Raw genomic sequence first — 56115 nt, forward strand, 5'->3', positions numbered from 1 at the left:
CAGTGAATAGGCCCAAGCGACTGTTTAGCAAAAACACAGCTCTCTGCGAAGCCGTAAGGCGAAGTATAGGGGGTGACACCTGCCCGGTGCTGGAAGGTTAAGGAGAGGGGTTAGCGTAAGCGAAGCTCTGAACTGAAGCCCCAGTAAACGGCGGCCGTAACTATAACGGTCCTAAGGTAGCGAAATTCCTTGTCGGGTAAGTTCCGACCCGCACGAAAGGTGTAACGATTTGGGCACTGTCTCAACCAGAGACTCGGTGAAATTATAGTACCTGTGAAGATGCAGGTTACCCGCGACAGGACGGAAAGACCCCGTGGAGCTTTACTGTAGCCTGATATTGAATTTTGGTACAGTTTGTACAGGATAGGCGGGAGCCATTGAAACCGGAGCGCTAGCTTCGGTGGAGGCGCTGGTGGGATACCGCCCTGACTGTATTGAAATTCTAACCTACGGGTCTTATCGACCCGGGAGACAGTGTCAGGTGGGCAGTTTGACTGGGGCGGTCGCCTCCTAAAGTGTAACGGAGGCGCCCAAAGGTTCCCTCAGAATGGTTGGAAATCATTCGTAGAGTGCAAAGGCATAAGGGAGCTTGACTGCGAGACCTACAAGTCGAGCAGGGACGAAAGTCGGGCTTAGTGATCCGGTGGTTCCGCATGGAAGGGCCATCGCTCAACGGATAAAAGCTACCCCGGGGATAACAGGCTTATCTCCCCCAAGAGTCCACATCGACGGGGAGGTTTGGCACCTCGATGTCGGCTCATCGCATCCTGGGGCTGTAGTCGGTCCCAAGGGTTGGGCTGTTCGCCCATTAAAGCGGTACGCGAGCTGGGTTCAGAACGTCGTGAGACAGTTCGGTCCCTATCCGTCGTGGGCGTAGGAAATTTGAGAGGAGCTGTCCTTAGTACGAGAGGACCGGGATGGACGCACCGCTGGTGTACCAGTTGTTCTGCCAAGGGCATAGCTGGGTAGCTATGTGCGGAAGGGATAAGTGCTGAAAGCATCTAAGCATGAAGCCCCCCTCAAGATGAGATTTCCCATAGCGTAAGCTAGTAAGATCCCTGAAAGATGATCAGGTTGATAGGTTCGAGGTGGAAGCATGGTGACATGTGGAGCTGACGAATACTAATAGATCGAGGACTTAACCATATAATATGAAGCAATGTTATCTAGTTTTGAAAGAATATAAAAAACTTGTTGACTTTAAAAGTTAAATGAGTTACAATGATTCTTGTCTTAAATGAATACAGTCTGGTAATGATGGCAGAGAGGCCACACCCGTTCCCATACCGAACACGGAAGTTAAGCTCTCTAGCGCCGATGGTAGTTGGGACCTTGTCCCTGTGAGAGTAGGACGTTGCCAGGCAATCCGGAGGATTAGCTCAGCTGGGAGAGCACCTGCCTTACAAGCAGGGGGTCGGCGGTTCGATCCCGTCATCCTCCACCATTTAGCCGACTTAGCTCAATTGGTAGAGCAACTGACTTGTAATCAGTAGGTTGGGGGTTCAAGTCCTCTAGTCGGCACCAGTTTTTATTGTAAGAGCCATTAGCTCAGTTGGTAGAGCATCTGACTTTTAATCAGAGGGTCGAAGGTTCGAGTCCTTCATGGCTCACCATTTTAATTAATATGCGGGTGTGGCGGAATTGGCAGACGCACTAGACTTAGGATCTAGCGCCTTTGGCGTGGGGGTTCGACTCCCTTCACCCGCACTTTTAATAAAATAACTCATACATGTCTTGCGGAAGTAGTTCAGTGGTAGAATACAACCTTGCCAAGGTTGGGGTCGCGGGTTCGAATCCCGTCTTCCGCTCCAATTTTCAATATGACATGCCGGGGTGGCGGAACAGGCAGACGCACAGGACTTAAAATCCTGCGGTGGGTGACCACCGTGCGGGTTCGACCCCCGCCCTCGGCACCATATGCGCCCGTAGCTCAATTGGATAGAGCGTTTGACTACGGATCAAGAGGTTAGGGGTTCGACTCCTCTCGGGCGCGCTTTTATTAACGGGAAGTGGCTCAGCTTGGTAGAGCACCTGGTTTGGGACCAGGGGGTCGCAGGTTCAAATCCTGTCTTCCCGATATTCCTAAAAAACATGGGGCCTTAGCTCAGCTGGGAGAGCGCCTGCCTTGCACGCAGGAGGTCAGCGGTTCGATCCCGCTAGGCTCCACTTATATTAATATCATTTATGGCGGTGTAGCTCAGCTGGCTAGAGCGTACGGTTCATACCCGTGAGGTCGGGGGTTCGATCCCCTCCGCCGCTACCATAAAGGACCTTTAGCTCAGCTGGTTAGAGCAGACGGCTCATAACCGTCCGGTCGTAGGTTCGAGTCCTACAAGGTCCACCATTAGACGTATATATCTCGGAGGTATACCCAAGTTCGGCTGAAGGGATCGGTCTTGAAAACCGACAGGCGGCGAGAGTCGCGCGGGGGTTCGAATCCCTCTACCTCCTCCATTTTTTCTAAAGTGAATATTTTATCATCGCGGGGTGGAGCAGCACGGTAGCTCGTCGGGCTCATAACCCGAAGGTCGCAGGTTCAAATCCTGTCCCCGCAACCAAATGGTCCCGTGGTGTAGTGGTTAACATGCCTGCCTGTCACGCAGGAGATCGCCGGTTCGACCCCGGTCGGGACCGCCATTTATGTTGGCTCGGTAGCTCAGTCGGTAGAGCAGAGGACTGAAAATCCTCGTGTCGGCGGTTCGATTCCGTCCCGAGCCACCATTTTTTTTATGCCGGCTTAGCTCAATTGGTAGAGCAACTGACTTGTAATCAGTAGGTTGGGGGTTCAAGTCCTCTAGCCGGCATCATTTAGGGGCATAGTTTAAAGGTAGAACTGAGGTCTCCAAAACCTCCAGTGTGGGTTCGATTCCTACTGCCCCTGTAAAGTATATGGGCCTATAGCTCAGCTGGTTAGAGCGCACGCCTGATAAGCGTGAGGTCGATGGTTCGAGTCCATTTAGGCCCACCATATATTATTCCGCAGTAGCTCAGTGGTAGAGCTATCGGCTGTTAACCGATCGGTCGTAGGTTCGAGTCCTACCTGCGGAGCCATGGCCCGTTGGTCAAGTGGTTAAGACACCGCCCTTTCACGGCGGTAACACGGGTTCGAATCCCGTACGGGTCATATAAAAAAGAGTCAGCATTATGCTGGCTCTTTTTTATTTTGTTAATCCTTTTTATTACGTTACTTTCCAGAAATAAATAAAGGAATTTTGGAAAAGCTATGGTATGTATAAAAAGGAGGAAATAAATAATGACACGAGTTAGAGACTTAATGAGTACCCATATTGTACATTGTACACCGCTAGACAATGTATATGAGGCAGCTGTTAAAATGAAGGAAGAATCAGTTGGATTAATTCCTGTTGTTGAAAATGAGCAAGTTGTTGGGCTTGTTACTGATCGTGATTTAGTCGTTCGAGGGATTGCTGAAAAACATCCTGGATCTAATAAAATTACAAATGTAATGACAACAAATATTATCTCAGTTTCTCCAAATGATTCTATTGAAAAAGCTACAGAGCTAATGGCACAGCATCAAATTAGACGATTACCAGTAGTTGATAGTGGTCAACTTATTGGCATGTTAGCACTAGGAGATTTAGCTATAAGGGAATCAGCAGATGATCAAGCTGGATTTGCCTTGAGTGAAATCTCAGAGCGTACAGAGTAAATTGAAACTTTAATTAACCGAGAGTTTAATGGTCACTCATAAAGAGCTAAATTATATATAAATTTCAGATACATTATTCTAGCATATATGGATTAAACTAATATGTTAGCGTGATGTATCTGAGACATTATATAATAAGGATACGGTTAATAATTTCGACATTTTTTTAAAATTTGTTATTCTTAATTTTTAATAAGAGAAAAGATGATATACTGATAGATATAAGTATTATGATAGATTTTGAATATAACAATATTAATTTTTAGTGGTGCGATAATAAATTAATATTTCCTACATAGATGAAAAGGGAAGGGGAATTATATGAAGGCTGTACAGGGCGATCCAAATTGGAATTTGGTTACAGATACATATATAGAACCAAATAATTTCGCTGAATTATTTTCTTTGCTTGTACCTTGTCACCCAAAAGGTGAGGGGAAAGAACGAACTATATTAGTATGGAAAGAAAAAGAATTTTATAAAGAAGAAAATTTAGCGGCATTTATCGTATATGGCATGAATAAAGCAAAGAAATTACCGCAGTTTCATAAAGATGAAATTCCAACTTTAGTGCGTATTCTTCGCTTATGCCAAGAGATTGGTTGGTATGAAGAGGCAAATGATTTTATGATAGCGCAAGGATTAGCTGAGTTTGTTCATACTTCATTGGAATATGAAACATGGGATCTTTTGACGCAATCAGTTGCTTTAAATTATTTAATTATTAAATATCGTATAGGTGAATTGACAGATAGGGATATTGAAATTTGGGATAGAGTTAAATTTAATGAGAAGTGTATAACCGATTGTAAACATTTATTATCTCATAAAGAAGTATTGGAATTTACATTTTTTTATATGTGCAAGAGAGCGAAATCATTATCAAAAGAGCAATTAAATAGTGATATGATGAGTTTAGCAATGTATTGTAATACTTTTGTATATGATTTGTATACACATGATTTATTACGGAAATATCGTAAGTGTACAGATTTCCTATCATATTATGGACCTAGTCAGGCAGTTTTAGCATGTCAAAGAGCTGTATTATCTCAAATTTCCGATCGCTTAGACCCATTAAAGACAACGCATGTAGATGATTATTTATATGTGATGAAAGAAATGATGGAGCATATGACGATAGGAGTAATGGATCGATACGGTCATTTTATTGGAAAGCTACTATCTTATGTGCCATTTTTCGAAATGATACAAGTTCCACAGCATGCATATTATTGTGAAGAATTACTGTATATTTGTAAGGGCATTGAATATAAAGAAGAAACACTACGCAATTATATATTTATACAATTACATGATTGTTTACCATCATTCTTTAGGCTATTTCTTAAAAATAAGCGTTACGCAACGATTCATGATATTCTTTTCTATTGGTGCGATGACGAACAACGAATGAGCTTAGAGAAAAAATATAATCTGAGCTTTATTTATGAAAAATATGCTTGTGGATAAACAATATTTTCGATATGAAAAATTAATATAAATTAAAAAGGATCTCCAGTTTATGTGAGATCCTTTTTTGTTAGTAAAACAAAGAGAAAGTGATTAAGACAAGAAAAAACATTCCATATAGGAGAAGTTGTTCAGTATAACTTCCTTGTATACCAAAAAAAGTATTGGCTTTCTTATACAAATTCAATATGTATTTTATTGGAGTATCTTTGAAAGATTGGAACACAGTGTCTCCTCTTTCTAAGCTTCTTGTTCTTGTTTTTGTTTTTGGTTATAAGGGACATTAATATATCTAGCTACAAATAATAAAACAGCCATAAAGAATACTGGAAATACAGTAGATAAATAAAAGCCATTACTAATTATATTTGTTATGAGAGCACTCAAAAGAAAAATAGCATTATAAATATGGGCAATTTTTTGTTTTAGTTGCACTTGAAATGATTCCATCATAATTTCTAATGCAACAAAAGCAATAATAATAGATAAAAATACAATGTTTGTATTGTAAATGATTAAACAACAGATTAAACCTAAAAAGGCTACGTATTCAATTATAAGAGGTATATTGCGTGGCATACAATTTACCTAACTAAATATGGCAGTGGATTTACTGCATTTGTTTTTTCAAAATTCCATTCTCCATTATGTAATTCAAAATGAAGATGCTGCCCGTATGAATGACCTGTGTTTCCCATATGACCTATTAATTGTCCAGTTTGTACTTGATCACCAGCTTGTACAGTGCGATCCTTCATATGAGCATAAACAGTTGTATATAATTTCCCATTGATTTGATGCGCAATGAAAACAACATTGCCATAGCTAGCTGAATAATAAGATTTCACAACTTTACCTGCAGCAGCAGCTTGGATAGAGACGTTTCCTGGAGCGGCAATATCTATACCATAATGCATTTGTTCCCAGCGTATATCAAAGGTTGAGCTAATTCTTCCTTGAGCAGGGAATTTGAAAGCAGCTGGAATTGATGAAGGTTGATCAGTTTTAGCTTGTGGTTGATTTTGTACTACATAGTGTTTTGCTACATATCCGTATCCTGTGCCAAAACGAATTTTATACCAAGTTCCTACAGTTTCTACTACTTGTACTTGTGTACCGTTTTGTAATGAACCGAGTAGAGCGCTACTTGTACTAGCGTTGCTACGTACATTTAGATTAGGTGTTGCAACAGTATATTTTGTATTATTTTGAACGGTGATTCCTTTTACTAAGGGTTGTGAACCATTAGAGATGAATGCTTTTTGTACGTAACCTGTTTGGCCATTATGCGATATTTTATACCATTCGCCTTGATCTTCTTGAACGGTAATAAACTTGCCATTTGGTAATACATCTAAAATGGAAGATTCTAAATTAGGTTCAGAGCGAACGTTTAATGCATTAGCATTAACGATGTATTGATCATTAGAATGAAGTTTGTTTTTTAGTAAAATAGCATCTTTTTGTACATAACCTACTTTATTATGAACAGATACTTTATACCACTCATTAGTTGTTTCAAGGATGTTCACTTTTGTATTAAAGCGAATTGTATCAATTGATGTGCTTTTTACGTTATCTTCTGTATGTAATGCTACTTGATCGACTTTGACATACCCAGTTTTAATATTAGATAATTGTTCAGCGTTTGCTTTTTGTACATTTGTTTCACCCATAGAAGGAAGTAAAGAAGCAATCGCTACAGTAGTTGCTGTTAAAGCAGTAGCTTTCATATTCATGGAATAGAGACCTCCTCTAGTTGTATAGTTGTAATTTTATTATAGTATAAAGATATAATATAGTGGGTGTATTCACATAAATGTAATATGAAATCAATATAAAAATAAATTTTTTGAGGATAATGATTCCTTCTTATGCAATTAATTGGGGTTTTATTTTCTAAAATAGAATGTATGTATTGTATAACTTTGATATTCTGTTAATAATTAAGAAAATTAAAAAAGTTGATGATGTCTTATTAGGGTGTTATACTGACAGTGATAATTTTATAGTTTGCTAGGAGAGCTGGTGTTGCCAGCTGAGAGTAGGCCGTAAGCCTTTGATCCTTTTTATTACCTGATCTAGATTATGCTAGCGTAGGGAAGCAATTCGGACACTAACAATGAGTCCCCGTTTCTTTGCGTATAGAAACGGGGCTTTTTTATTTAAAAATTTCATATTGAAACCACTAGGGGTGCTTGATTTGCTGAGAGAGGAATAATCCTTAACCCTTACAACACCTGATCTAGGTAATACTAGCGAAGGGAAGTGGAACATCGAATAAATGTATAACTTTATTTGCTGTAACCACTTCTTATATATAGAAGTGGTTTTTTATTTAGATACATATATTGAAAGGGGATAGAGAAATGAAATTTTGCGATAGATTATTAGAAACTGTGCAACCGGTTTGGGAGATGAGTCATAATCATCCGTTTGTAGTGGGTATGGGAGATGGCACGTTAGAAAAAGATAAATTCCAGTATTATATTATTCAAGATTATTTATATCTGCTAGATTATGCAAAGTTATATGCGATTGGTGTTGTAAAAGCAACGAATCCACAAGTAATGGGAAAGTTCGCTGAACAAATTGATGGAATATTAAATGGCGAAATGACAATCCATAAACAATATGCAAAAAGACTTGGAATTTCTATAGAGGAGATAGAGTCTGCGAAACCATCTGCTAAAAATTTAGCTTATACAAATTACATGATGTCTGTATCTCAAAATGGCACACTTGCGGAATTAATAGCAGCGCTTCTTCCATGTATGTGGAGCTATTGGGAAATTGGAAAGCGTTTAAATGATATTCCTGGAGCAAGAGATCATGAGTTTTTTGGTGAGTGGATTCAAGGATATAGTTCGGAAGAATACGGTAATCTGTGTATTTGGTTAATAGATTTATTAAATGAAATGGCAGTGGGAAAGTCTGAGACAGAACTAGAAAGATTAGAGGAGATTTTCTTATATTCCAGTCGATTTGAATATTTATTCTGGGATATGTCCTATCGTAAGGAGATGTGGGGATTTGAGGAGCAAGAACATACTACAGTTTCATAATGTTTCTTTTCATTACGATGAGAAACCAATCATCCATGAATTAAATGCTTCTATACATGAGAAAGAGTTTGTCAGTATTATCGGACCGAGTGGATGTGGGAAAAGTACTTTATTTCGCCTTATTACAGGTCTAGAAAAGGTAAGTACTGGACAGATAGAACTGACAGAAACAAAGCACCATCCTGTAGGATATATGCCGCAAAAAGATATGCTTTTGCCGTGGAGAACAATTATTGAGAATGCTGCCCTGCCGCTAGAGTGCCAAGGTGTACAGAAGAAAGAAGCACAAGTAAAGGCAAAGGAACTGTTACATAAATTTGGTTTGCAAGGGTATGAGAAAAAATATCCGAAAGATTTATCTGGTGGTATGAGACAACGTGTATCTTTTATTCGAACTTTATTAACAGGCGGGGAAATATTGCTGTTAGATGAACCATTTAGTGCGTTGGATGCTTTAACGAAGACCTCTTTGCAAGAATGGTTGTTTGAACAATGGCAAGAGTGGGAAAAAACAATTTTATTCATTACTCATGATGTTGAAGAAGCGTTATTTCTTTCAAACCGAGTTTTAGTAGTGGAACAGCAGCCGATAACGACTTTGACTGAGCGGACTGTACCGCTTGATCATAACAGAACACGAAAAGATTTATATAAACCGGAAGTATTAGCGCTGAAAGATGAGCTTCTTAGTATGTTACAAAGGCAGGTACTTGTGTGATGAACCGATTGAAAGAATTAGTTCCTGCTATTACACTTTCTAGTATTTTACTAGCTGTGTGGGAAATAGGAGCAAGAATTGTAGATGAGATGTACATTTTACCGTCACCTTCTGCGATTGTAATGAAGATATGGAAACTAAAAGACATATTATTTACAGTTCATTTACCTGCAACGTTATACGTCGTTTTAATAGGTGTTGTTATCTCTATCGTATTAGGTGTAGGGCTAGCGATGTTAATGAATGCGAGTACATGGATGGAGAGAGCATTTTATCCATTATTAGTTGCTTCACAAACGATTCCGATTACTGCGCTTGCTCCGCTATTTGTTTTATGGTTTGGATACACAATTTGGAGTAAGGTTGTTGTCACAGTTTTAATTACGTTTTTCCCAATTGCGGTCAATACGTATGATGGACTGCGTAGTACGAAAAAAGAATGGGAGGAGCTCTTAGTTACATATGGAGCAACAAAAAGAGATATTTTTCTTAAATTAAAGTTGCCGTCTGCTCTTCCTTATTTTTTCTCAGCTTTAAAAATTGCAGTTCCGCTTAGTGTTATCGGAGCAGCAATTGGAGAATGGCTCGGTGCACAAGCTGGGCTTGGATATTTCAGTAAGAGAATGATGACGCAGTTAGATGGAGCTGGCGTATTTGCACCTATTGTATTGTTATCATTATTAGCTATTTTCTTCGTCGTAATTATTTCCATATTAGAAAAGAAATTCATTAGTTGGAGGAAGTATTCATGAAATTTTTAAAGCGCATCTTTGTGGTTACATTATTAATTGCAATAATTGCAGGATGTTCGAGTAATTCAGCATCAGACAAAAGTAAAAAAGAGAAAGAAATAACAGTTATGTTAGATTGGTATCCAAATGCGGTACATAGCTTTATCTATGCAGCAATTGAAAAAGGATACTTTAAAGAAGAAGGTGTAAAGGTAAATATTAAATTCCCTTCTAATCCGACTGATCCATTAACGCTGGCAGCAGCAGGGAAGGTAACAGTTGGCTTGTATTATCAGCCAGATGTTGTTATGGCGAGAGCGAATGAGCAAATTCCAGTGAAATCAATTGGAGCTGTCGTACGTTCACCATTAAATCATGTTGTATCACTGAAATCAGCGGGCATTCAATCACCGAAAGATTTAGAAGGAAAAACAGTAGGATACTCTGGAACACCTTTAAGTGAGATGTATTTAAAAACGATGGTAAAAGAAGCTGGTGGTAATCCTGATACAGTGAAAGTAGTTGATGTTGGATTTGATTTAGTACCAGCATTAATTACGAAGAAAGTAGATGCGGTAACAGGGGCATACATTAACCATGAAGTACCTGTTATGCGTCATGAAGGCCATGAACCAGCGTACTTTAATCCAGCTGATTACGGAGTACCAAACTACCATGAGCTTGTGTTTGTAACAGGTGATAAAACGTTGAAAAAAGATAAAGAAGCGTTGCAAGCTTTCTTACGCGGTACGAAAAAAGGCTATGATTTCATGAAGAAAAACCCAGATGAAGCATTGAATATTTTATTAAATCATCAAGAAAAAGAAAACTTCCCACTTGTGCCAGAAGTTGAAAAGGAAAGTATGAAAATTTTATTAGAGAAGATGGAAACGAAAGATGAGCCATTCTTATCAGATTCAAAAGAATCTTGGGAGAAACAAAATAAGTGGCTGAAGGACAAAGGAATGACGAAAGAAACCGTCCCAGCCGATGAACTATTCGAAAATATTTTAAAGTAGGCGAATGAATATGAAAAATGAGCTCCACGTAATCTCAAATGGCCATATGCCATTCGAAGAGTTAGTGAATGTAGCGATGCAAATTGAGAGTGAGATTGATTATTTGCATATTCGTGAGCGTGAGAAGAGTACGAAGGAATTATATGAAGGTGTGGAAAGTCTATTAATGGAGGGCTTTCCGGCTTCTAAAATTGTCATAAACGATCGAATTGATATTGCAATTTTATTAAATATACCTCGTGTTCAACTAGGATATCGAAGTACAGATGTAAAGTCAGTGAAAGAAAAGTTTTCGTATTTGCATGTCGGTTATTCTGTGCATTCGCTAGATGAAGCAATAGTAGCTTTTAAAAATGGCGCGGATTCACTCGTTTATGGCCATGTATTTCCGACAGATTGTAAAAAAGGTGTGCCAGCGAGAGGGCTTGAAGAAATTTCAGACATTGCAAGGTGTTTATCTATACCGATTACAGCAATTGGAGGAATTACCCCAGAAAACACAGTGGATGTTCTTACTAACGGTGTAAGTGGTATAGCAGTTATGTCTGGAATTGTAAGTAGTAGTAACCCGTATAGCAAAGCGAAATCTTATAAGGAATCAATAAGAAAGTGGGCGGAAAAACATGTGTGAGAAGTATGATGTAGCGATTATTGGTGGTGGTGTAATTGGCAGTTCAGTTGCACATTTTCTAGCAGAAAGAGGACATAAAGTAGCGATTGTGGAGAAGCAAAGTATTGCATCGGAAGCTTCCAAAGCAGCTGCTGGTTTACTTGGTGTTCAGGCAGAATGGGATGCGTATGATCCGCTATTTGAACTTGCTAGAGAAAGCCGAGCTATATTTCCACAACTTGCAGCAGTTTTACGTGAAAAGACGGGTGTTGATATTGGATATGAAGAAAAAGGAATTTATCGTATTGCTCAAAATGAAGATGAGAAGGAAAGAATTCTTCACATTATGGATTGGCAGCAGAAAACAGGTGAAGATTCTTATTTTCTAACGGGAGACCATGTGCGGGAAAAAGAGCCATATCTATCTGAATCTATTATAGGAGCAGTATATTATCCGAAAGACGGTCATGTTATTGCACCAGAGCTTACGAAAGCATTCGCACATTCTGCGGCAATTTCCGGTGCTGATATATATGAACAGACAGAAGTATTTGATATCCGTATTGAAAATAATAAAGTGACTGGAGTTATTACAAGTGAAGGTATTGTCACATGTGAGAAAGTCGTTATTGCAGGAGGTTCATGGAGCACGAAGTTACTCAGTTATTTTCACCGCGATTGGGGTACATATCCAGTTAAAGGAGAAGTGGTTGCGGTAAGAAGTAGAAAACAACTTTTAAAAGCACCTATTTTTCAAGAAAGATTTTACATTACTCCAAAGCGCGGTGGACGTTACGTAATTGGGGCAACAATGAAGCCACATACGTTCAATAAAACTGTGCAGCCAGAAAGTATAACTTCTATATTAGAGCGTGCTTATACAATATTGCCAGCTTTAAAAGAAGCAGAATGGGAAAGCACATGGGCAGGATTAAGACCACAATCGAATCATGAAGCTCCTTATATGGGAGAGCATGAAGAAATAAAAGGTTTATATGCTTGCACGGGCCATTATCGAAATGGTATTTTATTAAGTCCTGTTTCTGGCCAATATATGGCTGATTTAATAGAAGGAAAGCAAGAGAATCATTTGCTAGATTCATTGCTTTCTAGAAGAGTTTAGAAAGGGGATGGAAGTTTGAACTTAAAAATTAATGGTAACCAAATTGAAGTGCCATCGAGTGTAAAAACAGTAGCTGAGCTACTTACACATTTAGAGCTAGATAACAGAATTGTTGTAGTAGAGCGTAATAAAGATATTTTACAAAAAGATGATCATACAGATACATCTGTTTTTGATGGAGACCAAATTGAGATTGTAACTTTCGTAGGAGGCGGTTGATTATGTTAAACATTGGACCATTTTCATTTCATTCTAGACTTTTATTAGGAACAGGTAAATTCCCTGATTTTGACGTGCAGCAAAAGGCAATTGACGTTTCTGAAGCTGAAATTTTAACGTTTGCAGTACGTCGTATGGATATCTTTGATGCAAAGCAACCTAATTTATTAGAGAAACTTGATGTGAAAAAATATACGTTATTACCAAATACAGCAGGGGCAAAAAACGCTGAAGAGGCTGTTCGTATTGCAAAATTAGCAAAAGCCTCTGGGCTTTGTGACATGATAAAGGTAGAAGTTATTGGTGATGATAGAACGTTATTACCTGATCCGGTAGAAACGTTAAAGGCATCTGAAATGTTACTAGAAGAAGGATTTATCGTACTTCCGTATACATCTGATGATGTTGTATTAGCACGTAAATTACAAGAGCTTGGCGTGCATGCGATTATGCCAGGAGCATCTCCAATCGGATCAGGACTTGGTATTGTAAATCCATTAAATTTGAGCTTCATTATTGAACAAGCGACAGTACCAGTTATCGTTGATGCCGGTATTGGTAGTCCAGCTGATGCAGCATTTGCAATGGAATTAGGAGCAGATGGCGTGTTATTAAATACAGCTGTATCAGGAGCAAAAGATCCTATTAAAATGGCACAAGCAATGAAATTAAGTATTGAAGCAGGCCGTTTAGGATTTGAAGCAGGTCGTATTGTACGTAAGCGTTGTGCAACTGCAAGTAGTCCTTTAGAAGGAATGAGCGTAGTTGAATAATCGATATTCTCGCCAAGAACTATTTTCTCCAATTGGAGAAGAAGGACAGCAAAAGATAAGAGAAAAGCATGTGCTTATTATCGGTGCAGGTGCATTAGGTAGTGCAAATGCAGAGATGTTTGTAAGAGCAGGTGTTGGCAAGATAACAATTGTTGACCGTGATTATGTAGATTGGAGTAATTTACAAAGACAACAATTGTATGCAGAGATCGACGTAAAGAATAATCTTCCAAAAGCTATAGCGGCTAAAAAACGTTTAGAAGAGATTAATAGCGATGTAACAATAGAAGCTCTCGTTCAAGATGTAACAGCTGAAGAGTTAGAAGAACTTGTTTCAAATGTTGATGTAATTATTGATGCGACTGATAATTTTGAAACACGCTTTATTGTGAATGATATAGCACAAAAATATTCTATTCCATGGATTTACGGTGCATGTGTAGGTAGTTACGGTCTTTCTTACACAATCCTTCCTAGTAAAACACCATGTTTATCATGTTTATTACAGTCGATTCCGCTTGGCGGGGCAACATGTGATACAGCGGGTATTATATCACCTGCTGTATCTCTTGTCGTTTCTCATCAAGTAACAGAAGCTCTTAAACTGTTAGTAGAAGATTACGAATCACTTCGAGATGGGCTTGTATCGTTTGATATGTGGAAGAATGAGTATTCATGTATGAATGTGCAAAAGCTTCGCCAGCATAATTGTCCTTCATGCGGAGAGAATGCATTATATCCGTATTTAAATAAAGAGAACACATCAAAAACAGCAGTTTTATGCGGGCGAAATACAGTTCAAATTAGACCACCTCATAAAAAGGAAATGAATTTTGAACAATATAAAGAGTTGTTGGAAGGTCGTGTGAATGATTTAAATGTAAATCCATATTTACTATCATTTTCTGTTGAAGACAAGAGGTTAGTAGCCTTTAAAGATGGCCGTGTGCTCGTACATGGAACGAAAGATATAAGCGAAGCAAAAACGATTTATCATCGCTATTTTGGATAGAAAAGGATGATTGGGATGAAAGTGAATAAAGCTTTAACAATTGCAGGGTCTGATAGCGGCGGCGGTGCTGGAATTCAGGCAGATTTAAAAACATTCCAAGAGCTTGGTGTATACGGAATGACGGCTATTACGGCAATTACTGCTCAAAACACGCTTGGCGTTCAAGGGGTATATCCTGTTCCGTTAGAAGGTATTACAGAACAGCTGAATTCAATTGGTACGGATTTAACACCAGATGCAGTGAAACTAGGAATGTTATTTAGTAGTGAAATAATTCAAATTGTTGCAGAACAAATTAAAAAGTTTGGCTGGAATAATATTGTGCTAGATCCCGTTATGATTGCAAAAGGCGGTGCATCATTATTACAGCAAGAAGCAGTTCAAGCATTAAAAGAATATTTATTACCAGTAGCAACTGTTATAACACCGAATGTCCCAGAAGCAGAAGTGTTAACTGGGATGGAGATTCATAATGTTGAAGATAGTAAGGAAGCTGCAAAAGTATTGCATGAATTAGGTGCTAAATATGTGCTTATGAAGGGCGGACATGCAGAATATCAAGGGAATGAAGTAATTGATTTCCTCTTTGATGGAGAAAAATTTATTGAGTTTAGAAGCGAGCGAATTCCTTCAAAGCAAACGCATGGAAGTGGGTGTACATTTGCTTCAGCGGTTACAGCAGGACTTGCGAAAGGATACTCAATTGAAGATGCTGTTCAAGAAGCAAAACGATTTATTAGTATAGCAATTGAAGAGCCATTGAATATTGGTAGTGGCCATGGGCCGACGAATCATTTTGCATATAAAGTGAATAGAATGCGTGCATAGGTAAGTGAAAAGCCAGTTTTATAACTGGCTTTTTTTCTGTTTACTTTTTCAAAATACAGGAGTAATATATCAGCCAGAATACATTTTTTTGTAAACGCTGAGTCCAATTATATGGAGCGGAGGAACCAATTAGTGCGTAGGCACTAGGGGTGAATCTTTCAAGTTTGAAAGTAGGGCTACTCTCAAAGTCCGAATCCGACAGCTAACTTCGTAAGCGTCTTGAGAGAGGACGGTGCCATGATGGATACATCACTTCATCGATCTGATTAGTATAGGGGAATATCAATCTATGTTTGATTTCTTTTATACTAAGGAGGATGAGGTACATGGAACTAACACTTATTTGTGTTGGAGAAGAAAGTAAGGTAGATAGTTTAAGAGATCTAGTATCATTTCAACATGAGTTAATTATTTTTACAGCAAATGAAGAGATAGCGGCTGAAGTTAGGAATTGTGGGTTTGATTGGACTTATAGCTGCAGTAAGGAGCAGGACTTTACTAGTATTTGTGAGTGTATTAAGAAGGTGATTTTACTAGGGGATGAGCTTCCAATCGTTAGTTTTTTCACAGAACACATTCGCTTTTCTTTTCAAGCACCTATTACTGTTGTTACAAGGAATAAACGATATCCAGCGAGGCTCTATGAAACAATTGGAGCTAAGTTTGTCGTGTTTACAAATTGTAATAATATTTCTTTTTTATTTTTTGAATAGGGCGGGGGAAGAAATGATGAAGGTACTATTACTTGGAGATATAGCAAATCGTTGGGCAGTATCGGTAGAGCGAGTTCAAGAATTGGTTCAGATCGATCCCCTTTTTCCAGGGCCGTATATTATATTACCATCAAAAGATGCTTTGTATTTAGAGGTGGATATTACCGAGTATGAGCAGCTACATGCAGAATTGACACAAGTTTATATTCGCGGGAGAAATTTACGTGCATTTTTACGAGGAGAATAAAGGTTGAATAAAAAGAGCGAATGCTGAGTGCAACAAGCTATGCACTTCATCTCATTCGCTCTTTTTATTTCATATTTAAAAGGTCATTTTTAAGAAAAGAGAAGAGAAATAAAGAAAATAGATGAAATAATAGTAATAATCTTCAATGTAAGCGTTTAAATGAATGTAAATATTATTATTTTCAGTAATTTACCCCTTTACAAGTGAAATATAGAGGAGTATATTTACTCTCATAAATCATTCATAAAATTTCCAAAAAAACCTAAAATCGCTGAGTTCCAGAAATGGAGCGGGGGAACCAATTTTGTGCATCGTCACTTGGGGTGAATCTTTCAGTTTTGAAAGTAGGGCTACTCTTTAGGCCCGAATCCGACAGCTAACCTCGTAAGCGTTTAGAGAGGAGGTTTACTTTTTGTTGTTCATTTTTTGAACACTGAGTAGAGCTCAGTGTTCTTTTTTAACATTTAAATGGTAAATTTTAACAAAAACAAAGCGAGGGATAGCTATGTTAGATGTTGTAATGGTCGGGATTTTTATTTTATTAGTTGCATCAATGGCAAGTCTTGCAAGTTGGTCAGATAAAGTTGTGAAAGAAGGAAAGCAATCATGATGATTGTCTTATCGGTTATTGTCGCAGCAATTACAGTGTATTTAGTGTATGCATTATTAAATCCAGAGAAGTTTTAATTAGGGGGAATCATTCATTATGATTTGGGTTGCAGTCATTATTACAATGCTCTTGTTTATTTTAGTAGCAAAGCCAATGGGGATTTATTTAGAAAAAGCTTTTCAAGGTAGCAAAATGCTAGATAAAGTATTCGGGCCTTTTGAAAAACTTATTTTTAAAATTACGGGTGTAAAAGAATACAATCAAACGTGGAAACAGTACGCATTATCATTAGTTTTACTCAACGGATTTATGATTGTTATTGTATATTTCATTTTCAGATTACAAGGTGTGTTGCCGCTAAATCCAGCGCATATTGAAGGGATGGAGCCTACGCTCGCTTTTAATACAGCGATTAGTTTTATGGCTGATACAAACTTACAGCATTATAGCGGTGAAAATGGTTTATCCTATTTATCACAATTAATCGGGATTACATTTTTAATGTTTGCGGCACCAGCAACGACATTGGCGCTCGTTATGGCTTTTATAAGAGGACTTGCTGGAAAAGAACTTGGTAACTTTTTCGTTGATTTTACGAGAGCGTTAACGAGAGTGTTTCTTCCTATCGCATTTATTGCGGCACTAGTTTTTGTCGCACTTGGCGTACCGCAAACGTTAGATGGAGCGGTTACAGCACAAACGATTGATGGGGCAAAACAAAGTATATTACGTGGACCTGTTGCATCATTCGTTTCCATTAAGGAACTTGGAAATAACGGCGGTGGATTTTTCGGAGCAAACTCTACGCACCCTTTTGAAAATCCAGGGCAAATGAGTAATATTTTGCAAATGATGCTTATGATGTTATTACCAACTGCACTTCCGTTTACGTACGGACGAATGGTAGGAAATAAAAAGCAAGGTCGTATCCTTTTCGTATCACTATTCATGATGTTTTTACTAGGATTTATCACAATTACGACATCTGAATTACATGGAAATCCAGTATTAAACGAAATGGGTATCCAGCATGTACAAGGAAGTGCAGAAGGAAAAGAAGTGAGGTTCGGAACAGTATTTTCTTCCCTTTATGCGACAGTAACGACTGCTGCGGAAACAGGTGCTGTTAATACGATGCATGATACGTTAACACCAATTGGTGGTTTAGTACCACTCGTAAATATGATGTTAAATACAGTATATGGCGGCGTTGGAGCAGGCTTTGTGAACATTATTATGTATGCAATTATCGCAGTCTTTATATCTGGATTGATGGTTGGACGGACACCAGAATTTTTAGGTAAAAAGATTGAAGGTAAGGAAATGAAATTAATTGCGGTCACGATTTTATTTCATCCATTGCTCATTTTAGGCTTTTCGGCATTAGCTCTTTCAACAAATTTAGGGACGGATGCTATTTCTCATTCCGGTTTCCACGGTTTAACGCAAGTTGTATATGAGTATACATCGTCAGCTGCGAATAACGGATCTGGATTTGAAGGATTAGGAGATAATACACCGTTTTGGAATATTACGACTGGTTTAGTTATGTTTTTAGGACGTTACTTCAGTTTAATTACGATGCTAGCTGTGGCAGCTTCGTTGAAAGAAAAAACGGTAGTGCCAGAAACAGTCGGAACGTTCCGTACAGATAATAGTTTATTTGGTGGCATCTTCATCGGAACAATTGTAATTGTTGGTGCATTAACATTCTTCCCGATGTTAGTACTCGGACCAATTGCAGAATTTCTTACATTGAAGTAATGGAGGGTAAATGATGAGACCGGTAGTAGTAAAAGAAAAACAATTAAATGAGTCACAAATACATGCTGTAGAAGATGAAGTTAGACAAGCGAAAACGATGGATCGTGATATCGTAACACATGCGATGAAGCAATCCATTGCGAAATTGAATCCGAAAGTCATGATAAAGAATCCGATTATGTTCGTTGTGGAAATTGGATTTATCATTACGTTCATTTTATCTTTTCTTCCAAGTAGTTCTAGTAGTATACCAGGTTGGTTTAATATAACAGTTTCTCTCATTCTATTATTTACAGTTTTATTTGCGAATTTTGCAGAAGCATTAGCAGAAGGTCGTGGTAAAGCGCAAGCCGATTCTTTAAAGCAGTCAAAGAAAGATGTGTTTGCAAATGTTGTAAAAGAAAATGGAGACATTGTCCAAGTTTCAGCAACTGATCTTACAAAAGGTGACGTTGTTATCGTAAAACAAGGAGAAATGATTCCGAATGATGGCGAAGTAATCAAAGGATTAGCATCTGTAGATGAATCTGCAATTACAGGGGAATCAGCTCCTGTTATAAAAGAAGCAGGCGGTGATTTTTGTTCCGTAACAGGTGGAACGATGGTCGTAAGTGATGAAATTACAATTGTCATTACGAGTAATCCTGGTGAATCATTTATAGACAAAATGATTTCTTTAGTAGAAGGAGCTGCTCGTCAAAAAACGCCGAATGAGATTGCTTTAAATACAGTATTAACGAGCTTAACTCTTATTTTCTTGATCGTCGTTGTGACGTTGCCGATTTTTACAAATTATTTAGGGTTTCAAATTGATACTGCTGTGCTAGTTGCATTATTAGTTTGTTTAATTCCAACGACAATTGGTGGGCTATTATCGGCAATTGGTATTGCTGGGATGGACCGTGTGACAAAATTTAACGTGTTAGCGATGTCGGGGAAAGCAGTAGAAGCTGCTGGCGATATTAATACAATTATTTTAGATAAAACAGGTACAATTACTTTTGGGAACCGGATGGCTCATACATTATTGCCTGTAGGAAATGAAACGATTGAGCAAGTTGGAAAGTGGGCCGCTATTAGTTCTGTTTTAGATGAAACACCAGAAGGTCGATCTGTTATCGAGTATGTGCAGGGAAAATCTATATCATATAATAGAGAACTTGCAGAACAAGGTGATTTTGTTCCGTTTAAAGCAGAAACGAGAATGAGTGGTGTTGATTTACAAGACGGAACGAAAGTGAGAAAAGGTGCTGTAGGTGCCGTTATTGAGTGGGTTGGGTCACAAGGCGGAACAATTCCGAAAGATGTAAATCAAAAAGCAGACTTAATTTCAAAAGAGGGCGGAACACCACTTGTAGTTGCAGTAGATAATCGTATTTACGGTTTAATTTATTTAAAGGATACAGTAAAACCGGGTATGCGTGAGCGTTTTGAACAGTTACGCCAAATGGGGATTAAAACGGTTATGTGTACAGGTGATAATCCGTTAACGGCAGCAACGATTGCAAAAGAAGCTGGAGTAGATGAATTCGTTGCTGAGTGTAAACCGGAAGATAAAATTGCTGTTATTAAAGCAGAGCAAGATAAAGGGAAACTTGTAGCGATGACAGGTGATGGTACAAATGATGCTCCGGCATTAGCGCAGGCCGACGTTGGATTAGCGATGAATAGTGGTACGACAGCAGCGAAAGAAGCGGCTAACATGATTGATCTAGACTCGAATCCAACGAAAATTATTGAGGTTGTAGGAATCGGTAAGCAATTGTTAATGACACGAGGTGCTTTAACGACGTTTAGTATTGCGAATGATATAGCGAAATATTTTGCAATCATTCCAGCAATGTTTACACTTGCGATTCCGCAAATGGAGGCATTGAACATTATGAAATTAACATCACCACTGTCAGCGATTTTATCAGCATTAATATTTAACGCTGTTATTATTCCATTACTCATTCCGTTAGCGATGAAAGGTATTGCATATAAACCGATGAGTTCTAATGCATTGCTTAGCCGAAACTTACTTATTTATGGGCTTGGCGGAGTTATCGTTCCGTTCATTGGAATTAAGGTAATTGATATGATTGTCGGCTTGTTCATATAAGGAAGAGGGGAAAAAGATGGAGAAGAAACAAAGTATGCTATCACCAATTATCCGTATTACTTTTACATTTCTAGTGTTGTGTGGACTTGTATACCCACTTATTGTTACTGGTATTGCACAAGCAGTGATGAAGGATAATGCGGATGGAAGTCTAATATATAATGATAAAAATGAAGTGATTGGTTCTAAATTAATTGGTCAAAACTTCACGGATCCACGTTATTTTCAAGGGCGTGTTTCTAGTATTGAATATAAGGCTGAAGCATCTGGTTCAAATAACTATGCACCATCTAATCCAGATTTAGCAAAGCGAGTAGAGAAAAGTATTGAAGAGTGGAAGAAACAAAATCCCACTGTTCCAGTCACAGAAGTACCGATAGACTTAGTGACAAATTCAGGTTCAGGGCTTGATTCTGATATTAGTCCAAAGGCGGCCTCGGTGCAGGTGGATCGCATCTCAAAATTAACGAATATTCCGAAAGAAAAACTTAATCAATTGATTAAGGATCAAACGGAAGGCGCTGCACTCGGCTTGTTTGGAGAAGATCGTGTGAACGTCTTAAAATTAAATTTAGAGTTACAGAAATTAATAAAATAGCAACAGTGCTACCTCAATCTAAAGGATTGAGGTAGCGTTGTTTCGAATGAAAGGTAGTGTTTATTTTGTATGCAGATGATTATGAACCGAAGTTCCAAAGGCGAACGCCAGAGGAATATTTAGAATATATTCGTCAGCAAAATCGCGGAAAGTTAAAGCTATATGTAGGAGCAGCTCCAGGCGTAGGAAAAAGTTATAAAATGCTCTTTGATGCAAGGGAAATGAAAAAAGATGGAATTGATATTGTAATTGGTTTAATTGAAACGCATGGAAGAAAAGAGACGGAAGAAGCAATTGCTGATTTAGAAAAAGTTCCTTTGAAAGAAATCCAGTATAAAGGAAAGGTATTTTATGAGCTTGATGTGGAAGGAATAAAAAAACGCGCGCCGCAAGTAGTCGTAGTGGATGAACTTGCGCATAGTAATGTTCCTGGTTCTAAACATAAGAAACGTTATATGGATGTGCAGGAATTGTTAGAGGCTGGTATATCGGTATTATCAGCTTTTAATATTCAACATTTAGAAAGTGTTCATGATATTGTAGCTCAAATTACGAATGTAAAAGTAAGAGAACGAATTCCAGATTTTATTTTACAAAAAGCAAATGAAATTCAGCTCGTTGATGCAACGCCTGAGGTATTAAGGAAGAGACTAATAGACGGAAAGATATATAAAGAAGAAAAAATTCAGCAAAGCTTACAAAACTTCTTTACACTTAATAATTTAGGAGCACTTAGGGAATTATCACTTCGAGAAGTTGCCGATGATATGGACGAGAAAATTAGCCAAACAGTAATAGAACCAATTGGCGTAAAAGAAAAAATTCTCGTTTGTGTACAATACAGTTCAACAGCGGAGAAATTAATAAGACGGGGATGGCGCATGGCTGATCGATTAAATGCTGAATTGTACGTATTAAACGTTGAGAGGGAAAATATAGATTCTATTTCAGCTGGAAAAAAGCAGACGATTGAAGAGTGGAAATCGTTAACCAATCAATTTGATGCGAGTTTTGTATTAGAAGAGGCGAAAGGGAGAAAACCAGCGGATGTTATTATTGAAGTCGCAAGAAGATTACAAGTGACGCAAATTTTACTTGGACAATCTGCAAGAACAAGGTGGGAAGAAATACGAAAAGGCTCTATTGTAAATGAAATTATGAGACAAACAAAGTATATTGATATTCATATTGTTGCGGATCAAAGAGGGTAAAATAGAGCCGACATTTTGGGGGCTCTATTTTAATTTTTGTACAGCATGAAAACTTAGCATTTTCATTGCATATAAGATTACAAGTAAAAACATAATTGCGCCTAGGAAGAAAATCCAAAAGTAATTTTGGTTAAATAAAAGAAATCCACCTATAAGTGGCCCTGTACCCATACCAAGATAGCGGATGAAGTTGTATATACCGATAGCTGTTGCACGTTCTTGTACGAATTCTTCTGTTAATAAAGTAGTGTGAGTTGGCATAGAAAGTCCCATACTAAAACCGTACAAAGATGTAACGATAATGATGAATGAGATATTGATGCTATATGTGAAAGAGAATAAAAAGACACATATAATATTGAAGAAACTCGTAATAAATAAAGTTGGCTTTGTTGTGAGGCGTTTTTGCAAAAACTTGTAGCAAAAACTTCCTAGCATGATAGAAAGAGACATTGGCACAAACATAAGACCAATTTCATTTGCAGCTAAATGAAATGAATTTGCTAAAATGCTCGGTAAAAAAACGAGAAAGCAAAAGTAAATACAAAATTGAATGAAGCCAATAAGAGTAATAGAAAATCCAGTTTTATTTTTTAAGATAAGAGAGTAATTCTTTTGTGCTTTAGAACGCTTAATTACATTTGGCTTTGTTTCTGGAAGTAGTGAAATGTTTATAATTAATAAGATAATGCCAAGTGTAAATAAAAAGAGAAATACAGATAAGTGACCATGTATACTGCCAAGATAACCACCTATGAGTGGAGCCATTGCAGGTGCGAGGGCAAGTAACATTTGGTATAGGCTCATCGCTTCTCCGCGTTCTTTTCCTTCAAATAAATCGCCGATAATCGTTGCTGAAACTACAGGTATAGCCGCTATTCCTATAGCTTGAACAGCTCTAAAAAAGAGAAATAAATAAATGTTTGCCGAAAAAGCACATCCGATTGAACCAATTGTACTAATGACTAAACTAGGAATAAGGACAGATTTTCTTCCTTTTGTATCAATTAAAGGTCCATATACGAGCTGCATAATTGCAAGAACGAATGTGAAAAGTGAAACTGTTACATTTACAAGATAAAGAGAAGTGTGAAAAGAATTTTGAATCATCGGTAAGATAGGTGTGTAAATATTTTGCGCGAAGGAACCGAATAAGGCACTAATACAGACAACATATAAAATAAGAGTTAGTTTAGATTTTTTCATCATGTTAACCTCCTTGTGATTTAGTTTCCTTGGAAACTAAATTTATTTTAACATGATTTTCTTACTTGTAAAGATGAAAAAATGGTTTTAAAATGGTATATAGTTAAATTGTTTCTTTGGAAACTTAGGAGGCGAACGGATTGAAGCATGCAACGAAGCAAATGGAAATACTTTCGGACATTCGTACACTTTTGCATAAAAAAGAAGAATATTTAAAACGACAAAATGAGAAGTTTCTTCGTGAGACAGGCGTAAGTAGTATGTCTTTATCTGAGTTACATGTAATCGAATGTATCGGAAAAAATGGTTTGATGAATGTAACGGCAATTACGACAGAAATGGGCATGACGAAGGGAGCAATCTCTAAAATTTGTACAAAGTTGTTTCAAAAGCAATTCGTTGAGAAGATGCAAATGTTAGATAACCAAAAAGAAATCTTCTTCAGCTTAACGGAGAGTGGGAATGAAATATATAAAGCTCATGAAAAATTGCATAAGCAAGCTGAAGAAAAGTGGTTGTTACTTTTAGATGGATATACGAAAGAAGAGCAAGACTTTATTCAAAGGTTTATAAAGGATGTCTCCGATCATTTGGAAATATAATTGGAAGAAAAAACTCCTTTTTCTCAAGTCTTTTAAATATAATTTCTGAAAGAACTCATATATAATAGAAAAAGATACTTAACATGGTGAATAATTAAAGAGTCAATATATATAGAGGAGAGAGTAACATGCTTGAAAATACGGGGTTAGTATTAGAAGGCGGCGGTATGCGTGGTGTGTACACGGGCGGGATATTAGAATACTTTATGGAACAAGATTTATATTTTCCATATGTAATCGGTGTATCAGCTGGTGCTTGTCATGCAGCGTCGTATCTTTCCAGACAAAGAAATAGAAATAAAACGGTCAATATTGATTATGCATCACATCCGAAATATTTATCGTATAAAAACTTATGGAGAAAACGTCAGCTATTTGATATGGATTTCATTTTTCATGAAATTCCGGAAAAGTATGTGCCGTTTGATTTTGAAACATACTTTAATAGCCCGGAACGTTTCCTTGTAGGAACGACGGATTGTGAAACAGGGCAATCTGTTTATTTTGAAAAAGAAGGAACGAATGATGATGCGCTAAATTTATTACAAGCGTCTAGTTCATTGCCTTTCATTGCACCGGTAGTAAATTATCGCGGTAAACAACTGTTAGATGGCGGGATTTCTGATCCAATTCCAGTTCGTAAAGCGCAAGAGGATGGATTTAAAAAATCAGTCGTTATTTTAACGAGAAATCATGGCTACGCGAAGAAAAAATCAAGGTTTGGATGGGTTGCAGCGAAAGCTTATAAAAAATATCCGAACCTTGTTAACACGATGCTAAATCGTTATGAAGTGTATAATGAAACACTTCACTACATTGAAAAAGAAGAACAAGCTGGGAATTTATTTGTTATTCGTCCAGAAGTGCCGCTTCAAGTAGATCGTATGGAAAAAGATACAGCAAAACTACAAAATTTATACGAGCAAGGCTATGAAGACGCAAAGAGACAATTTGCAGATTTAAAGGCGTTCTTGCAAAAATAAGTATTAGGCTGCGGAGATGGAGTTCTCTGCAGCCTTTTTTTGTATTGCTTGCTTATCCGTTACTTTTTAAAAATGTATGAATGTTTAAGTGTTTAAAGAGTTTGTAAAACATCGGGGGTTCTTGTTGAGGAGAATTTATTTGAAGGATATTATGATGATGTAGCGCTACTAAACTATTAAATTTATGAGGTGATTGTTAATGAAAGGAAAAGTTTTTTCAATTACGACTTTAGTATTATTAGCAACATCAATCTCAACAAGTGCATTCTATCCAACTCTAAGCGGTCACAAAAGCGGTAACCTACTATCTTACAGAGCTCAAACTACTACGAATCAAAATGCATCTCGTTGTTCAGTAGCAATTTCTTTTATTAAATCAAATGGAAATAATTCATATATTGAAAGCGCTTCAGACAAATTAGGATCCCATGAATCTGGAAGAGCATTAAACGCAACTGTGAGTAATGGTGCATATAACGCCTTTGGTGCAAAAGGACTATACTCGGAGCATTATGCAAATGAGAATAATGACTATCAAGAAGATACACACAAAGGTACTTTTGATAGTAATGGTAACTTACGATTACAGTGGTAAAAAGCATTAAACAGTTGTCTTTATAAATATTTAGATAAGGGGAAGGGGATGTTCATCATCTCCTTCTTATTTAAAAGGAGCACAGACATGTACCTAGCTTTTAAAAATATAAAAAGCAATAAACTGTTTTTCTTAATTCTCCTTATGTCATTTTTTATTTCTTTTCTTTCTATATCAATAGCCGCACTTTTAACAGAGTCTAAACGAAACTTTATATCGGCTTTTCAAATCGGTTTTCCAGAGAAGAACCAAGTTTTAACTGTTCCGATAGCGAATGCAACTGAATTGGAAGAGATAATTCCTTTCATACAAGATACTTTTGTTAAAAGTGATATTTATGTAGAGCATTTAAAAGCATTAAATAGTTCAGGGGCAACAAAGATCATAGCTGTGAATTTAAAAGATGATTATTATTGGAAGCCATATATTTCTGAAGGACAATATTTTCATCGTGAAAATGTAAACGATATGGTTGTTGGCGATCAAACGAATGTAGAGGAGTTATATGAATTTGATGATACATATAAAAAAATAGGAACTATATCAAGAAAAGACAGTGACGTCGGTGTAGCAGGCATATACGTTCCACTTCAAAACTTACCTACTATATCTAAAAAAGGTATTATTGAGAGTAAACAATTACAATTAACAGTTGTTAATCCTACATCATATATTCATAACGAAATAAAAAAGTTTATGGGTAGGAGTAAAGAAGTGCTTTCGGGAGATGTTCAAATGCTGAATGAACGAGATCTTCAAGAACTACATGTGACACATATAGATCCAGCAAATAAGTATTATTATAAATTTATTCTTGTTGCAATTGTTTCTGGCATTTCTGCGGTTTTATTTTGGATTTATAAAAAAGAAAGAGAGATTTCATTAAAAAAAGCAGTAGGTGCTTCTAATATATCTATCTACTGCGAACTATATATTCAAATTTTGTTTATTTCTCTAGCAGCGATGTTCTTAGTTTTTATTACGTTAGAAATATTTTCGGGAACAATTCATACTTATTTTCAGACATACTTAGTAAAACCGTTAACACTATATGTATTGATATGCAATGTTATTTTTATAATTTTTCTTACAATTTTTGTTACTGTAATTCCAATCAAGCACATTATAAATATATATCCCGGAAAACATTTAAGAACGTAGGAGGTCGTCATGTTTTTTATATTTGATTCTATACGGTCTGTGAAAAAACGGTTGTTACCAAGTTTGATTATAGTAATTTCTTTAATTATTGCATTTTCTTCAGCAATAGAATTTGTTAGTAATCTTTCGGGATATCGAAAAATGATGACGGTAGCAAATAATTTATCGACTCATAAAAATTTCTATGAACTTTATGCGACGCAAGATATAACCTTGTTTAGCGAAGAAAAAGCGAAAAATGATTATCAACATTTCATGCAAGGGTTATCTAATATGATACCAATAACAAATAAAACTAATTATCTGTTCCGTAACTATTCACTTAGTTTAAAAAAAGAAAATGGAACGATAAAGACTCTTATTGTTGATAAAGATATTAATAAGTACTTTCGTATACGAATTTCACAAGGAAGATATTTTGAGGAATCGGAATTTCATAAATCAGTATTTGATATTAGACCTGTTATATTAGGGGCTAATTATATAGAAAAGGTATCTATTGGTGATGTTATACCATCTGGAAAAATGAAGCTAAAAGTAATTGGTTTTTTAGAAAAAAATTCACCATTTACATATCCTCGAAGTGGTGAAATATCGGATAATCGTATTACATTATTAGATGACATGGCGATTTTACCAATTGGAACAGAAGAAATAGAGTTCTATAGTGTAGAACTTTTATACAATGGGTTAATTATAGAAACAAATGATAAGATAAATATAAATGAACTTCAAAAGAAAGTATTAAAGGTAACAGAAGGTAAGGGTTATTCGTATTATGCTACAAATCCGAATAAATTGTTAGAAAACGAAAAACAAGGTATTGATAATATGTCATACCCCTTATTATTAAGCGGTACAGTCTTATTTTTTTCATTTCTATCTATTGTATTAACATCAATGGCAGCACTTTATATGGAGCGTAAAAATATTTCTATTAGATCAGCGTTAGGTGCAAGCACTTTTCAAATATGTCTTCCATTTATTATTGAGTATATGTTGCTATTCGTTTTAGCGATATGTATAGGCATAATGTATTTTCAATGGGAGAATAGCGGAGTAATTGAAATTCAGAAAGGGCTAGAAAATAGTATAGTATCTTTCTTTGGAACGTTAAAAGTCTCTATAGAATCATTGGTTGTTATAGGTGCTTTATCACTTGTAATGATCCTCGTTATATATGCAATCATTTATTTCAATGTACTAAAAATAAAAAATACATATATGAAAGAGGTGTTATAGATGATTCAGCTCGCAAATGTGGCTAAGGGATACGGAAAGAGTAATTTTAGTGCTTTACAAGATATTAATCTTACAATAGAAAAAGGCGAAATGATAGCCATTATGGGACCATCTGGTTCTGGGAAATCAACCTTGCTTAACATTATTGGCTTAATTGATAGCCCCTCTACTGGAAAGTATTTTTTAGATGGAATGGATACGAGTACATTCAAGTCAAATTATCATAAGTATAGAAACACGGAAGTTGGATTTGTGTTTCAGAACTTTTCGCTATTAGATGATTATACAGTTGTTGAAAATGTAATGCTTCCGCTTATATATAGAAGAATTTCTCATAAGAAACGTATGCAAATATCAAAAGAAATGCTGAAAATGGTAGGGCTTGAGAGGCATATTAACAAATATCCTTACGAGTTATCAGGAGGAGAACAGCAAAGAACAGCAATAGCAAGGGCTTTAGCACAAGATACAAAAATTATACTTGCTGATGAACCGACTGGTGCTCTTGATCAAGAAAATGGGGAGAAAATTATGAGTATTTTACAAGAGATTAATAAAGAAGGAAAAACAGTGCTAGTTGTTACACATGATCAAAAGGTAGCTGCATATTGTCAGAGGACGATACGGTTACTCGATGGTTGTATGGTGTAATATTATGTGAAGAGGTGATACATATGGAAAATGTCTATAAAGGACTTAGGCATACTGGGTTTATTATGATGTTTATTTTTGGTAGCGTATTTTTACTTCGCTGGTTTATTCATGATGAAATGTTAATAGATCAACTTATTGGTTTTAGTGTGGGCATAGTAATGGTTATTTCATCAGTTTTCATTCAAAAGTATAGTAAAGAATTAAAGGTAGAAGAGAAGTATTAAAAGGTTATAACCTTCTTCATATTTTGGAGGTGCCTTTATAGTTTGAATGATTGTTGTAAAAGAAAAGTAGAGCATCGGATTTCGATGCTCTACTTTTTTAATGTGGTAAGAATATCAATTGATAAGCAAACAAAATTCCAAATACATATACAAGTGGGTGAACAGCACGGAATTTACCTTTTGCCACTTTCATAAGTGGATATGAAATAAATCCAAGTGCGATACCTGTTGCGATACTTGATGTAAGAGGCATGCTTAAGATTACTAAAAATGCTGGGAATGCTTCATCAAATGCGTCCCAATCGATGTGGCGAACTGAACCCATCATAAGACTACCAACGATAATTAATGATGGAGCAGTAATAGCTGATACACCAGAGACAGCACTTACTAATGGTCCGAAGAATGCTGCTAATGCGAATAGAACAGCTACTGTAACAGTTGTTAAACCAGTACGACCACCAGCTGCAACACCAGCAGATGATTCAATGTAAGCTGTTGATGGTGTCGTTCCGAACATAGAACCAATAGTTGCTGAGAATGAGTCAGATAGAAGAGCTCGTCCAGCTTTTGGGAGTTTTCCGTCTTTCATAAATCCACCTTGTTGAGCTACCCCAAGTAATGTACCTGTTGTATCAAATAATGTAACAAGGAAGAATGAAAATACAACGCCGTATAATCCGTAGTTAATTACGTCAGATACAGCAGTAATTGGATTTGAAACGATAATTCCTTCTGGTAATCCAGGCATTGATGTAACACCGTTTGAGAATGTTAATTGTCCTGTGAAGAAAGCGATAATACCAGTTAATAGCATACCGATAAATAGTGCGCCATTTACATTTAAAGACATAAGGATAATAGTAATTCCAAGTCCAGCTAATGCTAGTAGAACTGGAGCAGAGTGAAGATCACCAAGTCCAACTAAGTTTGCATCATTTTTTGTAACGATACCAGTTAATCGTAAACCGATAAAGGCGATAAATAACCCGATACCAGCAGTAATTGCATGTTTTAAGTTTTCAGGAATTGCTTCCATTAATTTTGTACGGAAAGATGTAAATGATAGCAAAATTAAAATCATACCTGCTACGAATACAGCAGAGAATGCAATTGCGAAAGTCATGCCTTCATGCGCTTTTACAACAGAGTAAGAGAAGTAAGCATTTAATCCCATACCTGGCGCGATTGCGATTGGTAAGTTTGTAAAGATTGCCATAAATAATGTTCCGACAACAGCAGCAATAATTGTTGCTGTAAATGCTTGTTCAAATGGAACACCTGCATCTCCAAGGATAACAGGGTTTACGACAATGATATATGCCATTGTTAAGAAGGTAATAATACCTGCCATAATTTCAGTTTTAATAGAAGTTTTATGTTTTGAAAGGTTAAACATATAAACATCCTTTCTGTTTACGAATAATTTTCACAACAGTTATATATAATATTCGTTTTTTATCTATTTTGCAATAGTTTTGCATAAAAAGTTTATAACAATTCATATTTTGTGTCTTAAATTCGAATATTAATCGTAAACCGATGTGTGAATTTCAGCTTTTTATTGTGCACATGCTAAGGAAAAGGAGTTGAAAGCAGCTATGCCACAGCAAAAAAACTTTATAACAATGCCTGCGCAACATCAAAATAAGCAGCCTGGTATTGAATCATTAATGAATCCTCTACCACAGTTTGAAGATCCCAATTATAAAGGTAGCGAAAAGTTAAAAGGAAAGAATGTATTAATTACAGGGGGAGATAGCGGAATTGGACGAGCAGTTTCCATCGCTTTTGCAAAAGAAGGAGCAAATGTTGCGATTGCTTATTTAGATGAGGAAGAAGATGCTAATGAGACGAAGCAATATGTTGAGAAAGAAGGTGTAAAGTGTGTATTGTTGCCGGGTGATTTAAGTGATGAACAGCATTGTAAAGATGTTGTTCAAGAGACCGTCCAGCAGCTAGGTAGTTTACAGGTTTTAGTAAATAATGTCGCGCAGCAATATCCGCAGCAAGGACTAGAGTATATTACAGCAGAACAGCTAGAAAAGACTTTTCGTATTAATATTTTTTCTTATTTTCACGTTGCGAAAGCAGCCCTTTCTCATTTGAAGAAAGGGGATGTCATTATAAATACGGCATCTATCGTTGCATATGAAGGAAATGAAACGTTAATTGATTATTCCGCGACGAAAGGAGCAATCGTAGCTTTTACAAGATCACTTTCTCAATCGTTAGTGCAAAAAGGGATTCGGGTAAATGGTGTTGCACCAGGACCGATTTGGACACCGCTTATTCCATCGAGCTTTGATGAGAAGAAAGTCTCTCAGTTTGGGAGCAATGTCCCAATGCAAAGGCCTGGTCAACCATATGAGTTAGCGCCGGCATACGTATATTTAGCGTCTGGTGATTCTTCTTATGTTACTGGACAAATGATACATGTAAATGGGGGCGTTATTGTAAATGGATAGTTTTCATTTATAAGAGCAAAGTAATGTTAATTCCACTTATTATAGTGAGCGCTAGGGGGGATATAGCTGAAAAAGTTATGTTTCGTCATACTATTATTTTTCATCCTACCGGTTAGTGCTTTTGCTAATACAGATCATTTAATATTAGTGAATCTTACGACAAATCAGTTGTCTTTTTTTGAGAATGGAAATTATACAAAAACATTTCCAGTAACGACTGGAAGAGATCGTACACCTACGCCTGAAGGTAACTTTTGTATTATAACTAAATTTAAAAATAAAGAATACCATCGAAAAAAAATACCTGGGGGTGCACCGAATAATCCTCTCGGTACGAGGTGGCTTGGACTAGATAAGAATGAATATGCGATTCACGGGACAAATCGGGAATGGACGATTGGAAGTAGGGAATCAAATGGTTGTATTCGCATGCATGACAGGGATATACAATGGTTATATGACAGAGTACAATTACAAACAAAAGTAATCATTTCTCGTTTTCATACGAGCCCCGAATATGAAGCGAATAAGCTTGGTTATCGCGTTGTGAGCTGGAATAGTCGGAAAATAGAAGAAGAACAAATTGGAGTACTTACGCTAGTAGACCGCGCGGATATATATTGGCAAGAACCAAATGGACAGTTAACAAAAGTGAAAACGGTATTGCCAAATGAAAGATATCCAGTGTACTCAAAACGAAAAGATGGAATATATTATATAGGAAACAATTTGTATATTATAGATGAAACAGGAGAGAAAATTCGTTACGAGCAAATTCCTTCTTCAATTTTAAGTAATATATATAAACGGAAATACAATGTTCCGTAATGGCTACCGTTTTATAGACGGTAGCTTATTTATACTTGGAGTTTAACTGCAACTATTATATTTTGCTGAATATAATACAGTACAGATAGGGGGCGGTTATATTATGAAAAGTGAATTTGCGTTTAAAGTTTTTTTAGTAACGACCTGTTTATTTATCGTGTATTTATATGCGTTTCTCGTCTTTTCTTTTTATGTTCCATATGTTGATTTAATATTGTTCTTCGGATTTATTTGGGCGTTTGTGAAAGCGAGGGAAGGAGAGAAGAGTATATATCGGCGCATTACCTTATGCGGGACGGCCGTTCTCGTTATTTTGTACTTTTTTATTATGCATGATTTTTGGAGGGGAATGTAAAAAGCATACGATTAATCGCATGCTTTTTTTGTTTAATATTTAGGCTTAAATGTATGACAACAAGTTTCTACACTCGTTGCTACAGAACTTTCTAGCGTCTCGTTTGTTAAAACAGCAGCTGTATATGAATCATTTTCAGTTTGACCAGTTTCATCTGCATCAGGCTGAACGATGATCGCACTTGCTTGACAAAAGTTACCTTGTCCCCAAAAAGAACAGTTGGAAACAGAACATCTTACTTCTGGCATAAAACCCCCTCCTTATACATTAGTGTGGGATTTTACACCCATTTCATGTGTAGAAGGAGTTTCCTTTTCTAGTTACTTTTTCGTTTGCTCAAGCCATTCTTTTAATTTATCTTTCGGCTGTTCACCGCTAATACGGCTCACTTCTTTGCCATCTTTAAAATGAATGATTGTTGGTGTTCCTTGAATTTTATATTCATCCCAAGGAGCATCTAATTTTTCAATATCCATAACTTTCATATCAACGTTTAAGTCTTTAGCCATTGGCACTAGGACAGGAGATAATTTTTGGCAATGAACGCAAGATGTTTGATAAAAGTATACTGTTTCTTCTTTTTTCTCTTTTAAGTTCTTTTGAAGATCTGAAAGAGAGATTTTATTTGTGTAGTAGTCAGGACCGTTTGTCTTACTTTCAGTAGGATTATCAATCTTTTGGCTAGTAGCATTTTTTTCTTCCATTTGTGTGACAGCGAAAATTGCTACGAACAAGGCGATAATAATACCACCAAATATAAGCATTTTTTTCATTCTTTCATCTCCTTATTTGTTTTTGATGACAATAAAGCTACAAACAGCGATTGTAATAAAGCCGATAAGTGCTAAAAACGGGATTGTAATAAAACCAAACCAGTTTATAAATTCTCCGGTGCAGGGTACACGACCGCAAGCTGCTCCAGCAGCTGAAAACGCTGGGACTTTTTGAATTGCATAGTGATATAAAGAAATACAAGCACCAATACTTGCAATTGGTAAAGAATAACTTGCGATGCGATAATCTTTTTTTGCTACAGCGATACCGAGCCATAAAACGAATGGATACATAAAAATACGTTGATACCAACAAAGTACACAAGGCTCAAATTTCATGATTTCGGAAAAATAAAGACTTCCCAGTGTAGCGATAAAAGAAGCTCCCCATGCGGTAAGTAAAGCATATTCTTGCTTTTTTTCTCGTCCCATATTTTATACCTCTCTTATAATAGTTACATACTAAATTATAGTATGAAGTGGTATGGAAAAGAAAGAAAAAATATGTTTATCAATAAAAGTTTTATGAGGAGAAACTTTTATTGATATAAAAATTTAAAAAAAGCGCCATTCTCCGGAAGAGAATAGCGCTATAGTTTACATTTGAATTTGTTCTACTTCTTCTACATGCGACTTTTGGGATGCGTGGTCAATATATTGAAATAGGAGCTGCAATTGTTTATCAACTTCTGGCAGTTCCTTGCTGTATTGATAAGCGTGTAAAAAATGCTCAATACGCTTAGAAAATAATTGATCGTTCGTTTGAACCATGAGAACGAGTAATTTATCCCAATTACAGCAATACGTGTAATAGAGAGCTTTATCATAGTCGTTATATGTTTGCACTGTGTACCCTCCTTACCGAGAGTTATATATAGTGTGTGATAAGTAAGGAGAAATACACTTGAAAGAATTTGTTAAGAAAAAATGAGAATGAAAAGAAAAAACGAGGAATTCCCTCGTTTTTTAAGCTTTTGGCATTGGCGTAGGTGTTGGTTTGCCATAGCCTTCTTTGTATTTATTATCGATATAGTTACGAATTTCAAGCGTTGATTTTCCTTTTTGTTTCATGGAAGCAGATTCAACTGCAATTTCTAGGCAATTGACGCAAGTCGTTGCATGGGAGTCCCAAACAACTTCACCATTCTTTTTAATTTCACGAATAAAGCAGTTTTTATTATTTTTATGTCCTACACTTTCACCGCAACCACAATAGCATGGAATCCAATCTAATAGCTCTGCATTTTGTCCAGCGACGGTGTAGATATCTTTCATTTGTGGATCAAGCTTATCTAGGAAGGTTGGAAGTGTGTCGACTCCTTTTGTTTTCTCTTGAATGTCAGCTTGCTGAGTGTGCGATGCGTGGTCATGTTCTTCTTGTTTTGATTCAGAAGATTTTTGGTCATTTGTACCAGTACTTCCGCATCCAGCAAGAATTAAGCTTAGTACTGCAAGTAAAGAAAATACATACTTTTTCATTCGCTTGTCCCCTTTACAAATGTATTAATAAAATTGTATCAGACTAAGGGACACCTAGGGAGAAGTTTTTTTTGAACGATTTTTGAAGTGCCATCTTAGTGAATGAAACAAAAATAAAATCGGGATATAAGTGTATACAATATATAAACCCGCTTGAGATAGTACGGTATTTAATGTGTTGATACTTTCACGGTTTGTGAAGAACAGAGAAGCTGAAAATATGATGAAAATAAAAAACGGTAATGTAAATTTAAATGAAATATGAAAGGAACGCTTCATCGTTTGACATGATGACCAAATGGTTAAGCAAAGGTTTGGTAAAATAATTAAAAACCAAACGAAAATAATAATATATTCAAAGCGCTGAATAAAAGGAACTTTAATTATTTTTAACATCGTTAAAGTAGGCCAAATAGTACGGTTTAATTGTCCCTCGCTGTAATACATAAAAGATACGATAGCTAAAACTACATAAATTAAGGTGCTAAAAGCAATTCCAGCATGGGCCCATCTTTTTAAAGATTTTCCTTTTTCAATAAAGGGATAAAAGATAAGAATTGTTTCAAACCCTAGAAATTCCAATGCAGAGTGTTTTGCAGATATAAGCATGTCAAAGGGTGAATGTGTAAAAATAGGTAAAATATTACGAAAATGTGCATACTTCATCGGATAGACTAAAAAGAATACAACGAACATAGGAAGAACAATACCCCAAAAACATATCCCTGTCACAGAACGGAAGCCACCTTTTATAATGTAGTAAGTGACTAATAAAAACATAAGCGTAAGTTTCCATAACTTAATGGTAGGGAAAATCCAAACTTGTATCACTTCTATATATGTACGAAGAACAGTAAGGCAAAATAATAAGCAATAAAGAGTGAAAATTACAGAAAATATAGAGCCAACCCATTCTCCAAAGGTTGTTGTATGAATACTAATTAAATCTCCGTCTTTTTCAAGCATTTTTAACATACAAAACAGTACAATATGAGTTGCAATACCTGCAATAATAAGAGAAATCCAAGCATCATAACCTGCATTTTTCAAAATTATACGTTGATATCCGAGAATTCCTATACCAACCTGGAGAGAATGCAATAAAATAAATGCAAAATATGGAGATACGGTCTTTGTTTTATTCATTGTATTCATTGCTTATTTCACCTCACTATTCTCCGATTCCAGATTGTACAATATTAAGATCTAAATTTATATCTACCGCTATATTTTTATACATATTTCGAAGTTGTTTTATATTCCATTTTCTCGTATGGCTTCTAATTTCATCTCGTATTCCTAAAGGATCAATTTCTTTTTCTTGAAATTGTTTTATTAAATCTTCACAGTCTTTTTCGACATTTCGTTCAATTTGTTTTTTTATATAGTTGATATTTGTTTTTTTTCTTAGATCAATCCAATTAGGAGAGTTTTTAATTAATCCATTTAGTTTTAAATGGATTTTTACTTTTGGTATGTCGCCAGTTTGATCTATATCATACTTATTTTCCCCAGCTAAGTTTTGTATAACAACCATACCTTTATGTTTATCCTTTTTTATTGCTGCTTCGTAACGTCCATTTTTCGTAGGATTAATAAGTAATTTTGCTAAAACAGAATGTCTTTTATCCGTATACATGACGACTTTATCGCCTTTTAAAAAGGCAAGTCCTTTGACAGCGACAGAATGATTATCGTCCATTTTAATATAAGGAACATAGGCATCACATACAGAAGAGTAATAATTATATAAAAAAATGTTTAATTCAGTTTGTGGAATGTTCTCATTTCTTATATTTTGCTCGAGTAAATCAGCAATATATAAAGACCCATTTTTTTTTCCGTAATTTAAAAGCTCTTCAGCCGATCCATCTACAATTGCTAGTTGTACATCACGCCCGATATTTGGGTCACGTTGTAAGTTAGTAATAATCTCTCCCATTCCGCGTTCCCCTAGAGCCTTTCCAAATAGGACGACACGCATTTGACCTACAACAACATTGTGAGGAGATTTCGCATTTAATCGTGAAGCAATTGTTTCAAGTGAACGGGCAGATGTTGTTTGCGTCTCTGGTTTAGACTTTACACCATGTGTGTACTCTGGGAATAGAATAGTTCCTTGGAATTTTTTGTTTTTTGTGATGTCAAATCCAGCAATATGAATAATACGCTGTGCATCCACTATATACGTTTGTGTACAGCCAGTTTGTAAAACGAAGAAGATAATGATAAGGTGCAATAAAATTTTTTTCATTCATTCTCACCATCACGTTTTTGCTTCGATTTGTTTGGATTGTAGCGCCATTTTGATTTTGGTCTAAGAAAAGAAGGTCTTTGTGCCGTTTGACTAAATGGTAATCGAAGAAAACCTTCTGCTGTACCTAAACCACGAAATGGATATAAAGGTAATAAATAAGGTGATCCAAGTGATTTTAATTTAATTAAATGAGCTAAAATAAATACAAATCCGACAATAAGGCCTAATCCTCCGAATGCACCGGCTAAAAGGATAAGCGGAAAGCGTAACAACCGGATAGTAGAAGACATCTTTACGGTTGGTGTTGTGAAAGATGCAAGAGCGGATAAAGCAACTGCAATTAATAAAATTGTACTTGTCAAAGCTGCCTCCACGGATGCTTGGCCAATTACAATCCCCCCAACAATCCCAATCGTTTGTCCGACTTTTGTCGGTAAACGCGCTCCAGCTTCACGAAGCAATTCAATTGTAATTTCTAAAAAGAGTGCTTCTAGAATAGGAGGGAAAGGTACGTTAGCTCTCGAGAAAATAATAGGACCTAGTAAATCGGCAGGAATCATTTGATAATGATATGTTAAAGCCGCTGTATAAATAGCGGAGGAAAAAAGAGAAAATATAGCTCCGAAAAAACGAATAATACGAAAGAACGATCCAATCATCCACGGTAAATAATAATCTTCTGGTGAAATGAAAAAATCCAGTAACGTTGTTGGTCCTGATAAAGCATATGGAGAGCCATCTGTTAAAATTAAAACTTCCCCGTTAATTAATGCAAATACAGCTCGATCTAATCGTTCTGTAGGTAATAGAACAGGAAAAGGTGAATTGCTATTATCACTAATAAATTGCTCAATCATAGTTGAATCAAATGGGACATCAAAGTCAATGTCTTCTAGCCGTTGAAGTGCGGTGTTGACAAATTGTTCATTTGTAATTCCTTCTATATAAGCAACTGCTACTTTCGTTTTTGATATAGATCCGACGGTAACTTCTTTAAAAATGAGTTGCTCCGTTACGATATTTCGGCGTAATAAGTGGATATTTGTATCAAGGTTTTCAACGAAACCGATTTTAGGCCCGATTACGCTATACTCATTTTCTGTATCGTTATATAATCGTTTTCCTAAAACAGTACTTTCGGCACGAATTAAAGCATATTGATCAGGATTCGAATTGTTTTTTAAGCGTATTAAAATATATCCACCTAATAATTTTTCACGAATATCATCAATAGAAGGGGAGGTAATAATGTCTTCAATAGAGATGATATTACATAAATCAGAGATGTTTTGGATTTGTTCCGATTCCTTTTTTATAGGAGTTAAAATGAATTGTTTAATAATAAGTGCTTCCACGACAGATTTATAATAAAACAAGCACAACGTTTCATCTTTAAGTATGTTATAAGAGACAAAATCGCTTGATTCTTTCATGGTTTGTATAAATTCTGGAATAGAACAAAGTATTTTTGTATTAGTCTTTTTTGATTTCTTAGATGATAAACCGAACATTTTCTCACCCCTAACTTACATCATTTACTTGTGTTAGTTTTTGGGAAAGACGGGAATTTATACTTAAAAATTGAAAGTTCATAAAGAAAAGGAAGAGTGGTGAATGGCTCTTCCTTTTTAGCATTTTAATTTGTTTTTCGTTCTTTAATAGACTTCACTAATTTCATCATTTCCGCTCGTATATCTTCTCTTTTTACATTTAATTTTTCGGCAATTTGTTTAATGTCCATTCCATCTTTTTTCATTTTTAATACATCATCAAGAGGGGTATTGCTTTTTTGAGAGATGATTGTTAACACAGTAAGGTGACGCAATTTGATGTTATATTCTTTCATTTTTTGCTTTAGCTGATCCGGTGTGGATTTTTGCATAGTTGCTAACTGTTGTAGCAGTGCTTGCTTTGTTTCTTTATTCATATGATGCTTTTTCAGCTTACTTGGATCTACACCGAAATGCTCGGCTGTTTTCTCCCAAGATTTATTTTGCTTATAGTAAGCTAAAACGTCTTTTATTTCTTTATTACTAATCCTTGCAATATGAGCAGCTTTCCAAATTTCATGTTTGTTATAGCCGAGCTTTTCTAGCGACTGCATTTCTTCTTCTGAAATTGGTTTATGGTGATGCATTGTTACTTCTTTCGGTGTGGCAGCGGACGTAGGGAAGGGGGATATCCCACATAATAATGCTGCCATAGTCATACTTACTGCGATTTTTTTGTACATGTAAACTCCTCCTAGATGGATAATGTAGAAAACTGTACACATATCATTTCCATAAAATGTGAAATATTTGTGAACAAGTTAAGTTTTTTTATTCACAGTATGAAATGACGTTTTTAGAAGTTTTCCAACATAAAACATTGATTAATAGTAAAAAACTAAGGTATAATCGAAATTGAAAATCAATATCAATACCAACAATAAACTTATACATATAGATAAAAATAAGGGAGAGATAAATATGACTACATATACTTCCATCGCTAATGTGATTAAAGAAAGGCGCTCTGTTCGTACATTTACAGACAAAGCAGTAGAAAAAGATTTATTAATTGAACTATTAAACGATGCAACATGGGCACCAAATCATAAGCACCGTGAACCATGGAATTGTAAACTATACATCGGAGAAGGCCGCAAGAAATTAGTAGATGCAGTATTAAGCTCTTTCACAGAAGAAGAAAGAGCGAAACGCGGTAAAATTTTATCAGATCGTTTCTTAAGCACGCCTGCACAAATCGTTGTATATATAAATGAAGATCCGCGTCAAATTCAACGTGATGAAGATTACGCTGCAACATGTGCATTTATGCAAAACTTCCAACTTCTTGCTTGGGAACGCGGATTAGGCTGCGTTTGGAAATCAGGCGGATTAAACTACAATCCATTATTTATAGAAGGAATCGGTTTAACAAGAGGCCAACGTATCGTTGGAATTCTTCATATCGGCTATTTCGATAAAGCGCCAGAAGGAAAAGCTCGTACTCCGATTACGGAGAAGATGGAGATTATTGAAGGTTAATAGATGAGACATTCTCGTTTTTGCGGGGGTGTCTTTTTATTATGCAATCAATCCTCATGAAAGCTTGTTTTTCATCATACACTTTCTTAAGGGAAAGTGTAAGGAGGGAAAATAATGAGAGCAAGTGACGATAAAGCACTGCAATATGCGATTGCGGAAATTACGGAAATTGCGACTGGATTTGGGCTTGATTTTTATCCGATGCGTTATGAAATATGTCCAGCGGAAATTATTTATACATTTGGTGCATATGGGATGCCGACAAGGTTTTCACATTGGAGTTTTGGAAAACAATTTTTCAGAATGAAATTACAATACGATTTAGGACTTAGTAAAATATACGAACTCGTTATTAACTCTGATCCATGTTATGCCTTTTTATTAGATACGAACTCGTTAATTCAAAATAAATTAATCGTAGCGCACGTTTTAGCGCACTGTGATTTCTTTAAAAATAATATTCGTTTTTCAAATACGAAGCGAGATATGGTAGAAAGTATGTCAGCGACAGCTGAACGGGTGAAAGCATATGAGCATAAGTACGGAAAAGAAGAAGTAGAAACATTTTTAGATGCCGTACTTGCCATTCAAGAGCACATTGACCCGTCGCTCATGCGTCCCAAACTTGCGTGGAGTATTGATGATTTAGAAGAAGAAGTAGAAAAGAAAAAGGTATCACAATACGATGATCTATGGAATTTAGATGATCGAAACAAAAAGAGAGAACGATCCAATATACGCAAAAAGAAGAAGATCCCACCGCAACCAGAGAAAGACTTGCTCCTCTTTATTGAAGAATATAGCCGTGAGCTAGAAGATTGGCAGCGTGATATATTAACGATGATGCGTGAAGAAATGTTATATTTCTGGCCGCAGCTTGAAACGAAGATTATGAACGAAGGCTGGGCATCCTACTGGCATCAACGCATACTTCGTGAAATGGACTTAACCTCTGATGAAGCAATTGAATTTGCGAAACTAAATGCAGGTGTCGTTCAGCCATCAAAAACAAGTATTAATCCATACTACCTCGGTATTAAAATCTTTGAAGATATTGAAGAACGGTACAACAATCCGACTGAAGAAATGAAACGACGAGGCGTAAAACCAGGATCGGGCCGTGACAAAATGTTTGAAGTACGCGAAATTGAATGGGACGTATCGTTCCTAAGAAACTACTTAAATAAAGATCTTGTTATGCGAGAAGATATGTACTTATTCCAGCGCCAAGGAAAAGAATATAAAGTAATAGATAAGGAATGGGAAAATGTGCGTGATCAACTCGTAAATATGCGGACAAATGGTGGCTTCCCATACTTAGTAGTAGAAGACGGAGACTACTTAAAAAACGGAGAGTTATACATTAAACATAGTTACGAAGGAATCGAGCTCGATTTAAAATATTTAGAAAAAGTATTACCATATCTTCATCAACTATGGGGAAGAACGGTGCATATGGAGTCCATTGTGGAGAGTAAGGGCGTTGTGTTTTCTTATGATGGTAAGATGGTGCATCGGAAGTATGTGTGAGGGGAAGAACGGACATAGGATACTGTGTCCGTTCTTTTTATTTGGAACCAAGTTAAATATGCTATTCTTGAAAAAAGGGAGTTATATAGAGAAATGGAGTGATTTAAATGAGCAAAATAGGGGTATGTAAGGTTGATATTACGCCGCCTGTAGGTATTGATTTTGTCGGATATCATAGAGAGACAGGAATAAATAATATTGAAGAGCGTATTTATGGGACAGTTTTTGTATTTGAAAAAGATGAAATGAAAACTGTGTTTATAAGTATCGATAATATTGGGATGTTAGTAGAAGATACGAATATGATTCGTGAGCGAGTAGCAAGTAGGCTTCATGTGCCATTTGAGCGAATAACGGTTGTTTATACTCATACGCATTCCGGTCCAGAGACAGTCGGTGATGATCCGCTAGTGCAGTCGTATAAAATGATTTTAGTAAATAATGTAGTACATGGTGCTGTTACTGCAAATAACAATTTAAAGCGATGCGAAGTTGGATGGGGTGTTACGACAGGTGATATCGGTGTAAACCGACGAGAGAGAACATCTGATGGAAGAGCAGAGATGGGAACAAATATTGAGGGTGTTGTAGATAAACGAATTGGCATGTTGGCAATCAGAAATGCTGAAACGAAGGAGCTATCTGGGATTATAGTATTTTGTACTGCGCATCCGAATGTTTTAAAAGGTGATAGCGATGAATTATCAGCAGATTATCCTGGAATAACGAGAGAGATTCTAGAGCAGATAGTGAACTGCCCTGTTATTATTGTTCAAGGTGCCGCTGGAAATGTGAATGCGAAATATCGCGGTTCAAGGGAAGCGTTAAAACAAATGGCTTACATACTTAGTGGACATGTATTAACGATGTTACCAACAGTTACATATAGTCCAATTGTAAAATTAAGGACAGTTTCAAGTATGATGCAAATGAAGTTGAAGGATATTCCTGAAATTGATGAGATACGAAGCATGGCTCGATTGGCCGAGAAGCAGTGGGGCGTGAATACGGATGAATGGCTTGCTATCGTATTAGAGAAATATAGGCAAGGTATTCGGAAGTTACGTATAGATTTAGAAGTTCAACTGTTTCAAGTTAATGATGGTATGTTTTCAGGTATACCGATGGAACCTTTTTCAGAAACTGCCTTAGCAATGAAAGAGAGCCTTCAAAATGAATTGGCTTTCTTTGGTGGATATATGAACGGATATCTTGGTTATTTACCGACAAAAGACGAATATGCATATGGCGGATATGAAGTAGAATTAAGTCCTATTGTGTATGGAACAGTTACAAATTTGTTAATGCCACCGGGAGAGAATACTGCGGAGTTGATTGTGAAAAAGGTTATGGATTTATGTAATATGGTGAAACTTTAATGAGACAGGTTTTTGAACGCAGAGTAAAGAATATGACTCATTGTTTGATTTTGTTAAGTCAACGTAATTAATAATGATAATCATTATTAATTACGTTGACTTCTAAAAAAAGAAAAACTAGAATTTATAAAGGGATCTTCAATTGTTCGCTATCATTTGTATAGGAGGTAAGTTATGTTGGATAGCTTTATTTCTATAAGATGTAGGTTGGCTCTTTATAGTTTTGGTGTTCTTTTTATCTTTTTTTGTACAGTATTTTTGGTGAATCAGAAGGTGTATGCAGAAGATGTACCGTGGACATCAGTTTCAAATGAGGGAGAACGTGTACTTTTTCAAGAACAATCTTTGTATAGTAATGATCGAAGGGGAGAAGATCTTGTTTCACCTTCATTTGAAGGGCGTAAACATGGTGGGGAAGATTGGGGATACTTATTAAGAGACAGTAATTTTAATTATCCATCTAATATCCTTACACATTCTGTAATAGGAAGAGATGATCGAATTAGAGTTACTAATACAACTTTGTATCCTTATAGGGCTATAGTACACTTAGTAATTCAATTTAATGGACAAGAGGTTTATGGGTGTACAGGAGCGCTAATTAGTAAAGATACAGTATTTACAGCTGGGCACTGTGTTTACAATAAAAAGCTTGGTGGATGGGCAAAAAATGTTATTGTGACTCCTGGTAGAAATGGAGACCAAGCACCGTATTTGCCTTATAGTTGGACAAAGCTTTATTCAGTAAGTGGATGGACTGATGATGGAGATTCGGAATTTGATTATGGAGCCATTAAATTAAATGGATCTCCTGGAGATTATACAGGTTGGTTAGGATATAGAACTACTAATGTAGAGTCTCCAAAGGGATTACTCGCAGTAGTTCCAGGGTATCCATGTGATAAAGTAGGAAATGAAAAATATACTATGTGGACAGATTATGGACCAATTGAAGGCACTAGTCCTAGAATTTTAACATATAGGATGGACACTTATGGATGTCAAAGTGGAGCACCTGTATATCATGACTATTCTCGTACGGGTGTAACAATAATAGCTACCCATACAGTAGGAAGTAATTCTTGGAATTCTGGAAACCGGGTGACAGACGATGTTTTTAATAATCTTAAAAAATGGTCTGAATAAATATAATAAGCTTTTATGGATTTTATTTTGTGTATTGGTCATAATCGTAATGACTAGTTATATAGTAAATAATGAAAAGAAGTTTAGTAAGGTTGTTAATTCTGTAACTTTTCACGTGAAAAATAAAGAAAAACAGCCAATAAAAGATTTTGAAATTATACTTATGAAAGACGAATCACCTGAACCCAGTAAAGAAATTGGGATCTCAATAGGGAAAACAGACGAAGAAGGAAAAGTTATTTGGAGGAATGTGAGAACGGGAAAATATATCGTATTTTTGCCAAATAACGAGACGCAGATGGTTATGATTAATGATAGAGATGCAACGAAAAAAATAAATATATCATTGTAGAAAAAGAGTCCATTGGGATTCGTTTTCTCAGGTTGTGGCATTAAAGAATTTTACGTGGAATGGATTTAACCTTATGTGAAGAAGCTATTGATTTTGAAAATTTAAATACAGGTGTATTTAAATTTTCAAAACACGTATTTATACATTGGTTTAATCGTGCAGAAAGTTATAGAACTATACGCAAAAGAACTTGGAGGTATCTAAGTTCTTTTTTATTTGTTTCAAATTTGTGAAAGAAAGACATATTGATTGAAATTAAATTTTTTATACTCTATCATATACCCATACAGGTATAGGTTTTTGTTTGATGCATGAGGAAATTAAATAATAAATAACATGGAGGTTTGAAATATGTCTAGAAAAATTGTTGTAGTAGGCGGAGTTGCTGGCGGGGCATCAGTAGCTGCAAGGCTTCGTCGTTTAAGTGAGGAAGATGAAATTATTATGGTTGAACGCGGTGAATACATTTCGTTCGCAAACTGTGGATTGCCATATTATATTGGCGGTGTCATTACAGAAAGACAAAAGTTATTAGTACAAACTGTTGAAAGGATGTCAAAACGTTTTAATTTAGAGATACGTGTATTGAGTGAAGTTGTAAAGATTAATAAAGAAGAGAAAACAATTACGATAAAGAATGTAACTACAGATGAAACATATAACGAGGAATATGATGTTTTGATTCTTTCACCAGGGGCGAAACCAATTGTTCCACCTATTCCGGGCATTGAAGAAGCGAAGGCGTTGTTTACGTTACGAAATGTACCTGATACAGATCGTATAAAAGCGTATATTGATGAGAAGAAACCACGTCATGCGACGGTTATTGGTGGAGGATTTATTGGAGTGGAAATGGTTGAGAATTTAAGAGAACGCGGGATTGATGTTACTCTTGTAGAGATGGCGAATCAAGTAATGCCACCAATCGATTATGAAATGGCAGCATACGTACATGAACATATGAGAAATCACAATGTTGAGCTTGTTTTAGAAGATGGTGTAGATGCGTTAGAAGAAGACGGGGCTATTGTACGTTTAAAAAGTGGCTCAGTTATAAAAACAGATATGATTATTTTAGCAATTGGTGTACAACCAGAGAGTAGTTTAGCGAAAGAGGCAGGATTAGCATTGGGAGTTAGAGGAACGATAAAGGTAAATGAGAAATTTCAAACATCTGACCCATATGTATATGCAATTGGTGATGCGATTGAAGTGAAAGATTTTGTTACAGAAATAGAAACGATGATTCCTTTAGCGTGGCCAGCTAATCGTCAAGGTCGCATGTTAGCAGATATTATTCATGGTCATACGGATTCTTTATATAAAGGTACGATGGGAACTTCTGTGGCTAAAGTTTTTGATTTAACAGTTGCTTCGACTGGAGTGAATGAGAAAATATTAAAACGACTAAATATACCCTATGAGGTAGTACATGTACAGGCAAATTCTCATGCGGGATATTATCCGAATGCTACGCCTGTGCTAATAAAATTAATTTTTAATAAAGAAAGCGGAAAAATTTATGGAGCGCAGGCGTTAGGGCGTGATGGTGTAGATAAGCGTATTGATGTTATTGCAACGGCAATGAAGGCAAACTTAACTGTAATCGATTTGCCGGATTTAGAATTATCATATGCCCCGCCCTATTCTTCTGCAAAAGACCCAGTAAACATGGTGGGGTATGCGGCAAGTAATATAGTAGATGGTTTTGTGGACACAGTGCAATGGCATGAAATAGATCACATTGTTAAAAATGGTGGATATCTTATTGATGTTCGAGAGCCTAATGAACTAAAACAGGGAATGATTAAAGACTCTATTAATATTCCGTTAGATGAATTACGTGATCGATTGGATGAAGTGCCAATGGACAAAGAAATATATATCACTTGCCAACTTGGTATGAGAGGGTATGTTGCAGCGCGCATGTTAATGGAAAAAGGATATAAGGTAAAGAACTTAGATGGTGGCTTTAAATTATACGGAACAGTAGTACCAGAACGTGTTGTATATTAATATTTTTTCATCTTCCACTTCAAAATTTGGTGGAAGATGAAAGCCTATATAGTAAGGTTTCACTTCTTGTTTTGTGAACATATAAGATAAATATTAAAAATAGGGGTTTACAAAATACCCTATAGGGTATAATATATTGTCATAGGTTATAAATAGTGACATAATGGTAATGAGGTGATTATAGAATGGAATATAATCAAGATATGAAAAATAGATTGAAACGTATTGAAGGTCAAGTTCGTGGTGTACTTCGTATGATGGAAGAAGGAAAAGATTGCCGAGAGGTTATTACACAGTTAACGGCATCTCGTTCTGCACTTGATCGTACAATTGGACTTGTTGTTGGGACAAATTTAGAGCAATGTTTGCGTGAACAGTTTGAAAGTGGTAATGGTTCAAATGAAGAGTTAATTAAAGAAGCTGTTCAATTACTTGTAAAAAGCCGATAATCTGTCAAATATAATTGTTGACAGATTTTCAAAAACATTTTAATATACCCCTACAGGTATATGTATATAAGTTGTGGAGGAATCAATTATGAGTATAAAAGTGGATATGAGTTTAGATTGTAAAGGGTTGGCTTGTCCGATGCCGATTGTGAAAACGAAGAAGGCGATAGAAGGATTAGCACCAGGGCAAGTGATTGAAGTTCAGGCAACAGATAAAGGATCTACGGTAGATATAAAAAGTTGGGCGGGTAAAGTAGGACATCAATATATCGGGACGAAACACGAGGATGATGTATTGGTGCATTATGTTAGGAAAGCAAACGAGCATGAAGTGAATGAAATTGTGAAATATCCACATACAATTACGAATGCAGAATTACAGTCTATATTGTCTCATGGAGAAGAGAGCATTGTATTAGATGTTCGCGAAGCAGCGGAATTTGCTTTTGGTCATATTCCATCCGCCATTTCGGTACCATTAGGTGAATTAGACAGCGCAGTATTAGATAAGACGAAGCAAATTTATGTTATTTGTCGAACTGGTAATCGCAGTGATATAGCTTGCCAAATGTTGAAAGAGAAAGGTTATTCAAATGTGAAAAATGTCATTCCAGGTATGTTAGAGTGGCAAGGGAATATAGAGAAATAAATTTTTTTGAATAAAAATATACCTATGGGGGTAATAGAGTGAGTGTTAAACCGTTACAAGCAAAAGATGTGGCAGAGAAAGTGTTATTCGGAGAGTTATTCATTTTAGATGTTCGTAATGAGGCGGATTATGAAGATTGGAAAATTGAAGGGAAACAAGTTTCTTCTATTAATAGACCTTACTTTGACTTGTTAGATGGTGTAGATCATATTGTAAGTGAATTACCTAAAGATAAAGATGTTTTAGTAGTATGTGCAAAAGAAGGGTCTTCTATATTTGTGGCAGAGCAATTAACAGAGGCTGGATTAGAAAATATTTATTATTTAGCTGGTGGCATGAAGGCTTGGAGTGAATATGTAAAGCTTATAAAAGTTGGAGATTTAAAAAATGGTGGAAGTATGTATCAGTTTAACCGCCTTGGAAAAGGCTGTTTATCTTATATGGTCGTTTCAAATGGTGAAGCAGCAGTTATTGATGCAGTAAGAACAGTTGAAGCATATGAAGAATTTGCGAAAGAGCATGGCGTTACGATTACGAATGTAATGGATACACATTTACATGCAGACCATATTTCCGGAGGACGTAAGTTAGCGGAAAAGGTAGGTGGTACGTATTGGTTACCACCAAAAGATGCAGAGGAAGTTGTTTTCTCATACGAACCGCTTGTTGAAGGATCTGTTATTACGATGGGGGGTACTAAAATTGTAATTGACGCATTATACTCACCAGGGCATACGATTGGAAGTACGTCATTCATTGTAGATGATTCTTATTTATTATCAGGCGATATTTTATTTGTAGATTCAATTGGGCGTCCTGATCTTGCTGGTAAGGCTGAAGATTGGGTGAGTGATTTACGTAATACTTTGTATAGCCGATATAAAGAGCTATCTCAAAATTTAGTTGTGTTACCGGCTCATTATTCAAAAATAAGTGAAATGAACGAAAGTGGTATCGTTAGTGCAAAATTAAAAGATTTATTTGAGCATAATGCAGGATTAAATATTGAGGATGAGGGAGAGTTCCGTAAAGTTGTAACAGAAAACTTACCACCTCAGCCAAATGCATATGAAGAAATTCGTCAAACCAATATGGGTAAAATTCACCCAAGTGTGGATAAAGAGCGTGAAATGGAGATTGGTCCAAATCGTTGTGCAGTGCACGAATAATGAAATAAATAAAAAATGGAGGAATTGATGATGAATATAAAACAAGTGTTAGATGCGAAAGGTTTAGCATGTCCAATGCCGATTGTAAGAACAAAGAGAGCAATGGATGCTCTACAAACTGGAGAAGTGTTAGAAATACATGTAACGGATAAAGGGTCAGTTAAGGATATTCCAGCGTGGGCAAATAAATGTGGCCATGACATCGTAAAGCTTGAAGAAGAAGGCGATGTGCTGAAGTTTTGGATTAGGAAGGCGTAGTGAAGCAATAGTTTTGTAAATATAGAGAGGTTGGTTATATGAACACAATATTAAGTACGCTTTTCATTGTACTTGCTGCATGGTTTGTTATTTCACGATTTTTACCAGTGAAAGGTGTTCAAAATATAAATGGCAAAGAATTGAAAAGTATAGTGGGGAAAAAGGGGAAGTATTTTATTGATGTCCGTACAGTAGGTGAATATAGAGGGAATCATATGAAAGGCTTTCAAAATATCCCCCTAAATGATCTAGCAAGTAAGGCGAATCAATTAGATAAGAATAAGGAAGTAATCGTTATTTGCCAAAGTGGAATGAGAAGTAAGCAAGCAGCAAAGGTATTAAAGAAATTAGGATTTCAGCACGTTATCAATGTTTCAGGCGGTATGAATGGTTTGTGAGGAGGGAATTTAAAATGAAAGAAATGACAGTAAAAGAATTGGAAGAAAAATTGTTACGTAAAGAAGCAGTAAATATCGTGGACGTACGTGAAGTAGAAGAAGTAGCCGAAGGGAAAATTCCAGAAGCGTGTAATATTCCACTAGGACTATTAGAGTTTCGTATGCATGAGTTGGATAAAAAGAAAGAGTATATTATCGTTTGTCGTTCTGGCGGAAGAAGTGCACGAGCAGTTCAGTTTTTAGAGAGCTACGGTTTTCAAGCAATTAATATGGTAGGTGGTATGTTAGCATGGGAAGGTAAAGTCGTATAGTACAGAGATACATGATTTGAGCCTTTTTATAAATGATAAAATACCCCTATAGGTAATCGGAGGGAGAACAACATGGAACAACAGAAGAAAACAACAATCGTTTTATTTAGCGGAGATTATGATAAAGCAATGGCTGCTTATATTATTGCAAATGGTGCAGCGGCGTATGATCAAGAGGTAACTATTTTTCATACTTTTTGGGGATTAAATGCTTTAAGGAAAGATGAGCATGTGAAGGTAAAGAAAACTTTTATAGAAAAAGTGTTTGGAAAAATGATGCCACGCGGTGCGGATAAGATGGGATTATCAAAAATGAATTTTGCAGGTATGGGACCAAAGATGATTAAAGGTATTATGAAAAAACATAATGCGATGCCTTTACCAGATTTAATTGATTTGGCGAAAGAACAAGGAATTAAACTTGTAGCTTGTCAAATGACAGTAGATTTATTAGGGTTAAAAGAGGAAGAGATTATGGAAGGGGTAGAGTTTGCAGGTGTAGGGGCATATTTAGCAGATGCTTCGGATGGGAATGTAAACTTATTCATTTAAATCACCTTCTTTTTAGAAGGCGGGGGATGTAAGATGAGCTTAGTCGTATTACTTTTTATAATTGGGTTTATAGGATCGTTTATATCAGGAATGGTTGGGATTGGTGGCGCGATTATTAATTATCCGATGATCTTATACATTCCGGTATTGCTGGGATTTTCTGGCTATACATCACATGAAGTGAGCGGTATTACAGCGGTACAAGTATTCTTTGCAACTTTTGCAGGCGCTTGGGCATACCGGAAAAGTAATGACATGAATAAAACGTTAGTTATGTATATGGGAGCTAGTATATTAATAGGAAGCTTCATAGGGAGTTTCGGTGCTAACATATTAGAGGAACATACAGTCAATGTTGTTTATGCAGCATTAGCTACAATTGCAGCTATTATGATGTTTGTACCGAAACAAAATAATAGTGGAGATGTGAAGTATAATAAATGGTTAGCAAGCTTGTTAGCGTTCGTTGTAGGGGGAGCTTCAGGCATTATAGGAGCTGGAGGTTCGTTCCTTTTAGTTCCCATTATGCTAGTTATTTTAAAATTACCACTGCGCATGACGATCGCAACATCTATCGCTATTACGTTTATTTCCTCAATAGGGATTACTACAGGAAAAATGGTTACTGGGCAAGTAGTTATCATTCCAGCTCTAATTATTGCGGTTGCCAGTATATTTGCTGCGCCACTTGGAGCACGAGTCGGGAAGAGGCTAAATCAAAAAGTACTGCAATATGTATTGTCCACTTTAATTGTAGGCACTGCTGTTAAAATGTGGATCGATATGATATCAAAATAAAAGGATGGTGCTGCTTACAGCCCATCCTTTTATTTATTGCCCGTAAACCTAACGGATTATAGTTTTACTTTATGCCCAAATAACTTTCATTAAGTTTTTATATTCGTCATTTGCTAATTTATATAGCATTCTCGTATGTTCAAAGACAAGTGCTGGATTAAAGTTTGGTTCTGAGAATGCAAGAGATGTTGAAATATCAATTGCATTTTGCTTATTTAATGTGAATTTTGCAAAGCGATAAGATGTATTTAATTCATTGATGACATGTAAAATATCATTTGTTGATGTTGCATCAGGCACGTGAGCAACATTGAAGCAGTATATATCCACCGTAGGATGTTCGTTTTGGAAAGCAGCGATAAGTTGAATCTTTGCGCCAGCTTCAGTCTCTAATCCTACTGAAAAATGAACAGAGCCATCATTTTCATCTATATTTTCTTCCATGTATATATCGTTAGATTTTAAGTAGTCTTTAAAATCTGAGATGTTATGTTTTACTGCAGCTTTCATATGTATGAGCCCCCTGATAATTGGAATAGATTGCTACTATTTATTATAATTTAAAAATATTAAAAAAGATAGTTAGAAAGTTCTGATTTTTATATTTGGAAGAATAAAAAGAAGCGGTTCTCTACCTCCATAGAGAACCGCTTCTATATTATTCATTGTCATTAGACGATGTTTCTGTATCTTCACTGCTATTTTTGTTCTTATTTTTCACTTCATTGTTATTTGATTCGCGTTCACTTGAATTTTCAGACTTAGATTCTTTTGTCTTTTTCGAATCAGAGTTTGAGTCAGACTTTGTATATGCAGGTAGCCCAAGATGAGTACGAAGTTCATTTGTAACATTAGCTAATTCTTTTTTATCTGGATTGTAGTAGTAAGTTCGACCACCACCAGCAGATTTGCTACAAGTATCGTCACCTTTTGCCATGTAGCAATCATCACCTTGGATTTGTAATTTCTCAATTTCCGAATCCGATCCATATTTATAGAATGAAAGCATATCATCAAATGTTAAGTTTGTAACGAATTGTCCGTTAATATCATCAATGATGTTGCCAACTTTTGTTACAGAACCAACACTTGTTAGTTTCTTTAAAATAGCCTCGATAACGAGTTGTTGACGTTGTCCACGCATTGCATCACTATCGATGTGCCTTGTTCTAGCAAGAGCAAGAGCTTCTTCGCCATTTAGCTTTTGAACACCTTTTTCTAGATGAATAGCCTCAGCATTATCATTGCTATCTTGCTCAGTAAATTCAACTGGTACATCAACTTCAACACCGCCCAAGTCATCGACGATTTTTATAAATGATTTAAAGTTGAATTTTACAAAATAATCGACAGGAACATTCATTAATTTTTCAACTGCATCAATGCTTGCTTGTGGTCCACCATTTTTTCCGTTTTTAGCAGAACCGAATGCATGAGCGTGTGTAATTTTATCTTTTTTCTTTTCTATTGGAATATAAGTATATGTGTCACGTGGGATACTTAATAGTTTAACAGTTTTGCTATCTTTATTAAATGTTGCAAGTAAAAGCGCGTCTGTTCTTATAGCTTCACCATATTCTTTTCCACGGACATCGCTTTCATCGACACCCATTATTAAAACAGAGACATTGTTTGTAATAGGTTTTACAGCCTTATCACGTAAATCAGATTTATCACCGCGTGCTAAATCGTGTGCGGCATTTCGAACAGCAGAAGATGCTTTATTTACTAAAAACCAAGTATAACCGCCGCCTATTAATAAAACGAATAGTATAGCGCTTATAATAATTTTTATTTTTTTCTTATTTTTTTTCGGTTTATTGCGTGTATTTTCTTGCAAAGATGGGTTTTGCTCCATTTCCTGTACTCCTTCATTTGGATTGAAATACGACACTCATATCCACTTATTATAATGAAATTTAGCGAAAAAAAACATTACAAAACATTTACATTTCGTAAAAATTCAATATATTTATAAAAAGTCAGATTTTCTATATATTATTTGTCAGATGTAGAATAAGTATAAGGGCTTTTAGTAGAAATGAAAATATATATTATGAGAAAGTGATAGGGAAGTAAGATTTGTTGAAATATAGCCAAGAAGAAATGAGTAAGCTTACTTATTTCTTCTATATAATAAAGAAGAATTTGACGGATAAAGGAGAGAGCATAATGAATCATACATCATTCCGAGCAATCGTTGTGAACGAAAAGGAAAATCATCAGTTTGTAAGAAAAGTTGTTGAGAGAGAAGTAAGTAGTTTACCTGAGGGAGACGTATTCATACAAGTTCATTATTCTTCATTAAATTATAAAGATGCTCTTTCAGCTACTGGTAATAAAGGGGTTACGAGAACATATCCTCATACGCCAGGAATTGATGCTGCAGGAGTAGTTGTGAGTAGTAAAGATGCTACCATTAAAGCAGGAGATCAAGTTATTGTAACGGGATATGACTTAGGTATGAATACCTCTGGTGGTTTCGGAGAATATATTCGCGTGCCATCATCTTGGGTCGTGCCTTTACCAGAAGGAATGTCATTAAAGGAAAGTATGATGTACGGGACAGCAGGTTTTACTGCGGCGTTGTCGGTATATAAGCTTATTGGGGCAGGAATCAAGCCTAATATGGGAGATGTTTTAGTAACGGGTGCTACAGGCGGCGTAGGCAGTGTAGCTGTTAGTATATTAAGTAAGTTAGGGTTTAACGTAGTAGGAGCGACAGGAAAAATGGAAGAGAAAGATATGCTACTACGTCTAGGAGCGAAAAAAGTGATTCATCGCGCGGAATTGAATGATGAATCAGGAAGACCGATGTTAAAAGGGATATACGCCGGAGTTATTGATACTGTAGGTGGACGTATGTTAGAAACAGCTTTAAAAACAGTAAAGTATGGTGGTTGTGTAACGACATGCGGTAATGTGGCAGGCCAGGAATTACAAACAACGGTATATCCGTTTATTTTACGAGGCATAAGCCTTTTAGGGATAGATTCTGTGCAATGTCCAGCAGATGTGAGAAGTGATGTGTGGACGCTCTTAGCAAATGAATGGAGTAATAAAGAGTTAAGATCTTATACAGGAGAATGTACATTAGAAGAATTAGAGGAGAAGTTTACACTTATATTGCAAGGAAAGTTAAAAGGAAGAACAGTTGTTAAAATATAATAAGAAAGAGACGCTTACGTTAGCGTCTCTTTCTTATTATAATGATTGTTTTAAATTGATTTTTCCTTGTTCACCTAAAACACCGTCAGCGATATTTACAGCGTGATCGCCAATGCGCTCTAAGTTACTTACCATATCGACGAAGATGATACTTGCATCACCTGAACAGCTGCGTTCGTTTAGACGTAATACGTGACGTTTACGAAGAACACGTTCCATTTGGTCGATTTTGCGTTCTTTGGCAATAACAGTTTGAGCTAGTTCAGTATCGAAGTTTGTTAAAGCTTCAACTGAGTCTTGCAGTGTTGAAATTGTTAACTCAAGCATTTCATTTAATTCAGCTAATGCTTCGTCTGATAGTGAAACACGGTTTGAAATTTGGAAATCTACAAGTTCTACAAGGTTTTCTACATGATCACCGACACGTTCAATATCTCCAACAACACCTGCTAAAACAGAATGTTTTTCAGAATCCGTAGGTGAAAGTGGCTTTTCTGATAGTAAAACTAAATACTCGGTAATTTTTTTATCTAAATTGTTAATAGCTCCTTCTAATTGAGTAGCCATGTTTGCGTGTTTTTTGTCTTGTGTATTTAAAAATTGATTTGCTTCTTTTAATCCATGTAATGAGAACTCAGCCATACGGATAATCTCTTTTTGAGCTTCAGTTAAAGCGATGGCTGGAGATTGTTCAATAAAGATTGGATTTAAATGTTGTGGTTTGAAGTCAATCGCTGCATCTTCACCACGAATAATTTTTGTTACGATCCATGCTAACACTGCAATGAACGGGAATTGAATGATTGTATTTGTTACGTTAAATGTTCCGTGTGCAAATGCAATAGTCATTTCTGGATTCAAGTTTAATGATGTTTGGAAATATTGAATTAAACTTGTAAATGGTACTAATAAAATTGTAAAGATAATTGTACCGATAATATTAAAGATAACATGAACTAATGCTGCACGTCTTGCGGCAATAGAAGTACCGATTGCTGCTAATACAGCTGTAATTGTTGTACCGATGTTATCACCGAATAATACAGGAAGAGCTGCTTGTAAATCGATTGCACCTTGACCAAATAGTTCTTGTAAAATACCGATAGTTGCACTTGAGCTTTGTACAATTAAAGTAAAGACTGTACCGACAACAATTCCTAAAATTGGATTATCACTCATGCTAACTGTTAATTCTTGGAATGATTCTAAAGAACGAAGAGGTTTCATACCTGCACTCATTAATTCTAAACCGAAGAATAACATACCAAAACCGAATACAACTTGACCTACAGAATGTACTTTTTTATTTTTAAAGAAGAATAGTAAGATTGCTCCAATTGCCATAACTGGGAGAGCATATTCTCCGATTTTAATTCCGATAATAAATGCAGTAACTGTCGTACCGATGTTTGCACCCATAATAACACCGATTGCTTGTCTTAATGTCATAAATCCGGCACTTACAAGTCCGACTGTTAAAGCAGTTGTTCCTGAACTGGATTGGATTAATACCGTAACTAACATACCTGCTAGTACACCCATAAGTGGGTTTGTTGTAAAACGATCTAGAATATCGCGAAGACGATCTCC

61 protein-coding genes, 20 tRNA genes, 2 rRNA genes and 4 riboswitches (2 of these 87 cut by a window edge) are annotated in these 56115 nt (G+C 36.1%); of the genes, 67 read left to right on the forward strand and 16 right to left on the reverse strand.

The window, feature by feature from the left end; genetic code table 11:
- The 24 genes from N2V80_RS03650 to N2V80_RS03765 form a co-directional block, all read left to right on the forward strand.
- Nucleotides 1-1146: ribosomal RNA gene (locus tag N2V80_RS03650) — 23S ribosomal RNA — on the forward strand; it begins 1776 nt to the left of the window's first position.
- A 101-nt stretch (nucleotides 1147-1247) separates the two neighbouring features.
- Nucleotides 1248-1363, forward strand: a 5S ribosomal RNA gene (rrf, locus tag N2V80_RS03655).
- Between the two features lie 5 nt (nucleotides 1364-1368).
- Nucleotides 1369-1444 (forward strand) — tRNA-Val (locus N2V80_RS03660).
- A gap of 4 nt (nucleotides 1445-1448) precedes the next feature.
- Nucleotides 1449-1524 (forward strand) — tRNA-Thr (locus tag N2V80_RS03665).
- A 13-nt stretch (nucleotides 1525-1537) separates the two neighbouring features.
- Nucleotides 1538-1613: transfer RNA gene (locus N2V80_RS03670), tRNA-Lys, on the forward strand.
- A 13-nt stretch (nucleotides 1614-1626) separates the two neighbouring features.
- Nucleotides 1627-1707 (forward strand) — tRNA-Leu (locus tag N2V80_RS03675).
- Nucleotides 1708-1736: 29 nt separating this feature from the next.
- A tRNA-Gly gene (locus N2V80_RS03680) sits at nucleotides 1737-1811 on the forward strand.
- Nucleotides 1812-1827: 16 nt separating this feature from the next.
- A tRNA-Leu gene (locus N2V80_RS03685) sits at nucleotides 1828-1916 on the forward strand.
- Between the two features lie 3 nt (nucleotides 1917-1919).
- Nucleotides 1920-1993, forward strand: a tRNA-Arg gene (locus N2V80_RS03690).
- Nucleotides 1994-2003: 10 nt separating this feature from the next.
- A tRNA-Pro gene (locus N2V80_RS03695) sits at nucleotides 2004-2077 on the forward strand.
- 16 nt (nucleotides 2078-2093) lie between these two features.
- Nucleotides 2094-2166 (forward strand) — tRNA-Ala (locus N2V80_RS03700).
- A gap of 20 nt (nucleotides 2167-2186) precedes the next feature.
- A tRNA-Met gene (locus N2V80_RS03705) sits at nucleotides 2187-2263 on the forward strand.
- 4 nt (nucleotides 2264-2267) lie between these two features.
- A tRNA-Ile gene (locus N2V80_RS03710) sits at nucleotides 2268-2344 on the forward strand.
- 17 nt (nucleotides 2345-2361) lie between these two features.
- Nucleotides 2362-2454: transfer RNA gene (locus N2V80_RS03715), tRNA-Ser, on the forward strand.
- Between the two features lie 27 nt (nucleotides 2455-2481).
- A tRNA-Met gene (locus N2V80_RS03720) sits at nucleotides 2482-2558 on the forward strand.
- Between the two features lie 3 nt (nucleotides 2559-2561).
- A tRNA-Asp gene (locus N2V80_RS03725) sits at nucleotides 2562-2637 on the forward strand.
- Between the two features lie 8 nt (nucleotides 2638-2645).
- A tRNA-Phe gene (locus N2V80_RS03730) sits at nucleotides 2646-2721 on the forward strand.
- A 10-nt stretch (nucleotides 2722-2731) separates the two neighbouring features.
- Nucleotides 2732-2804, forward strand: a tRNA-Thr gene (locus tag N2V80_RS03735).
- A 6-nt stretch (nucleotides 2805-2810) separates the two neighbouring features.
- A tRNA-Trp gene (locus N2V80_RS03740) sits at nucleotides 2811-2881 on the forward strand.
- A 10-nt stretch (nucleotides 2882-2891) separates the two neighbouring features.
- Nucleotides 2892-2968 (forward strand) — tRNA-Ile (locus N2V80_RS03745).
- Between the two features lie 8 nt (nucleotides 2969-2976).
- Nucleotides 2977-3051: transfer RNA gene (locus tag N2V80_RS03750), tRNA-Asn, on the forward strand.
- 1 nt (nucleotide 3052) lies between these two features.
- Nucleotides 3053-3124 (forward strand) — tRNA-Glu (locus tag N2V80_RS03755).
- Nucleotides 3125-3253: 129 nt separating this feature from the next.
- Nucleotides 3254-3673 (forward strand): CBS domain-containing protein, encoded by a 420-nt coding sequence (locus N2V80_RS03760; protein ID WP_000199011.1) that lies wholly within the window; start codon nucleotides 3254-3256, stop codon nucleotides 3671-3673.
- Nucleotides 3674-3994: 321 nt separating this feature from the next.
- On the forward strand, nucleotides 3995-5146 hold the full coding sequence (locus N2V80_RS03765; RefSeq protein ID WP_000648912.1) for a DUF3965 domain-containing protein: 1152 nt from the start codon (nucleotides 3995-3997) through the stop codon (nucleotides 5144-5146).
- Nucleotides 5147-5386: 240 nt separating this feature from the next.
- Here the strand turns inward: N2V80_RS03765 and N2V80_RS03770 are convergent, their stop codons facing one another.
- Both N2V80_RS03770 and N2V80_RS03775 read right to left on the reverse strand, forming a co-directional pair.
- Nucleotides 5387-5725 carry a hypothetical protein gene (locus N2V80_RS03770; protein ID WP_001137824.1) on the reverse strand — a complete coding sequence of 113 codons (339 nt, stop codon included), beginning with the start codon at nucleotides 5723-5725 and terminating at the stop codon, nucleotides 5387-5389.
- Nucleotides 5726-5730: 5 nt separating this feature from the next.
- Nucleotides 5731-6885, reverse strand: a complete 1155-nt coding sequence (locus N2V80_RS03775) for an SH3 domain-containing protein (protein WP_001056031.1) — start codon at nucleotides 6883-6885, stop codon at nucleotides 5731-5733.
- Nucleotides 6886-7154: 269 nt separating this feature from the next.
- Nucleotides 7155-7266, forward strand: a riboswitch (TPP riboswitch).
- A 60-nt stretch (nucleotides 7267-7326) separates the two neighbouring features.
- Nucleotides 7327-7430: riboswitch (TPP riboswitch) on the forward strand.
- 85 nt (nucleotides 7431-7515) lie between these two features.
- Between N2V80_RS03775 and tenA the strand changes: the two genes are divergently transcribed.
- From tenA to kdpDN, 18 genes are all read left to right on the forward strand, one after another.
- Nucleotides 7516-8211 (forward strand): thiaminase II, encoded by a 696-nt coding sequence (gene tenA / locus N2V80_RS03780; RefSeq protein WP_000666828.1) that lies wholly within the window; start codon nucleotides 7516-7518, stop codon nucleotides 8209-8211.
- A complete protein-coding gene (locus tag N2V80_RS03785; RefSeq protein ID WP_001256793.1) occupies nucleotides 8180-8929 on the forward strand; it encodes an ABC transporter ATP-binding protein in 750 nt (249 codons plus the stop codon). Before tenA ends, N2V80_RS03785 begins: the two co-directional genes overlap by 32 nt.
- Entirely contained in the window at nucleotides 8929-9681 is a 753-nt protein-coding gene (locus N2V80_RS03790) for an ABC transporter permease (RefSeq protein WP_001080856.1), read from the forward strand. Before N2V80_RS03785 ends, N2V80_RS03790 begins: the two co-directional genes overlap by 1 nt.
- The gene (locus tag N2V80_RS03795) at nucleotides 9678-10679 is read left to right on the forward strand and encodes an ABC transporter substrate-binding protein (RefSeq protein ID WP_061654759.1); all 1002 of its coding nucleotides are present in this window, start codon (nucleotides 9678-9680) and stop codon (nucleotides 10677-10679) included. Before N2V80_RS03790 ends, N2V80_RS03795 begins: the two co-directional genes overlap by 4 nt.
- Nucleotides 10680-10689: 10 nt before the next feature.
- Nucleotides 10690-11310 (forward strand): thiazole tautomerase TenI, encoded by a 621-nt coding sequence (gene tenI, locus N2V80_RS03800; protein WP_000787170.1) that lies wholly within the window; start codon nucleotides 10690-10692, stop codon nucleotides 11308-11310.
- A complete protein-coding gene (thiO, locus tag N2V80_RS03805) occupies nucleotides 11303-12412 on the forward strand; it encodes a glycine oxidase ThiO (protein ID WP_061654758.1) in 1110 nt (369 codons plus the stop codon). Before tenI ends, thiO begins: the two co-directional genes overlap by 8 nt.
- A 15-nt stretch (nucleotides 12413-12427) precedes the next feature.
- Entirely contained in the window at nucleotides 12428-12631 is a 204-nt protein-coding gene (gene thiS, locus N2V80_RS03810; protein WP_061654757.1) for a sulfur carrier protein ThiS, read from the forward strand.
- A 2-nt stretch (nucleotides 12632-12633) separates the two neighbouring features.
- Nucleotides 12634-13404 carry a thiazole synthase gene (gene thiG, locus N2V80_RS03815; protein ID WP_061654756.1) on the forward strand — a complete coding sequence of 257 codons (771 nt, stop codon included), beginning with the start codon at nucleotides 12634-12636 and terminating at the stop codon, nucleotides 13402-13404.
- On the forward strand, nucleotides 13397-14416 hold the full coding sequence (gene thiF, locus N2V80_RS03820) for a thiazole biosynthesis adenylyltransferase ThiF (protein ID WP_061654755.1): 1020 nt from the start codon (nucleotides 13397-13399) through the stop codon (nucleotides 14414-14416). Before thiG ends, thiF begins: the two co-directional genes overlap by 8 nt.
- Before the next feature lie 15 nt (nucleotides 14417-14431).
- Nucleotides 14432-15244 carry a bifunctional hydroxymethylpyrimidine kinase/phosphomethylpyrimidine kinase gene (gene thiD, locus N2V80_RS03825; RefSeq protein WP_000867378.1) on the forward strand — a complete coding sequence of 271 codons (813 nt, stop codon included), beginning with the start codon at nucleotides 14432-14434 and terminating at the stop codon, nucleotides 15242-15244.
- Between the two features lie 85 nt (nucleotides 15245-15329).
- Nucleotides 15330-15477: riboswitch (cyclic di-AMP (ydaO/yuaA leader) on the forward strand.
- 93 nt (nucleotides 15478-15570) lie between these two features.
- Nucleotides 15571-15957 (forward strand): hypothetical protein, encoded by a 387-nt coding sequence (locus tag N2V80_RS03830; RefSeq protein WP_061654754.1) that lies wholly within the window; start codon nucleotides 15571-15573, stop codon nucleotides 15955-15957.
- A 13-nt stretch (nucleotides 15958-15970) separates the two neighbouring features.
- Complete coding sequence (locus N2V80_RS03835; RefSeq protein ID WP_001985933.1) at nucleotides 15971-16204, forward strand: hypothetical protein; 234 nt, start codon at nucleotides 15971-15973, stop codon at nucleotides 16202-16204.
- Between the two features lie 259 nt (nucleotides 16205-16463).
- Nucleotides 16464-16609: riboswitch (cyclic di-AMP (ydaO/yuaA leader) on the forward strand.
- Nucleotides 16610-16709: 100 nt separating this feature from the next.
- Entirely contained in the window at nucleotides 16710-16814 is a 105-nt protein-coding gene (locus tag N2V80_RS03840; RefSeq protein ID WP_000887894.1) for a SipW-dependent-type signal peptide-containing protein, read from the forward strand.
- Complete coding sequence (gene kdpF / locus N2V80_RS03845) at nucleotides 16814-16891, forward strand: K(+)-transporting ATPase subunit F (RefSeq protein WP_223153441.1); 78 nt, start codon at nucleotides 16814-16816, stop codon at nucleotides 16889-16891. The genes N2V80_RS03840 and kdpF overlap by 1 nt, the downstream gene beginning before the upstream one ends.
- Before the next feature lie 19 nt (nucleotides 16892-16910).
- Entirely contained in the window at nucleotides 16911-18578 is a 1668-nt protein-coding gene (kdpA, locus tag N2V80_RS03850; RefSeq protein ID WP_061654753.1) for a potassium-transporting ATPase subunit KdpA, read from the forward strand.
- A 13-nt stretch (nucleotides 18579-18591) separates the two neighbouring features.
- Complete coding sequence (gene kdpB / locus N2V80_RS03855) at nucleotides 18592-20682, forward strand: potassium-transporting ATPase subunit KdpB (protein ID WP_061654752.1); 2091 nt, start codon at nucleotides 18592-18594, stop codon at nucleotides 20680-20682.
- A 16-nt stretch (nucleotides 20683-20698) separates the two neighbouring features.
- The gene (gene kdpC / locus N2V80_RS03860) at nucleotides 20699-21280 is read left to right on the forward strand and encodes a K(+)-transporting ATPase subunit C (RefSeq protein WP_061654751.1); all 582 of its coding nucleotides are present in this window, start codon (nucleotides 20699-20701) and stop codon (nucleotides 21278-21280) included.
- 56 nt (nucleotides 21281-21336) lie between these two features.
- Nucleotides 21337-22491, forward strand: a complete 1155-nt coding sequence (gene kdpDN, locus N2V80_RS03865; RefSeq protein ID WP_002060772.1) for a KdpD-like non-kinase potassium sensor — start codon at nucleotides 21337-21339, stop codon at nucleotides 22489-22491.
- 24 nt (nucleotides 22492-22515) lie between these two features.
- Here the strand turns inward: kdpDN and N2V80_RS03870 are convergent, their stop codons facing one another.
- On the reverse strand, nucleotides 22516-23697 hold the full coding sequence (locus tag N2V80_RS03870) for an MFS transporter (protein WP_000748741.1): 1182 nt from the start codon (nucleotides 23695-23697) through the stop codon (nucleotides 22516-22518).
- A gap of 140 nt (nucleotides 23698-23837) precedes the next feature.
- Between N2V80_RS03870 and N2V80_RS03875 the strand changes: the two genes are divergently transcribed.
- The 7 genes from N2V80_RS03875 (at nucleotide 23838) to N2V80_RS03905 (ending at nucleotide 29158) form a co-directional block, all read left to right on the forward strand.
- Nucleotides 23838-24299, forward strand: a complete 462-nt coding sequence (locus N2V80_RS03875; protein WP_000679683.1) for a MarR family transcriptional regulator — start codon at nucleotides 23838-23840, stop codon at nucleotides 24297-24299.
- A 128-nt stretch (nucleotides 24300-24427) separates the two neighbouring features.
- Entirely contained in the window at nucleotides 24428-25282 is an 855-nt protein-coding gene (locus tag N2V80_RS03880; protein WP_000892691.1) for a patatin-like phospholipase family protein, read from the forward strand.
- 199 nt (nucleotides 25283-25481) lie between these two features.
- Complete coding sequence (locus N2V80_RS03885; protein ID WP_000676983.1) at nucleotides 25482-25877, forward strand: hypothetical protein; 396 nt, start codon at nucleotides 25482-25484, stop codon at nucleotides 25875-25877.
- Between the two features lie 87 nt (nucleotides 25878-25964).
- Complete coding sequence (locus N2V80_RS03890) at nucleotides 25965-27038, forward strand: ABC transporter permease (RefSeq protein ID WP_061654750.1); 1074 nt, start codon at nucleotides 25965-25967, stop codon at nucleotides 27036-27038.
- A 9-nt stretch (nucleotides 27039-27047) separates the two neighbouring features.
- Nucleotides 27048-28280 (forward strand): ABC transporter permease, encoded by a 1233-nt coding sequence (locus N2V80_RS03895; RefSeq protein ID WP_061654749.1) that lies wholly within the window; start codon nucleotides 27048-27050, stop codon nucleotides 28278-28280.
- Nucleotides 28281-28931 carry an ABC transporter ATP-binding protein gene (locus tag N2V80_RS03900; RefSeq protein ID WP_000615295.1) on the forward strand — a complete coding sequence of 217 codons (651 nt, stop codon included), beginning with the start codon at nucleotides 28281-28283 and terminating at the stop codon, nucleotides 28929-28931.
- A 23-nt stretch (nucleotides 28932-28954) separates the two neighbouring features.
- Nucleotides 28955-29158: a hypothetical protein gene (locus N2V80_RS03905; RefSeq protein WP_000432806.1), complete on the forward strand. Its 204-nt coding sequence runs from the start codon at nucleotides 28955-28957 to the stop codon at nucleotides 29156-29158.
- 97 nt (nucleotides 29159-29255) lie between these two features.
- Here N2V80_RS03905 and N2V80_RS03910 read toward each other — a convergent pair whose 3' ends face one another.
- Entirely contained in the window at nucleotides 29256-30557 is a 1302-nt protein-coding gene (locus N2V80_RS03910; RefSeq protein WP_000482710.1) for an NCS2 family permease, read from the reverse strand.
- A gap of 202 nt (nucleotides 30558-30759) precedes the next feature.
- Here N2V80_RS03910 and N2V80_RS03915 point away from each other — a divergent pair, with 202 nt between their 5' ends.
- The 3 genes from N2V80_RS03915 (at nucleotide 30760) to N2V80_RS03925 (ending at nucleotide 32809) form a co-directional block, all read left to right on the forward strand.
- Nucleotides 30760-31626 (forward strand): SDR family oxidoreductase, encoded by an 867-nt coding sequence (locus tag N2V80_RS03915; RefSeq protein WP_001136259.1) that lies wholly within the window; start codon nucleotides 30760-30762, stop codon nucleotides 31624-31626.
- Nucleotides 31627-31692: 66 nt separating this feature from the next.
- Nucleotides 31693-32454 carry a L,D-transpeptidase gene (locus N2V80_RS03920; RefSeq protein WP_025118307.1) on the forward strand — a complete coding sequence of 254 codons (762 nt, stop codon included), beginning with the start codon at nucleotides 31693-31695 and terminating at the stop codon, nucleotides 32452-32454.
- 103 nt (nucleotides 32455-32557) lie between these two features.
- Nucleotides 32558-32809, forward strand: coding sequence for a hypothetical protein (locus N2V80_RS03925; protein ID WP_000834195.1), 252 nt, complete (start codon nucleotides 32558-32560; stop codon nucleotides 32807-32809).
- 32 nt (nucleotides 32810-32841) lie between these two features.
- Here the strand turns inward: N2V80_RS03925 and N2V80_RS03930 are convergent, their stop codons facing one another.
- The 9 genes from N2V80_RS03930 to N2V80_RS03970 form a co-directional block, all read right to left on the reverse strand.
- Entirely contained in the window at nucleotides 32842-33057 is a 216-nt protein-coding gene (locus N2V80_RS03930; protein ID WP_001115481.1) for a DUF1540 domain-containing protein, read from the reverse strand.
- A gap of 72 nt (nucleotides 33058-33129) precedes the next feature.
- Entirely contained in the window at nucleotides 33130-33582 is a 453-nt protein-coding gene (locus tag N2V80_RS03935) for a thioredoxin family protein (RefSeq protein ID WP_000738450.1), read from the reverse strand.
- Between the two features lie 12 nt (nucleotides 33583-33594).
- Entirely contained in the window at nucleotides 33595-34014 is a 420-nt protein-coding gene (locus N2V80_RS03940) for a disulfide formation protein C (protein WP_000532264.1), read from the reverse strand.
- 165 nt (nucleotides 34015-34179) lie between these two features.
- Entirely contained in the window at nucleotides 34180-34428 is a 249-nt protein-coding gene (locus tag N2V80_RS03945; protein ID WP_001195459.1) for a YhdB family protein, read from the reverse strand.
- 120 nt (nucleotides 34429-34548) lie between these two features.
- Nucleotides 34549-35061 carry a PCYCGC domain-containing protein gene (locus tag N2V80_RS03950; RefSeq protein WP_000761029.1) on the reverse strand — a complete coding sequence of 171 codons (513 nt, stop codon included), beginning with the start codon at nucleotides 35059-35061 and terminating at the stop codon, nucleotides 34549-34551.
- A gap of 54 nt (nucleotides 35062-35115) precedes the next feature.
- Nucleotides 35116-36216: a GerAB/ArcD/ProY family transporter gene (locus N2V80_RS03955; RefSeq protein WP_061654748.1), complete on the reverse strand. Its 1101-nt coding sequence runs from the start codon at nucleotides 36214-36216 to the stop codon at nucleotides 35116-35118.
- Nucleotides 36217-36232: 16 nt separating this feature from the next.
- Entirely contained in the window at nucleotides 36233-37315 is a 1083-nt protein-coding gene (locus N2V80_RS03960; protein WP_000722246.1) for a Ger(x)C family spore germination protein, read from the reverse strand.
- Nucleotides 37312-38829, reverse strand: a complete 1518-nt coding sequence (locus N2V80_RS03965) for a spore germination protein (RefSeq protein WP_061654747.1) — start codon at nucleotides 38827-38829, stop codon at nucleotides 37312-37314. The genes N2V80_RS03960 and N2V80_RS03965 overlap by 4 nt, the downstream gene beginning before the upstream one ends.
- A gap of 125 nt (nucleotides 38830-38954) precedes the next feature.
- Nucleotides 38955-39551: a hypothetical protein gene (locus N2V80_RS03970; protein ID WP_061654746.1), complete on the reverse strand. Its 597-nt coding sequence runs from the start codon at nucleotides 39549-39551 to the stop codon at nucleotides 38955-38957.
- A gap of 238 nt (nucleotides 39552-39789) precedes the next feature.
- Here N2V80_RS03970 and N2V80_RS03975 point away from each other — a divergent pair, with 238 nt between their 5' ends.
- From N2V80_RS03975 to N2V80_RS04040, 14 genes are all read left to right on the forward strand, one after another.
- Nucleotides 39790-40350 carry a nitroreductase family protein gene (locus tag N2V80_RS03975; RefSeq protein WP_000214823.1) on the forward strand — a complete coding sequence of 187 codons (561 nt, stop codon included), beginning with the start codon at nucleotides 39790-39792 and terminating at the stop codon, nucleotides 40348-40350.
- A 114-nt stretch (nucleotides 40351-40464) separates the two neighbouring features.
- A complete protein-coding gene (spoVR, locus tag N2V80_RS03980; RefSeq protein WP_061654745.1) occupies nucleotides 40465-41880 on the forward strand; it encodes a stage V sporulation protein SpoVR in 1416 nt (471 codons plus the stop codon).
- A gap of 107 nt (nucleotides 41881-41987) precedes the next feature.
- On the forward strand, nucleotides 41988-43259 hold the full coding sequence (locus tag N2V80_RS03985; RefSeq protein ID WP_061654744.1) for a neutral/alkaline non-lysosomal ceramidase N-terminal domain-containing protein: 1272 nt from the start codon (nucleotides 41988-41990) through the stop codon (nucleotides 43257-43259).
- A 174-nt stretch (nucleotides 43260-43433) separates the two neighbouring features.
- Nucleotides 43434-44405, forward strand: coding sequence for a trypsin-like serine peptidase (locus N2V80_RS03990; protein WP_000887282.1), 972 nt, complete (start codon nucleotides 43434-43436; stop codon nucleotides 44403-44405).
- The gene (locus N2V80_RS03995; RefSeq protein WP_000478588.1) at nucleotides 44371-44757 is read left to right on the forward strand and encodes a YbfJ family protein; all 387 of its coding nucleotides are present in this window, start codon (nucleotides 44371-44373) and stop codon (nucleotides 44755-44757) included. The genes N2V80_RS03990 and N2V80_RS03995 overlap by 35 nt, the downstream gene beginning before the upstream one ends.
- A gap of 351 nt (nucleotides 44758-45108) precedes the next feature.
- Nucleotides 45109-46773, forward strand: a complete 1665-nt coding sequence (gene cdr / locus N2V80_RS04000) for a CoA-disulfide reductase (RefSeq protein ID WP_000087605.1) — start codon at nucleotides 45109-45111, stop codon at nucleotides 46771-46773.
- A gap of 185 nt (nucleotides 46774-46958) precedes the next feature.
- Complete coding sequence (locus tag N2V80_RS04005) at nucleotides 46959-47222, forward strand: metal-sensitive transcriptional regulator (RefSeq protein WP_000456206.1); 264 nt, start codon at nucleotides 46959-46961, stop codon at nucleotides 47220-47222.
- Between the two features lie 88 nt (nucleotides 47223-47310).
- Nucleotides 47311-47871, forward strand: coding sequence for a sulfurtransferase TusA family protein (locus N2V80_RS04010; RefSeq protein WP_000023957.1), 561 nt, complete (start codon nucleotides 47311-47313; stop codon nucleotides 47869-47871).
- Nucleotides 47872-47909: 38 nt separating this feature from the next.
- Nucleotides 47910-49040: an MBL fold metallo-hydrolase gene (locus N2V80_RS04015; RefSeq protein WP_061654743.1), complete on the forward strand. Its 1131-nt coding sequence runs from the start codon at nucleotides 47910-47912 to the stop codon at nucleotides 49038-49040.
- Nucleotides 49041-49067: 27 nt separating this feature from the next.
- Nucleotides 49068-49298, forward strand: a complete 231-nt coding sequence (locus N2V80_RS04020; protein WP_002093886.1) for a sulfurtransferase TusA family protein — start codon at nucleotides 49068-49070, stop codon at nucleotides 49296-49298.
- A gap of 38 nt (nucleotides 49299-49336) precedes the next feature.
- Nucleotides 49337-49696, forward strand: a complete 360-nt coding sequence (locus N2V80_RS04025; RefSeq protein WP_001092317.1) for a rhodanese-like domain-containing protein — start codon at nucleotides 49337-49339, stop codon at nucleotides 49694-49696.
- A 14-nt stretch (nucleotides 49697-49710) separates the two neighbouring features.
- On the forward strand, nucleotides 49711-50007 hold the full coding sequence (locus N2V80_RS04030) for a rhodanese-like domain-containing protein (protein WP_000661816.1): 297 nt from the start codon (nucleotides 49711-49713) through the stop codon (nucleotides 50005-50007).
- A gap of 72 nt (nucleotides 50008-50079) precedes the next feature.
- Nucleotides 50080-50559, forward strand: a complete 480-nt coding sequence (locus tag N2V80_RS04035) for a DsrE/DsrF/DrsH-like family protein (RefSeq protein WP_000437728.1) — start codon at nucleotides 50080-50082, stop codon at nucleotides 50557-50559.
- A 33-nt stretch (nucleotides 50560-50592) separates the two neighbouring features.
- Nucleotides 50593-51357 carry a sulfite exporter TauE/SafE family protein gene (locus N2V80_RS04040; RefSeq protein WP_000060715.1) on the forward strand — a complete coding sequence of 255 codons (765 nt, stop codon included), beginning with the start codon at nucleotides 50593-50595 and terminating at the stop codon, nucleotides 51355-51357.
- A gap of 69 nt (nucleotides 51358-51426) precedes the next feature.
- On the opposite strand, the gene N2V80_RS04045 is transcribed toward N2V80_RS04040, so the two are convergent.
- Together N2V80_RS04045 and N2V80_RS04050 are read right to left on the reverse strand one after the other, a co-directional pair.
- Nucleotides 51427-51867 (reverse strand): hypothetical protein, encoded by a 441-nt coding sequence (locus N2V80_RS04045; RefSeq protein WP_000642362.1) that lies wholly within the window; start codon nucleotides 51865-51867, stop codon nucleotides 51427-51429.
- A 148-nt stretch (nucleotides 51868-52015) separates the two neighbouring features.
- Nucleotides 52016-53215, reverse strand: a complete 1200-nt coding sequence (locus tag N2V80_RS04050; RefSeq protein WP_000437392.1) for an LCP family protein — start codon at nucleotides 53213-53215, stop codon at nucleotides 52016-52018.
- Nucleotides 53216-53529: 314 nt separating this feature from the next.
- Here N2V80_RS04050 and N2V80_RS04055 point away from each other — a divergent pair, with 314 nt between their 5' ends.
- Complete coding sequence (locus N2V80_RS04055; RefSeq protein WP_061654742.1) at nucleotides 53530-54525, forward strand: YhdH/YhfP family quinone oxidoreductase; 996 nt, start codon at nucleotides 53530-53532, stop codon at nucleotides 54523-54525.
- Nucleotides 54526-54561: 36 nt separating this feature from the next.
- Here N2V80_RS04055 and N2V80_RS04060 read toward each other — a convergent pair whose 3' ends face one another.
- Nucleotides 54562-56115, reverse strand: the 3' portion of a protein-coding gene (locus N2V80_RS04060; protein WP_000456270.1) for a Na/Pi cotransporter family protein. It continues 102 nt past the right edge of the window; the window shows 1554 of its 1656 coding nt (coding positions 103-1656); its start codon lies beyond the right edge, outside the window; the stop codon is at nucleotides 54562-54564.

It is taken from the genome of Bacillus sp. FSL W8-0640, assembly GCF_038007725.1.
GTDB classification, from domain to species: Bacteria; Bacillota; Bacilli; order Bacillales; family Bacillaceae_G; genus Bacillus_A; species Bacillus_A cereus.

What these genes read in the sequence shown, in the direction of transcription:
- tenI (WP_000787170.1), top strand. Translation starts at nt 10,690, where the DNA reads ATGAAAAATGAGCTCCACGTAATCTCAAATGGCCATATGCCATTCGAA.
- N2V80_RS04025 (WP_001092317.1), top strand. Translation starts at nt 49,337, where the DNA reads ATGAACACAATATTAAGTACGCTTTTCATTGTACTTGCTGCATGGTTT.
- thiO (WP_061654758.1), top strand. Translation starts at nt 11,303, where the DNA reads ATGTGTGAGAAGTATGATGTAGCGATTATTGGTGGTGGTGTAATTGGC.
- N2V80_RS03990 (WP_000887282.1), top strand. Translation starts at nt 43,434, where the DNA reads ATGTTGGATAGCTTTATTTCTATAAGATGTAGGTTGGCTCTTTATAGT.
- N2V80_RS03965 (WP_061654747.1), bottom strand. Translation starts at nt 38,829, where the DNA reads ATGTTCGGTTTATCATCTAAGAAATCAAAAAAGACTAATACAAAAATA.
- N2V80_RS04035 (WP_000437728.1), top strand. Translation starts at nt 50,080, where the DNA reads ATGGAACAACAGAAGAAAACAACAATCGTTTTATTTAGCGGAGATTAT.
- thiD (WP_000867378.1), top strand. Translation starts at nt 14,432, where the DNA reads ATGAAAGTGAATAAAGCTTTAACAATTGCAGGGTCTGATAGCGGCGGC.
- N2V80_RS03910 (WP_000482710.1), bottom strand. Translation starts at nt 30,557, where the DNA reads ATGTTTAACCTTTCAAAACATAAAACTTCTATTAAAACTGAAATTATG.
- N2V80_RS03835 (WP_001985933.1), top strand. Translation starts at nt 15,971, where the DNA reads ATGATGAAGGTACTATTACTTGGAGATATAGCAAATCGTTGGGCAGTA.
- N2V80_RS03840 (WP_000887894.1), top strand. Translation starts at nt 16,710, where the DNA reads ATGTTAGATGTTGTAATGGTCGGGATTTTTATTTTATTAGTTGCATCA.
- N2V80_RS03940 (WP_000532264.1), bottom strand. Translation starts at nt 34,014, where the DNA reads ATGGGACGAGAAAAAAAGCAAGAATATGCTTTACTTACCGCATGGGGA.
- cdr (WP_000087605.1), top strand. Translation starts at nt 45,109, where the DNA reads ATGTCTAGAAAAATTGTTGTAGTAGGCGGAGTTGCTGGCGGGGCATCA.
- N2V80_RS03930 (WP_001115481.1), bottom strand. Translation starts at nt 33,057, where the DNA reads ATGCCAGAAGTAAGATGTTCTGTTTCCAACTGTTCTTTTTGGGGACAA.
- N2V80_RS03995 (WP_000478588.1), top strand. Translation starts at nt 44,371, where the DNA reads ATGTTTTTAATAATCTTAAAAAATGGTCTGAATAAATATAATAAGCTT.
- N2V80_RS03950 (WP_000761029.1), bottom strand. Translation starts at nt 35,061, where the DNA reads ATGAAAAAGTATGTATTTTCTTTACTTGCAGTACTAAGCTTAATTCTT.
- N2V80_RS03925 (WP_000834195.1), top strand. Translation starts at nt 32,558, where the DNA reads ATGAAAAGTGAATTTGCGTTTAAAGTTTTTTTAGTAACGACCTGTTTA.
- N2V80_RS03765 (WP_000648912.1), top strand. Translation starts at nt 3,995, where the DNA reads ATGAAGGCTGTACAGGGCGATCCAAATTGGAATTTGGTTACAGATACA.
- N2V80_RS03885 (WP_000676983.1), top strand. Translation starts at nt 25,482, where the DNA reads ATGAAAGGAAAAGTTTTTTCAATTACGACTTTAGTATTATTAGCAACA.
- N2V80_RS04050 (WP_000437392.1), bottom strand. Translation starts at nt 53,215, where the DNA reads ATGGAGCAAAACCCATCTTTGCAAGAAAATACACGCAATAAACCGAAA.
- N2V80_RS03890 (WP_061654750.1), top strand. Translation starts at nt 25,965, where the DNA reads ATGTACCTAGCTTTTAAAAATATAAAAAGCAATAAACTGTTTTTCTTA.
- N2V80_RS03985 (WP_061654744.1), top strand. Translation starts at nt 41,988, where the DNA reads ATGAGCAAAATAGGGGTATGTAAGGTTGATATTACGCCGCCTGTAGGT.
- N2V80_RS03830 (WP_061654754.1), top strand. Translation starts at nt 15,571, where the DNA reads ATGGAACTAACACTTATTTGTGTTGGAGAAGAAAGTAAGGTAGATAGT.
- N2V80_RS03955 (WP_061654748.1), bottom strand. Translation starts at nt 36,216, where the DNA reads ATGAATACAATGAATAAAACAAAGACCGTATCTCCATATTTTGCATTT.
- N2V80_RS03760 (WP_000199011.1), top strand. Translation starts at nt 3,254, where the DNA reads ATGACACGAGTTAGAGACTTAATGAGTACCCATATTGTACATTGTACA.
- spoVR (WP_061654745.1), top strand. Translation starts at nt 40,465, where the DNA reads ATGAGAGCAAGTGACGATAAAGCACTGCAATATGCGATTGCGGAAATT.
- kdpC (WP_061654751.1), top strand. Translation starts at nt 20,699, where the DNA reads ATGGAGAAGAAACAAAGTATGCTATCACCAATTATCCGTATTACTTTT.
- N2V80_RS04040 (WP_000060715.1), top strand. Translation starts at nt 50,593, where the DNA reads ATGAGCTTAGTCGTATTACTTTTTATAATTGGGTTTATAGGATCGTTT.
- N2V80_RS03975 (WP_000214823.1), top strand. Translation starts at nt 39,790, where the DNA reads ATGACTACATATACTTCCATCGCTAATGTGATTAAAGAAAGGCGCTCT.
- N2V80_RS04030 (WP_000661816.1), top strand. Translation starts at nt 49,711, where the DNA reads ATGAAAGAAATGACAGTAAAAGAATTGGAAGAAAAATTGTTACGTAAA.
- N2V80_RS03775 (WP_001056031.1), bottom strand. Translation starts at nt 6,885, where the DNA reads ATGAATATGAAAGCTACTGCTTTAACAGCAACTACTGTAGCGATTGCT.
- N2V80_RS03960 (WP_000722246.1), bottom strand. Translation starts at nt 37,315, where the DNA reads ATGAAAAAAATTTTATTGCACCTTATCATTATCTTCTTCGTTTTACAA.
- N2V80_RS03935 (WP_000738450.1), bottom strand. Translation starts at nt 33,582, where the DNA reads ATGAAAAAAATGCTTATATTTGGTGGTATTATTATCGCCTTGTTCGTA.
- N2V80_RS03905 (WP_000432806.1), top strand. Translation starts at nt 28,955, where the DNA reads ATGGAAAATGTCTATAAAGGACTTAGGCATACTGGGTTTATTATGATG.
- kdpB (WP_061654752.1), top strand. Translation starts at nt 18,592, where the DNA reads ATGAGACCGGTAGTAGTAAAAGAAAAACAATTAAATGAGTCACAAATA.
- tenA (WP_000666828.1), top strand. Translation starts at nt 7,516, where the DNA reads ATGAAATTTTGCGATAGATTATTAGAAACTGTGCAACCGGTTTGGGAG.
- N2V80_RS04055 (WP_061654742.1), top strand. Translation starts at nt 53,530, where the DNA reads ATGAATCATACATCATTCCGAGCAATCGTTGTGAACGAAAAGGAAAAT.
- N2V80_RS03770 (WP_001137824.1), bottom strand. Translation starts at nt 5,725, where the DNA reads ATGCCACGCAATATACCTCTTATAATTGAATACGTAGCCTTTTTAGGT.
- N2V80_RS04010 (WP_000023957.1), top strand. Translation starts at nt 47,311, where the DNA reads ATGAGTATAAAAGTGGATATGAGTTTAGATTGTAAAGGGTTGGCTTGT.
- kdpF (WP_223153441.1), top strand. Translation starts at nt 16,814, where the DNA reads ATGATTGTCTTATCGGTTATTGTCGCAGCAATTACAGTGTATTTAGTG.
- N2V80_RS03900 (WP_000615295.1), top strand. Translation starts at nt 28,281, where the DNA reads ATGATTCAGCTCGCAAATGTGGCTAAGGGATACGGAAAGAGTAATTTT.
- N2V80_RS03795 (WP_061654759.1), top strand. Translation starts at nt 9,678, where the DNA reads ATGAAATTTTTAAAGCGCATCTTTGTGGTTACATTATTAATTGCAATA.
- N2V80_RS03970 (WP_061654746.1), bottom strand. Translation starts at nt 39,551, where the DNA reads ATGTACAAAAAAATCGCAGTAAGTATGACTATGGCAGCATTATTATGT.
- N2V80_RS03870 (WP_000748741.1), bottom strand. Translation starts at nt 23,697, where the DNA reads ATGAAAAAATCTAAACTAACTCTTATTTTATATGTTGTCTGTATTAGT.
- N2V80_RS03790 (WP_001080856.1), top strand. Translation starts at nt 8,929, where the DNA reads ATGAACCGATTGAAAGAATTAGTTCCTGCTATTACACTTTCTAGTATT.
- kdpA (WP_061654753.1), top strand. Translation starts at nt 16,911, where the DNA reads ATGATTTGGGTTGCAGTCATTATTACAATGCTCTTGTTTATTTTAGTA.
- N2V80_RS03880 (WP_000892691.1), top strand. Translation starts at nt 24,428, where the DNA reads ATGCTTGAAAATACGGGGTTAGTATTAGAAGGCGGCGGTATGCGTGGT.
- N2V80_RS03915 (WP_001136259.1), top strand. Translation starts at nt 30,760, where the DNA reads ATGCCACAGCAAAAAAACTTTATAACAATGCCTGCGCAACATCAAAAT.
- N2V80_RS04005 (WP_000456206.1), top strand. Translation starts at nt 46,959, where the DNA reads ATGGAATATAATCAAGATATGAAAAATAGATTGAAACGTATTGAAGGT.
- thiG (WP_061654756.1), top strand. Translation starts at nt 12,634, where the DNA reads ATGTTAAACATTGGACCATTTTCATTTCATTCTAGACTTTTATTAGGA.
- N2V80_RS04045 (WP_000642362.1), bottom strand. Translation starts at nt 51,867, where the DNA reads ATGAAAGCTGCAGTAAAACATAACATCTCAGATTTTAAAGACTACTTA.
- N2V80_RS03895 (WP_061654749.1), top strand. Translation starts at nt 27,048, where the DNA reads ATGTTTTTTATATTTGATTCTATACGGTCTGTGAAAAAACGGTTGTTA.
- N2V80_RS04020 (WP_002093886.1), top strand. Translation starts at nt 49,068, where the DNA reads ATGATGAATATAAAACAAGTGTTAGATGCGAAAGGTTTAGCATGTCCA.